General features: G+C 53.5%; 47 protein-coding genes (2 of these 47 cut by a window edge). 19 read left to right on the top strand and 28 right to left on the bottom strand.

Features of this window, described 5'->3' with window-relative positions:
• A protein-coding gene (gene ulaB, locus N6G83_RS35945) for a PTS ascorbate transporter subunit IIB (protein ID WP_024527596.1) crosses the window boundary here: on the bottom strand, positions 1 to 201 show its 5' portion. The gene continues 105 nt to the left of window position 1, outside the view; 201 of the gene's 306 nt are visible here — the first part of the coding sequence; the start codon lies at positions 199 to 201; its stop codon lies beyond the left edge, outside the window.
• 14 nt (positions 202 to 215) lie between these two features.
• The gene (gene ulaA / locus N6G83_RS35940) at positions 216 to 1,613 is read right to left on the bottom strand and encodes a PTS ascorbate transporter subunit IIC (protein WP_024527597.1); all 1,398 of its coding nucleotides are present in this window, start codon (positions 1,611 to 1,613) and stop codon (positions 216 to 218) included.
• 410 nt (positions 1,614 to 2,023) lie between these two features.
• Between ulaA and ulaG the strand changes: the two genes are divergently transcribed.
• The 6 genes from ulaG (at position 2,024) to N6G83_RS35910 (ending at position 7,445) form a co-directional block, all read left to right on the top strand.
• Positions 2,024 to 3,088, top strand: coding sequence for an L-ascorbate 6-phosphate lactonase (gene ulaG, locus N6G83_RS35935; RefSeq protein WP_024527598.1), 1,065 nt, complete (start codon positions 2,024 to 2,026; stop codon positions 3,086 to 3,088).
• Positions 3,089 to 3,231: 143 nt separating this feature from the next.
• Entirely contained in the window at positions 3,232 to 3,987 is a 756-nt protein-coding gene (gene ulaR / locus N6G83_RS35930) for an HTH-type transcriptional regulator UlaR (RefSeq protein WP_024527599.1), read from the top strand.
• Between the two features lie 240 nt (positions 3,988 to 4,227).
• Complete coding sequence (locus N6G83_RS35925; RefSeq protein ID WP_161629477.1) at positions 4,228 to 5,217, top strand: autotransporter outer membrane beta-barrel domain-containing protein; 990 nt, start codon at positions 4,228 to 4,230, stop codon at positions 5,215 to 5,217.
• 114 nt (positions 5,218 to 5,331) lie between these two features.
• Complete coding sequence (glpE, locus tag N6G83_RS35920) at positions 5,332 to 5,658, top strand: thiosulfate sulfurtransferase GlpE (protein ID WP_024527601.1); 327 nt, start codon at positions 5,332 to 5,334, stop codon at positions 5,656 to 5,658.
• 158 nt (positions 5,659 to 5,816) lie between these two features.
• Positions 5,817 to 6,653: a rhomboid family intramembrane serine protease GlpG gene (glpG, locus tag N6G83_RS35915; RefSeq protein ID WP_024527602.1), complete on the top strand. Its 837-nt coding sequence runs from the start codon at positions 5,817 to 5,819 to the stop codon at positions 6,651 to 6,653.
• A 33-nt stretch (positions 6,654 to 6,686) separates the two neighbouring features.
• Positions 6,687 to 7,445: a DeoR/GlpR family transcriptional regulator gene (locus tag N6G83_RS35910; protein ID WP_021181740.1), complete on the top strand. Its 759-nt coding sequence runs from the start codon at positions 6,687 to 6,689 to the stop codon at positions 7,443 to 7,445.
• A gap of 53 nt (positions 7,446 to 7,498) precedes the next feature.
• Here N6G83_RS35910 and N6G83_RS35905 read toward each other — a convergent pair whose 3' ends face one another.
• Together N6G83_RS35905 and N6G83_RS35900 are read right to left on the bottom strand one after the other, a co-directional pair.
• Positions 7,499 to 7,885 (bottom strand): tautomerase family protein, encoded by a 387-nt coding sequence (locus N6G83_RS35905; RefSeq protein ID WP_074030263.1) that lies wholly within the window; start codon positions 7,883 to 7,885, stop codon positions 7,499 to 7,501.
• Positions 7,885 to 8,193 (bottom strand): carboxymuconolactone decarboxylase family protein, encoded by a 309-nt coding sequence (locus N6G83_RS35900; protein ID WP_024527604.1) that lies wholly within the window; start codon positions 8,191 to 8,193, stop codon positions 7,885 to 7,887. Before N6G83_RS35900 ends, N6G83_RS35905 begins: the two co-directional genes overlap by 1 nt.
• An 88-nt stretch (positions 8,194 to 8,281) precedes the next feature.
• On the opposite strand from N6G83_RS35900, the gene N6G83_RS35895 reads away from it, so the two are divergent.
• Together N6G83_RS35895 and glpD are read left to right on the top strand one after the other, a co-directional pair.
• Entirely contained in the window at positions 8,282 to 9,178 is an 897-nt protein-coding gene (locus N6G83_RS35895) for a LysR substrate-binding domain-containing protein (RefSeq protein ID WP_211135293.1), read from the top strand.
• 290 nt (positions 9,179 to 9,468) lie between these two features.
• The gene (gene glpD / locus N6G83_RS35890; protein ID WP_211135172.1) at positions 9,469 to 10,977 is read left to right on the top strand and encodes a glycerol-3-phosphate dehydrogenase; all 1,509 of its coding nucleotides are present in this window, start codon (positions 9,469 to 9,471) and stop codon (positions 10,975 to 10,977) included.
• A gap of 96 nt (positions 10,978 to 11,073) precedes the next feature.
• Here the strand turns inward: glpD and glgP are convergent, their stop codons facing one another.
• The 6 genes from glgP to asd form a co-directional block, all read right to left on the bottom strand.
• Positions 11,074 to 13,521 (bottom strand): glycogen phosphorylase, encoded by a 2,448-nt coding sequence (gene glgP, locus N6G83_RS35885; protein WP_074030258.1) that lies wholly within the window; start codon positions 13,519 to 13,521, stop codon positions 11,074 to 11,076.
• 24 nt (positions 13,522 to 13,545) lie between these two features.
• Complete coding sequence (gene glgA / locus N6G83_RS35880; protein WP_024527608.1) at positions 13,546 to 14,979, bottom strand: glycogen synthase GlgA; 1,434 nt, start codon at positions 14,977 to 14,979, stop codon at positions 13,546 to 13,548.
• Between the two features lie 82 nt (positions 14,980 to 15,061).
• A complete protein-coding gene (glgC, locus tag N6G83_RS35875; protein ID WP_024527609.1) occupies positions 15,062 to 16,339 on the bottom strand; it encodes a glucose-1-phosphate adenylyltransferase in 1,278 nt (425 codons plus the stop codon).
• Between the two features lie 12 nt (positions 16,340 to 16,351).
• Positions 16,352 to 18,337, bottom strand: a complete 1,986-nt coding sequence (gene glgX / locus N6G83_RS35870; RefSeq protein WP_211135176.1) for a glycogen debranching protein GlgX — start codon at positions 18,335 to 18,337, stop codon at positions 16,352 to 16,354.
• Positions 18,337 to 20,520, bottom strand: coding sequence for a 1,4-alpha-glucan branching protein GlgB (glgB, locus tag N6G83_RS35865; protein ID WP_211135178.1), 2,184 nt, complete (start codon positions 20,518 to 20,520; stop codon positions 18,337 to 18,339). The genes glgX and glgB overlap by 1 nt, the downstream gene beginning before the upstream one ends.
• Before the next feature lie 438 nt (positions 20,521 to 20,958).
• Complete coding sequence (gene asd, locus N6G83_RS35860; RefSeq protein WP_065683993.1) at positions 20,959 to 22,065, bottom strand: aspartate-semialdehyde dehydrogenase; 1,107 nt, start codon at positions 22,063 to 22,065, stop codon at positions 20,959 to 20,961.
• A 328-nt stretch (positions 22,066 to 22,393) separates the two neighbouring features.
• Between asd and N6G83_RS35855 the strand changes: the two genes are divergently transcribed.
• A complete protein-coding gene (locus N6G83_RS35855) occupies positions 22,394 to 22,987 on the top strand; it encodes a YhgN family NAAT transporter (protein ID WP_021181749.1) in 594 nt (197 codons plus the stop codon).
• Between the two features lie 43 nt (positions 22,988 to 23,030).
• Here the strand turns inward: N6G83_RS35855 and gntT are convergent, their stop codons facing one another.
• Positions 23,031 to 24,347 carry a gluconate transporter gene (gene gntT / locus N6G83_RS35850; protein ID WP_024527613.1) on the bottom strand — a complete coding sequence of 439 codons (1,317 nt, stop codon included), beginning with the start codon at positions 24,345 to 24,347 and terminating at the stop codon, positions 23,031 to 23,033.
• Between the two features lie 307 nt (positions 24,348 to 24,654).
• Between gntT and N6G83_RS35845 the strand changes: the two genes are divergently transcribed.
• Positions 24,655 to 25,161 carry a gluconokinase gene (locus N6G83_RS35845; protein WP_021807427.1) on the top strand — a complete coding sequence of 169 codons (507 nt, stop codon included), beginning with the start codon at positions 24,655 to 24,657 and terminating at the stop codon, positions 25,159 to 25,161.
• A gap of 36 nt (positions 25,162 to 25,197) precedes the next feature.
• Here N6G83_RS35845 and gntR read toward each other — a convergent pair whose 3' ends face one another.
• Both gntR and N6G83_RS35835 read right to left on the bottom strand, forming a co-directional pair.
• Positions 25,198 to 26,193, bottom strand: coding sequence for a gluconate operon transcriptional repressor GntR (gene gntR, locus N6G83_RS35840; protein ID WP_074030302.1), 996 nt, complete (start codon positions 26,191 to 26,193; stop codon positions 25,198 to 25,200).
• A gap of 134 nt (positions 26,194 to 26,327) precedes the next feature.
• A complete protein-coding gene (locus N6G83_RS35835) occupies positions 26,328 to 27,023 on the bottom strand; it encodes a pirin family protein (RefSeq protein ID WP_211135214.1) in 696 nt (231 codons plus the stop codon).
• Between the two features lie 387 nt (positions 27,024 to 27,410).
• Here N6G83_RS35835 and N6G83_RS35830 point away from each other — a divergent pair, with 387 nt between their 5' ends.
• Positions 27,411 to 27,908 (top strand): GNAT family N-acetyltransferase, encoded by a 498-nt coding sequence (locus tag N6G83_RS35830; RefSeq protein ID WP_024527616.1) that lies wholly within the window; start codon positions 27,411 to 27,413, stop codon positions 27,906 to 27,908.
• 72 nt (positions 27,909 to 27,980) lie between these two features.
• Here the strand turns inward: N6G83_RS35830 and iolE are convergent, their stop codons facing one another.
• The 3 genes from iolE to iolD form a co-directional block, all read right to left on the bottom strand.
• Positions 27,981 to 28,877 carry a myo-inosose-2 dehydratase gene (gene iolE, locus N6G83_RS35825; RefSeq protein WP_211135223.1) on the bottom strand — a complete coding sequence of 299 codons (897 nt, stop codon included), beginning with the start codon at positions 28,875 to 28,877 and terminating at the stop codon, positions 27,981 to 27,983.
• A 61-nt stretch (positions 28,878 to 28,938) separates the two neighbouring features.
• Positions 28,939 to 29,952, bottom strand: coding sequence for a Gfo/Idh/MocA family protein (locus N6G83_RS35820; RefSeq protein ID WP_024527619.1), 1,014 nt, complete (start codon positions 29,950 to 29,952; stop codon positions 28,939 to 28,941).
• A gap of 113 nt (positions 29,953 to 30,065) precedes the next feature.
• Positions 30,066 to 32,006: a 3D-(3,5/4)-trihydroxycyclohexane-1,2-dione acylhydrolase (decyclizing) gene (gene iolD / locus N6G83_RS35815; RefSeq protein WP_211135237.1), complete on the bottom strand. Its 1,941-nt coding sequence runs from the start codon at positions 32,004 to 32,006 to the stop codon at positions 30,066 to 30,068.
• Between the two features lie 594 nt (positions 32,007 to 32,600).
• On the opposite strand from iolD, the gene iolC reads away from it, so the two are divergent.
• Together iolC and N6G83_RS35805 are read left to right on the top strand one after the other, a co-directional pair.
• Positions 32,601 to 34,541 (top strand): bifunctional 5-dehydro-2-deoxygluconokinase/5-dehydro-2-deoxyphosphogluconate aldolase, encoded by a 1,941-nt coding sequence (gene iolC, locus N6G83_RS35810; RefSeq protein WP_211135239.1) that lies wholly within the window; start codon positions 32,601 to 32,603, stop codon positions 34,539 to 34,541.
• A gap of 208 nt (positions 34,542 to 34,749) precedes the next feature.
• A complete protein-coding gene (locus N6G83_RS35805) occupies positions 34,750 to 35,586 on the top strand; it encodes a MurR/RpiR family transcriptional regulator (protein ID WP_021181760.1) in 837 nt (278 codons plus the stop codon).
• 50 nt (positions 35,587 to 35,636) lie between these two features.
• Here the strand turns inward: N6G83_RS35805 and iolB are convergent, their stop codons facing one another.
• On the bottom strand, positions 35,637 to 36,446 hold the full coding sequence (gene iolB / locus N6G83_RS35800) for a 5-deoxy-glucuronate isomerase (protein WP_199062642.1): 810 nt from the start codon (positions 36,444 to 36,446) through the stop codon (positions 35,637 to 35,639).
• Between the two features lie 110 nt (positions 36,447 to 36,556).
• Positions 36,557 to 38,062, bottom strand: a complete 1,506-nt coding sequence (locus tag N6G83_RS35795; protein ID WP_024527623.1) for a CoA-acylating methylmalonate-semialdehyde dehydrogenase — start codon at positions 38,060 to 38,062, stop codon at positions 36,557 to 36,559.
• Between the two features lie 561 nt (positions 38,063 to 38,623).
• On the opposite strand from N6G83_RS35795, the gene N6G83_RS35790 reads away from it, so the two are divergent.
• Positions 38,624 to 40,060 (top strand): sugar porter family MFS transporter, encoded by a 1,437-nt coding sequence (locus tag N6G83_RS35790; protein WP_074030245.1) that lies wholly within the window; start codon positions 38,624 to 38,626, stop codon positions 40,058 to 40,060.
• Between the two features lie 34 nt (positions 40,061 to 40,094).
• Positions 40,095 to 40,931, top strand: coding sequence for a TIM barrel protein (locus N6G83_RS35785; RefSeq protein WP_211135241.1), 837 nt, complete (start codon positions 40,095 to 40,097; stop codon positions 40,929 to 40,931).
• A gap of 65 nt (positions 40,932 to 40,996) precedes the next feature.
• Here the strand turns inward: N6G83_RS35785 and fetB are convergent, their stop codons facing one another.
• From fetB to N6G83_RS35760, 5 genes are all read right to left on the bottom strand, one after another.
• On the bottom strand, positions 40,997 to 41,770 hold the full coding sequence (fetB, locus tag N6G83_RS35780) for an iron efflux ABC transporter permease subunit FetB (protein WP_024527626.1): 774 nt from the start codon (positions 41,768 to 41,770) through the stop codon (positions 40,997 to 40,999).
• Positions 41,757 to 42,434 (bottom strand): iron efflux ABC transporter ATP-binding subunit FetA, encoded by a 678-nt coding sequence (gene fetA, locus N6G83_RS35775; RefSeq protein WP_024527627.1) that lies wholly within the window; start codon positions 42,432 to 42,434, stop codon positions 41,757 to 41,759. The genes fetB and fetA overlap by 14 nt, the downstream gene beginning before the upstream one ends.
• A 497-nt stretch (positions 42,435 to 42,931) precedes the next feature.
• A complete protein-coding gene (locus N6G83_RS35770; RefSeq protein WP_021181767.1) occupies positions 42,932 to 43,234 on the bottom strand; it encodes a hypothetical protein in 303 nt (100 codons plus the stop codon).
• 620 nt (positions 43,235 to 43,854) lie between these two features.
• Entirely contained in the window at positions 43,855 to 44,595 is a 741-nt protein-coding gene (locus N6G83_RS35765; RefSeq protein WP_074030242.1) for a hypothetical protein, read from the bottom strand.
• Positions 44,596 to 44,786: 191 nt separating this feature from the next.
• Positions 44,787 to 45,986 carry an NAD(P)/FAD-dependent oxidoreductase gene (locus N6G83_RS35760; RefSeq protein ID WP_211135243.1) on the bottom strand — a complete coding sequence of 400 codons (1,200 nt, stop codon included), beginning with the start codon at positions 45,984 to 45,986 and terminating at the stop codon, positions 44,787 to 44,789.
• Between the two features lie 304 nt (positions 45,987 to 46,290).
• Between N6G83_RS35760 and pitA the strand changes: the two genes are divergently transcribed.
• Positions 46,291 to 47,796 carry an inorganic phosphate transporter PitA gene (gene pitA / locus N6G83_RS35755; RefSeq protein ID WP_024527629.1) on the top strand — a complete coding sequence of 502 codons (1,506 nt, stop codon included), beginning with the start codon at positions 46,291 to 46,293 and terminating at the stop codon, positions 47,794 to 47,796.
• Between the two features lie 64 nt (positions 47,797 to 47,860).
• Here pitA and uspB read toward each other — a convergent pair whose 3' ends face one another.
• On the bottom strand, positions 47,861 to 48,196 hold the full coding sequence (gene uspB, locus N6G83_RS35750) for a universal stress protein UspB (RefSeq protein ID WP_024527630.1): 336 nt from the start codon (positions 48,194 to 48,196) through the stop codon (positions 47,861 to 47,863).
• Between the two features lie 553 nt (positions 48,197 to 48,749).
• On the opposite strand from uspB, the gene uspA reads away from it, so the two are divergent.
• Positions 48,750 to 49,184, top strand: coding sequence for a universal stress protein UspA (uspA, locus tag N6G83_RS35745; RefSeq protein WP_021181773.1), 435 nt, complete (start codon positions 48,750 to 48,752; stop codon positions 49,182 to 49,184).
• Positions 49,185 to 49,366: 182 nt separating this feature from the next.
• On the top strand, positions 49,367 to 50,710 hold the full coding sequence (gene gdhA / locus N6G83_RS35740) for an NADP-specific glutamate dehydrogenase (protein ID WP_024527631.1): 1,344 nt from the start codon (positions 49,367 to 49,369) through the stop codon (positions 50,708 to 50,710).
• Between the two features lie 69 nt (positions 50,711 to 50,779).
• Here gdhA and N6G83_RS35735 read toward each other — a convergent pair whose 3' ends face one another.
• From N6G83_RS35735 to prlC, 3 genes are all read right to left on the bottom strand, one after another.
• Complete coding sequence (locus tag N6G83_RS35735; RefSeq protein WP_211135305.1) at positions 50,780 to 52,672, bottom strand: bifunctional metallophosphatase/5'-nucleotidase; 1,893 nt, start codon at positions 52,670 to 52,672, stop codon at positions 50,780 to 50,782.
• Between the two features lie 400 nt (positions 52,673 to 53,072).
• Entirely contained in the window at positions 53,073 to 53,819 is a 747-nt protein-coding gene (gene rsmJ, locus N6G83_RS35730; RefSeq protein WP_211135252.1) for a 16S rRNA (guanine(1516)-N(2))-methyltransferase RsmJ, read from the bottom strand.
• A gap of 8 nt (positions 53,820 to 53,827) precedes the next feature.
• Complete coding sequence (prlC, locus tag N6G83_RS35725; RefSeq protein ID WP_024527634.1) at positions 53,828 to 55,870, bottom strand: oligopeptidase A; 2,043 nt, start codon at positions 55,868 to 55,870, stop codon at positions 53,828 to 53,830.
• A gap of 422 nt (positions 55,871 to 56,292) precedes the next feature.
• Between prlC and N6G83_RS35720 the strand changes: the two genes are divergently transcribed.
• Complete coding sequence (locus N6G83_RS35720; protein WP_065684042.1) at positions 56,293 to 56,772, top strand: Hcp family type VI secretion system effector; 480 nt, start codon at positions 56,293 to 56,295, stop codon at positions 56,770 to 56,772.
• Positions 56,773 to 57,434: 662 nt separating this feature from the next.
• Here the strand turns inward: N6G83_RS35720 and N6G83_RS35715 are convergent.
• Positions 57,435 to 57,671, bottom strand: partial view of a DUF1240 domain-containing protein gene (locus N6G83_RS35715; RefSeq protein ID WP_211135262.1) — the 3' end only. Its footprint extends 243 nt past the window's final position; only the last 237 of its 480 coding nucleotides appear in the window; its start codon lies off the right edge, out of view; it ends in the stop codon at positions 57,435 to 57,437.

Raw genomic sequence — 57,671 nt, 5'->3', positions numbered from 1 at the left:
ACTGACGATGATTTCGTCAGCCACGTGGGTGGAGGCAATAATGATGTCGGCGCCGCTCAGTTCGGATTTGTATTCCCCCACCGCGCAGCTGTTGACCGTGTGGTCTACGCCTTGTTGGGTGAGGAACTGGTCGACTTTCATTTTCATGATCATGGAACTACCCTGCCCACAACCGCATACCGCCAGAATTCGTACCGTCATGTTGTGCTCTCCAGTTAGTTTGAAGCCGATTCAGTAAGTTGTTTTTCCGCATCCTCTTCCGCGCGCAACGTGCGCCCGGCGAAGAACATGTACAACAGCGCGATAACTACCACCACGCCCATAAACCACAGGCCGAAGCTCAGGCCCTGCATCAGCGGCGGTGCCAGGATTGACCAGTCCGCCATCCCCATCCAGGCGCTTAGCCCGGTCAGTTTGATGGCCCATACGCAGCCAAAGATTTCGATCATCCCCATCACCAGGCAAATCTTCATCGCCGCACGCCAGCCGCCAAAATGGTTGGCAAACACGCCGATGGTGGCGTTGGAGAAAAACATCGGGATAAAACCAGGGATGATCATGATGGAGGAACCAAGCGCCAGCAGTACGCCCACCGCGATCAGTTGCCCTACGGTACCCCACATAAAGCCCCACACCACCGCATTGGGCGCAAAGCTGTAAATGGCGGCGCAATCGATGGCTAGCACCGCCCCAGGGATCAGGCGTTGGGAGATGCCGTTGAAGGCTTCGGTCAGTTCGGCAACGAACATCCGCACGCCCTGCACGATGATGAAGATAGCGACGGCAAACATCAGGCCGGTTTGCAGGATGTAGATCGTCCAATGGGTTTTACCCGCCATCTGCTGCAGAGTATTGAGCCCGAAGGAACAGAGAATGATGCCAAAGAACACCGTCATCACGATGGCGGTGGAAACGATATTGTCATGGAAGATATTCAGCCAGCCGGGCAGCTTGAGGTCTTCCACGCTGTCCTCTTTTTTACCAAGATAAGGCGCCACCTTATAGGCTACCCAGGAGGCAAACTGCTGTTGGTGGCCAATGGAAAAACCGCTGTTTTCCGTCACCGATTGGGTGGGCTTGAACATCATGTTGGAGGTGATCCCCCAATACAGCGAGGCGATCAGGGCGCTACACAGTATGGTGGTCCACATGTCGTAACCGGAGATGTAGAAGAACACCGCGATCAGCCCCACCTGCTGAAACATGATATGGCCCGTCAGCATGATGGTGCGGATGCCGGTGATGCGCCGCAGCAAGACATAGACAATATTCAGCGCCAGTGCCAGCAGCACCGCATAACCCACCCAGCTATAGGCATCCCCCATCCGTTCAATGGTCGCCATCATCGAGGCGTAGGTGTCTGAGATGGCACCGTTGATGCCATAAACCTCGGAAAGCTTGGCCACCACCGGTTTGAAGGTACCGGTCAGGATGCCGGAACCGGCCTGCAACAGCATAAAGCCGATGATGGTTTTGATGGTGCCTTTGATGATCACCGCCGCGCTTTTGCGCAATAGCAGATAGCCCAGCAGCGTGACCAGCCCCAGTAACAACGGAGCATTGGTCATTACCTGATTAAAAAACACGGTGAAGATGGTGTAGAGGGTTTCCATACGGCTCTCCATGTAGCGTTTATGCGCCGTAGGGAACGCCGCTGGTCGCCAGGCCAACGCGTCACTATAACGCAGGGATAGGCTAACCATAGCAATCACAGCGAATCACCAAAAGATCATAAATGATTATTTGTGAACAACCTCGCAAGTTATAGGGTAAAAATTTGTACATTCAATGAGCCGGGTTGACGTAAATTCCATTACCCATTGAATTAAATACAAGTTAATGAATGACCTGTTGTGCATAAAGCCGAATCACCGAGGTAAAACGCCAGATTTAAACCGGCTAAACAGCGGTTGTCAGGATAAATAAACGGTGCTAGATTCAGCAAAACAAATCAAATTGAATCACAAAATGATAATTCGTGATTCAATTTGATGTAAAATGCCCTGATGATGAGGAACGAATCATGAGTAAAGTCACTACCATCACCCGCGAGTCCTGGATCCTGAATACCTTTCCGGAATGGGGCTCCTGGCTAAATGAAGAAATTGAGCAAGAGCAGGTTGCCCCCGGCACCTTCGCCATGTGGTGGCTGGGATGTACTGGTATCTGGTTGAAATCAGAGGAAAATGCTAATCTTTGCGTCGATTTCTGGTGTGGTACCGGCAAGCAGAGCCACGCTAATCCGCTGATGAAAACCGGCCACCAGATGCAACGCATGGCCGGGGTGAAGAAGCTGCAGCCCAATCTGCGCACCACGCCGTTCGTCCTCGATCCCTTTGCCATCAGGCAGATTGATGCCGTACTGGCCACTCACGATCATAACGACCATATCGACGTCAACGTCGCCGCCGCGGTGATGCAAAACTGTGCCGCCAACGTGCCCTTTATCGGGCCGCAGAGCTGCGTGGATATCTGGCTTGGCTGGGGCGTACCGGCGGAGCGCTGCATCGTAGTGAAGCCTGGCGATGTCATCAAAATCAAAGACGTGGAGATCTGCGCGTTGGATGCCTTCGATCGTACGGCGCTGATCACCTTGCCGGTGGAGCAAAAAGCGGCGGGCATGCTGCCAGATGGCATGGATCAGCGGGCGGTCAACTACCTGTTCAAGACTCCTGGGGGCAATCTTTACCACAGCGGGGACTCCCACTACTCCAACTATTACGCCAAGCACGGCAACGATCACCAGATCGACGTGGCGCTTGGCTCCTATGGCGAAAACCCACGCGGCATAACCGATAAAATGACCAGCGCCGACATTCTGCGCATGGCGGAATCGCTGAACGCCAAGGTAGTGATCCCGTTCCATCATGATATCTGGTCGAACTTTCAGGCCGATCCGCAGGAAATCCGCGTACTGTGGGAAATGAAAAAGGACCGGCTGAAATATGGCTTTAAGCCGTTTATCTGGCAGGTGGGGGGAAAATTCACCTGGCCGTTGGACAAAGACAACTTTGAATACCACTATCCACGCGGCTTTGATGATTGCTTTACCCTTGAACCGGATTTGCCATTTAAATCCTTCCTGTAACGGTCAAGCGTGAGAACGTGACGCCGCTGCAGCTTTATGCGCACTTCTGCACACGGATGATTCAAATCATCAGCAGGTGCGCATATAATCACGGCATATCCCCTGAAGACGGGGGAACGTTCTCATTTCCAGACGGAGCCCGAATGACCGAATCCCAGCGCCATAATGCCATTCTCGATCTCTTACAGCGTAAGGGGCAAATTTCCGTGGCCGATGTGATTAGCGCCTTCGAGATCTCACCGGCAACCGCGCGCCGCGACATCAATAAACTCAATGAGACCGGTAAGCTGCGTAAGGTGCGTAACGGTGCCGAAGCCACCAGCACCCCTCGCCCCACCTGGACACCGCTCAATATCCATCAAACTCAGCATCTGGATGAGAAGATGCGTATCGCCAAAGCGGCCGCTCAGCTTTGCCAGGCAGGTGAGAGTGTAGTCATCAACTGCGGTTCCACCGCCTTTCTGCTGGGGCGTGAGATGTGCGGTAAAGAGGTGCAGGTGATCACCAACTACCTGCCGCTGGCCAACTACCTGATCGAACGTGAGCACGAAAGCGTGGTGATCATGGGTGGTCAGTACAATAAAAGTCAGTCGATCACCCTGGCTCCCCAGGACGGCGATGCCACCCTGTATGCCGGGCACTGGATGTTCACCAGCGGGATCGGCCTCACCAGCGACGGGCTATATAAAACCGACATGCTCACCGCCATGGCAGAGCAGAAGATGCTCAACTACGTCGGTAAGCTGGTGGTGTTGGTGGACAGCAGTAAGGTCGGCCAACGGGCCGGTATGCTGTTCAGCCGCACCGAGCAGATCGATATCGTGATTACCGGGCGCGATGCCGATCCGGCGATAGTCGAGCAACTGCGCCTACAAGGGGTGGATGTCCAGTTGGTTTAACCTTTACGCCGCTGCCTTGCTATCTATTTTTGTCATCCTGGGTGATTTCCCAGGATGAACATTCATTCTCCTTTTATTAAGCAACCTATAGTTTAGGTAATATATAGAGCCTGATACATCCACCAAATAAATAGGTCGAGCGATATCACTCACGATCACTCTAAAGCCCGCCTGTTTTCTCATGACATTATCGTTTCATCTGGGTACTATTGCGGCAAATTTCCATAGGGAGTTGGGATTGTGGCAATAAACAGGAAAACACTTATTGTGGTCGGGATTTATCTCACCACCTCTCCGGCCATAGCGAGCACGGATACCCTCATCGATTATAGTTCTCGGCCCGATGCCGGGGTTTATCTGGGTAATCAGGTTGCCGCATCAACGTTATTTTCTCATACCCTACACCAAAGAAAGACCGCGCCAGGAGACAGTCAATTCTGGATGCGCGCTTCGGGTTATCACAGCAAGGATCTGAGCGCGGGCGATAATGGTTTGCCCGTCGATATGGATCGTCAGGTCTTTATGCTTGGCGGGGATTTGCTCGCCTTGGATAACAACAAAGAAGAGTGGACGGCAGGCCTGATGACCGGCTACGGCCACGCCAAGAGCAGTGCTAACAGCGCCACACTCTCATCCGAAGGTAAAGTCGACGGCTATTCTATCGGCGCTTACAGCACCTGGTATCAGGATAAGAAAAAGCATTCTGGGGCGTATGTGGATTCCTGGCTGCAATATGCCTGGTTTAACAACAGCGTGACCTATGCGCAGGGCAAACAGAATTATGACAGCACCGGCTTTAGCGCTTCGCTGGAAACTGGCTATGCCCTACAGCCTTTTTCGGCACTCGAGTTGATTATCGAGCCACAGCTGCAGATTATTTATAACCGCTTCGATGCCGATAATTATCAGGATCCGGCAGGCGTCTATATTCATCAGGCCGATGCGCCAAACTTTACTTCACGCGTCGGTATTCGCTGGTACAGCGATCAAGACGATTATACTACCGCCTATCTCGCCACCAACTGGTGGCATAATAGTGGCAAAAGCGCGGTCAACTTTAATGATACGCGGGTAGAGACCAACGCTCTGGATGATCTTTTTGAGGTCAAGTTAGGCCTGCATTCGCCTAGCACTTACAACATGCAGCTGTGGTTCGAAGGCGGGATCACCATGGGAGCCAACAGCTACCAGGATTACGGTGGCACCTTGGGTGTGAGCTATCGCTGGTAACAACGCTACGGCTGCAAGGCGGCGGGGATAAAGTCCCTGCTGTTGCTCTGGTCTAATACCTGCAAAAGTTGGATACAATAAAGACATTATCCCATTACCCGGTATTTTGCAGTTATGGAACAGTTTGAAACGATCGACGTTGTGCAAGCACACCAACGCCTGAAAGACGGTAGCACCGCACTGGTTGATATCCGCGATCCACAAAGCTTTGAGGCTGGGCATACGCCAGGCGCTTTTCATCTGACCAATGCCACCCTGTCCGCATTTATGCAGCAGAACGAGTTCGATCGCCCGGTGATGGTCATGTGCTATCACGGCAACAGCAGCCGTAGCGCCGCGCAGTACCTGCTGCATCAGGGGTTTGACGCGGTTTACAGTATTGATGGCGGCTTTGAGGCCTGGGCCCGCCAGTTCCCACAGGACGTTGAGACCTCCGCCTAACCCCCTTTGGGCCGCCTTTCTGGGCGGCCAATCGCTGAATTCTGCACTGTTTTTGTCAGATCCCTTCCCTGCGCTCAGGATTTCAACGGTATAATCAGCCGCCAATGCCATCGGCGGTTTTGCCCGTGGCCAAAGTCATCTACTTAGACGGAAAATCTATGGTTCGAGTGATCGCCGTATCCAACCCTCGCCTGGCGCAGGCCTTTGTCGATTACATGGCAACGCAAGGGGTTGTACTTGAAGTCCGCGCCACGGGCGATGCAGCCGAAATCTGGCTGGCGGACGAGGCCCATCTGGAGCAGGTGCAACACGAACTGCAACAGTTCCTGCTCGATCCGTTCAACCGCCGCTATCAGGCCGCCAGTTGGCAAGCAGGCAGCACCGATGCCGGTCTACAGTATCAACAGTTTTCTTACCTGCAAATCATCCGCAGCAAGGCAGGGCCGCTGACGCTAACGGTGATGAGCCTGTGCATTCTGGTCTATATCCTGATGCAGGTGCTGGGTGATGATACCGTCATGTTCTGGCTCTCCTGGCCGCAAAACAGCTCGCAATATGGCCAGCTGTGGCGCTGGGTCAGCCATGCGTTTTTGCACTTCTCGCTGCTGCACATTACCTTTAACCTGATGTGGTGGTGGTATCTTGGTGGTCCGCTGGAAAAACTCCTCGGCACCGGCAAGCTGTTTGTGATCGCCGTAGTATCAGCCTTCTTTAGCGGCTGGGCACAGTCGCTGTTCAGCGGTGCGCTGTTCGGCGGGCTTTCCGGGGTAGTTTACGCACTGATGGGCTATGTCTGGCTGAGCGGTGAACGCGCACCGGAACGCGGTTTGAACCTGCCACGGGGCTTGATGGTCTTTTCCGCGCTCTGGCTGGTGGCCGGTTATTTCGATATTTTAGGAATGTCGATCGCCAATGCGGCACACGTTGCCGGTTTAGTGATAGGGTTATTAATGGCATTCTGGGATACGCGGCATCGCGCGCACAACGAACAATAACAACCAGGCACATCGGTGTATTAGGGGAATATCGTGAAGCAAACACAGCGTCATGACGCAATTATCGAATTAGTGCGCCTACAGGGATATGTCAGTACGGAAGAACTGGTGGAGCACTTTGCCGTCAGCCCGCAAACCATTCGCCGTGATTTGAATGACCTGGCCGATCAGAACAAAATACAGCGTCATCACGGTGGAGCTGCGTTACCTTCCAGTTCGGTAAACACCGCTTATCACGATCGCAAGGTGATGTGGTCGGAAGAGAAAGCCCGCATCGCCCAGCGCGTAGCCAGCCAGATACCGGACGGCGCCACGCTGTTTATCGATATTGGTACCACGCCGGAAGCGGTAGCCCACGCCTTGATGGGCCATAAAAATCTGCGGGTCGTGACCAACAACCTGAACGTGGCCACCCTGCTCACTGCCAAAGAAGATTTCCGCCTGATCCTGGCCGGTGGTGAGGTACGTACCCGTGATGGCGGCATCATGGGCGAAGCCACGCTGGACTTTATCTCCCAGTTCCGCCTGGATTTCGGCATTCTCGGCATTAGCGGCATCGATATGGATGGCTCGCTGCTCGAATTCGACTATCACGAAGTGCGAACCAAACGCGCGATTATCGAAAACTCCCGCTGCGTGATGTTGGTTACCGACCATTCCAAGTTTGGCCGTAACGCGATGGTGAACCTGGGGAACATGAACCTGATCGACTATCTGTTTACCGATCAGGCTCCGCCACCCAGCGTGATGAAGATTATCGAGCAGTACGACGTACAGCTGGAACTCTGCTGATCGCCCCGCCCCCTCACTAAATGGAGAGGGGGCCTAACGTGCCACGAATTAGCTCATCCCCCAGGGCAATACATGCGACCATTGCTGAAGCTCCAGTCAGCGGCGTTGTTGTACTGAATAATCACCATGACATCATCGGGATGAATATTCAGCCCCCTGTTCAGGCGCTCACTCAGCACATGGTAAAAACTCTGCTTCTGCCCGGCGGTACGCGGCTTTCCTGCGATGATCTGAAACAGGACAAAGTTGTCGCTGCGTTCATTGCTCTGATAATGCCGGTCAAAAATGCGCTGGCTGGCAGGTAGCGTTTCAATGACCTGAAAACGGTCGTCTGGCGGAACGTCAAACTCCTCCGTCAGGCTCTGGTGCAAAATGTCAGAAATTTTCTGAAGTTGTGTCTCACTGTAGCCTTGGCGAAGTGTAATTCGGCTGAAGGGCATCAGATACTCTCCTCATCAATACAGCCGATTGCAGATACTGCGGCCGGCCAGCCTGCATAAAAAGCCAAATGGGTGAACGCTTCAATAATCTCCTGCTGGCTCAGACCATTTTTCCGAGCAAAATCGAGGTGCCACGGTAGCTGTTGCACCCGCCCCAGCGCAGCCAGAGCAGACAATGTTATCAGGCTGCGATCACGCGGGGAGAGTTCACCGCGCTGCCATATATCATCAAAAAGAACCTCCTTGCTCAATTCAGCCAGTTTGGGGGCCAGTCGGGCAAGCATGTCTCGGTCGGTGGATTGGGTCATGGCATTCTCTCCGTATTGACAGTCAACCCATTCTGGCGTGATAGTCAAATCCTGAAAATCGAATTAATCAGGACCAACCATCCTGAATATAAGGATGATAATGAAGAAGCTTTTACCCGCGCTGGATCTGGATGCACTACGCAGCTTTGTTACCGGCATTGAATGTGGCAGCTTTGCGCTGGCGGCAACACGCCTGTCCCGCTCCACTTCTGCCGTCAGCGCCCAGTTAAAAAAGCTGGAAATGCAGTGCAACGCGACATTGGTGATGAAAAAAGGGCGCCATCTGGAACTGACCCCTCAGGGTGAAATGCTGATGGGTTATGCGCGGCGCATGCTTGAGCTAAACGATGAAACACAGCGTGCTCTGAAAGGAGAATTGTTAAAGGGGGAGATCAGCATTGGTATGCAGGAGGATTTTGGTGAATCACTGATGCCTGGGATCCTCGGCCAGTTCAGACGCCATCATCCAGAGCTGAAGATCATCGCCAGGGTTGACCGTCAACGTGCGCTGCAAACCGCATTAGTCGATAAAACGGTCGATATGGCACTCATGTGGCAGCCAGATGCACAGATAAGCGAAGGCCGACGGTTAGGCGAACGCCAGCTAGAGTGGATTTACCATCCGGACCTGGATCTTCCTGCTTTGCTGGCAAAGGGTGAGCCGCTACCACTGGTGATGTTTGAAAACCCGTGCCTAATGCGCTCGCGTGCTACTACCAGCCTGGATCATGCAGGGATCCCCTGGAGGGTAATGTTTGTCAGCCACAGCCTGAGCGGTATCTGGGCTGCGGTAAAGGCCGGGTTTGGCCTGACCGTGCGCACGCACCTAGGCATGCCAGGAGATCTGCGCATAGCGGGCAACCTCCTGCCAACACTCGGAAATCTGGGGATCACACTTGAGCAGACCAAGACCGACGGTGAGAATCTCACTGCGCGGGCAATGCTTGGCCAGTTAATGGAGGAGGCGTTGTCAGGATTGAAATAATGCCCATATTTATGTTCGCCCCCCTCCCCATCCCAGTCGCTTCGTCACCTAACTCAAAAACTTCCTTATATCCACGCCCGCAATGGGCATGGGTTTGCGGCGGATGCAGCTAAGCGAAACGGCGTCAAATATCCCTTCAATTTGTATACCTACTATCACCAAACTGTTACCTCTATCACGCAAGAATGTTTTTGTTTGGTTAACTCTTGGCTTGCTTGTTGGTTTCCGATTACAATAATGAGCGAAAACGAACATAAAAGAGCTATTTCGAACACCAGGAGGAAGTTAACGTGGAAACCAAAGACTTGATCGTTATCGGTGGTGGTATCAACGGAGCCGGCATCGCAGCCGATGCAGCCGGGCGTGGGCTGTCCGTACTGCTACTGGAAGCGCAAGACTTGGCCTGTGCTACGTCTTCCGCCAGTTCAAAACTGATCCACGGTGGCCTGCGCTACCTGGAACACTACGAGTTTCGTCTGGTCAGCGAAGCGCTGGCCGAACGTGAAGTGCTGCTGAAACTGGCACCGCATATCGCCTTCCCAATGCGTTTCCGCCTGCCGCACCAGCCTCATCTGCGCCCGGCCTGGATGATCCGTATCGGCCTGTTCCTGTACGATCATTTGGGCAAACGCACCAGCCTGCCAGGCAGTAAAGGTTTGCGCTTTGGACCAGAGTCCGTCCTGAAGCCAGACTTAAAGCGCGGTTTCGAATATTCTGATTGTTGGGTAGACGATGCGCGCCTGGTCGTACTGAATGCCCAAGCCGTGGCCGAACGCGGTGGCGAAGTGCGCACCCGCACCAAAGTGACCCGCGCCTGGCGCGAAAATGGGCTGTGGATGGTGGAAGCCATCGACGTCGACAGCGGCAAAACCTTTACCTGGCGCGCCAAAGGCCTGGTGAACGCCACCGGCCCATGGGTAAAACATTTCTTCGACGATGGCCTGAAGCTCAAGTCTCCTTACGGTATCCGCCTGATCAAAGGCAGCCATATCGTGGTACCTCGGGCACATAACCAGCCACAGTCTTATATCTTGCAGAACGAAGACCACCGTATCGTGTTTGTCATTCCGTGGCTGGACGAGTTCTCCATCATTGGCACCACCGACGTGGAATACCACGGCGATCCGAAAGACGTGAAGATCGACGATAACGAAATTGACTACCTGCTGAAGGTATATAACGACCACTTCAAAAAACAGCTGGGCCGTGACGATATCGTCTGGACCTACTCTGGCGTGCGCCCGCTGTGTGATGATGAATCTGACTCACCGCAGGCCGTAACTCGCGACTATACGCTGGATGTACATGACGAGCAGGGCAAAGCCCCACTGCTTTCCGTATTCGGTGGCAAACTCACCACCTACCGCAAGCTGGCCGAGCACGCGATGGAGAAGTTGGCTCACTACTATCCTGGCTGTGGCCCGGCGTGGACCAAAAACGGTTCCCTGCCGGGGGGCAATATTGACGGCGATCGCGATAGCTATGCTGCTAAACTGCGCCGTCAGCACGGTTGGATGACAGAGTCCCTGGCGCGCCGTTACGCCCGTACTTATGGTAGCCACAGCGAAATAATCCTGGCCAATGCCAATAGCCTGAGCGATTTGGGTGAAGACTTCGGCCATGACCTTTACGAAGCTGAACTGCGCTATCTGGTTGAGAAAGAGTGGGTTGTCGAGCTGGATGATGCCCTGTGGCGTCGTACCAAACTGGGGATGTGGCTCAGCGAAGAACAGCAGGCGCGGGTGAAAACCTGGCTGGCAGAAAATGCCAAACCAAAAGCGTTGTCATTGGCGTCTTGATTGAGGTGTGAGTAGGCGGGCGCAGCATGCAGCGCCCCTACGGCATACGGGACGCAACAAGTTAAATTCAAGGGCCGGTGATCCGGCCCTTGGCTATTACAGCTTTATCGGTTTGATATTCCAGATCTCGTCCGCGTACTCCTGGATCGTGCGGTCGGAAGAGAAGTAGCCCATGTTGGCGATATTGAGTATCGCACGCCTGGTCCAGTCGTCCTGATTGAGATACACCTCATCCACCTTATCCTGCGTATCCACATAGCTGCGGTAATCGGCCAACAGCTGATAGTGGTCGCCAAGATTGACCAGTGAATCGAACAGGCTGCTGTAGCGCTTGGGCTCTTCAGGGCTGAACACCCCGGTAGCGATCTGCGTCAAAGCCAGATGCAACTCTTCATCCTGCTCGTAATACTGACGTGGGTTATACCCATCTCGGCGCAGCGCTTCCACCTGATCGGCGGTATTGCCAAAGATAAAGATGTTCTCTTCACCCACATGTTCCAGCATTTCGACGTTGGCCCCGTCCAGCGTACCAATGGTCAAGGCACCGTTGAGAGCAAACTTCATATTACTGGTGCCCGAAGCCTCTGTCCCCGCCAGCGAGATCTGCTCGGAAAGATCGGCCGCCGGAATGATCATCTGGGCCAGGCTTACCCCGTAGTTAGGGATAAACACCACCTTCAAATCATCATGCACTCGCGGATCGTTGTTGATCACCTTCGCTACGTCATTGATCAAACGGATGATCTGTTTGGCGGCATAGTAGGCCGAAGCCGCTTTACCCGCGAAGATCACCACGCGCGGTACGCGTTTGGCATCAGGATCCTGCAACAGACGGTTATAACGCGTGATCACATGTAATACGTTCAGCAATTGCCGCTTATATTCGTGGATCCGTTTGATTTGCACGTCGAACAACGCGTCGGGGTTCACCACCACGTTGAGCTTTTTCGCGATATACCCCGCTAGCCGCTCTTTATTCTGCCGTTTGGCAGCCTGTACGGCCTGCAAGAAGCTCGGGTAATCCGCATTCGCTTTGATTTCGCCAAGCTGGCTGAGATCGGTACGCCAGTGATGACCAATACTGTCATCCAGCACTTTGGACAGCGGCCGGTTAGCCAACCCCAGCCAGCGACGCGGCGTGACCCCGTTGGTTTTATTGCAGAAGCGATCGGGGAATACGCGAGCAAAATCGGCAAACAGGGACTGTACCATCAGTTCGGAGTGCAGTGCCGAGACGCCATTCACCTTATGGCTGGCGACCACAGCCAACCACGCCATACGCACTCTGCGCCCGTTGGTTTCATCAATGATGGAGACCCGTGCCAGCAATTGATCATCGCCCGGTACCACTTGCTGTACCTGCTTGAGGAAATGGTCGTTGATTTCGAAGATCAGTTGCAGGTGGCGTGGCAGTATTTTGCCCAGCATATCAACCGGCCAGGTTTCCAGCGCTTCGCTCATCAAGGTGTGGTTGGTATAGGAGAACACTTTTTCCACCACTTCCCAGGCATCCAGCCAGCTGAATTTGTGCTCATCAATCAGCAGGTGCATCAGCTCAGGGATCGACAACACCGGGTGAGTATCATTGAGGTGGATGGCAATCTTGTCGGCCAGATTGTCGAAGGTTTTGTGCATCGTCCAATGGCGGTTGAGGATGTCCTGGGTAGTGGCTGAAACCAGGAAATACTCCTGCCGCAGGCGCAGTTCACGCCCGGAATAGGTGGAGTCATCGGGATAGAGCACGCGCGAAACGTTCTCGGAGTGGTTTTTATCTTCCACTGCGGCAAAATAATCCCCCTGGTTGAACTTACCCAGGTTGATTTCATTACTGGCCTGAGCGCTCCACAAACGCAGCGTGTTGGTGGCATCGGTATCAAAGCCCGGGATCACCTGATCGTAGGCGATAGCGATAATCTCTTCGGTTTCCACCCAGCGGGCCTTCGCCCCTTCCTGCTGAACGCGGCCACCAAAACGCACTTTATAGCGGGTATTATGGCGCGGGAATTCCCACGGGTTGCCGTATTCCAGCCAATAATCCGGCGACTCCATCTGTTGGCCATCGACGATGTTCTGCTTGAACATGCCATATTCATAGCGAATACCGTAGCCCCGGCCAGGCAGCGCCAGCGTGGCCAAGGAATCCAGGAAACAGGCAGCCAAACGCCCCAGGCCGCCATTGCCCAAGCCAGGATCGTTCTCTTCCTCAAGCAGCTCACTCAGGTTCAGACCCATTTCATCGAGTGCGTCCTCAATATCCTGGTAAATCCCCATCGATAACAGCGCATTCGACAGCGTACGGCCAAGCAGAAACTCCATCGACAGGTAATACACCTGCCGGACATCTTGTGAAAGCTGGGCGCGATTGGATCGCAACCAACGTTCCACCATCCTGTCGCGCACCGCAAACAGCACGGCATTAAGCCAGTCGTGCTGGGTGGCGATAGCCGGATCCTTACCGACAATAAACATCAGTTTATAGGCGATGGAATGTTTCAGCGCTTCGACACTGACCGTGGGTGAGGTGTAACTAAACGGTGAAGTCATAGTAATTCAATCCCAAGTACGTGATTACAACAAGCGTTGATAAAGCGACAGATATTCCTTTGCCGCGACTTGCCAGCCAAAATCCAGACTCATGGCATGGCGTTGTACGTGATGCCAATGTCTCGGCCGGCTCCACAGCACCAGAGCACGCCGAATGGCATTGCCCAGGGCAACGGCATCACAATCATCAAATACAAACCCGCTGGCAGTGCCGTCGGCCAGATTCTCCAGCGCACAGTCCACCACCGTATCTGCCAACCCGCCGGTGCGGCGCACCAGCGGCAACGTGCCATATTTCAGGCCATAAAGCTGTGTTAACCCGCAAGGCTCAAAGCGGCTGGGCACCAGGATCACGTCCGCCCCGCCGATAATGCGGTGGGAGAAGGCATCGTGGTAGCCAATCTGCACGCCGACCTGTTCCGGATAATCGGCCGCCGCGGCCAGGAAAGCCTGCTGCAATACCGCGTCCCCCGCTCCCAGCAGCACCAACTGCCCCCCTTGTTCCAGCAACGCTGGCAGAGCCTCCAGCACCAGATCCAACCCTTTCTGGTTGGTCAAACGACTGACCACTGCAAACAGTGGCAACGATTCATCCACCTGCAGCCCCATGGCTTTTTGCAGATGAACCTTGTTCTTGGCCTTGTTTTTCAAGCTGTCGGCGTCATAGCGTGCCGCGAGGCGCGCATCGTGTGACGGGTCCCAAATCTTGTCATCAACACCGTTGAGAATGCCGCTCAATCTCCCCTGCCGCTGCCGCTCCTGGAGCAACCCTTCCATCCCGTAACCAAACTCCGGCTGGGTAATTTCACGTGCATAGGTCGGGCTGACGGCGGTGATATGGTCGGCGTAGTACAGGCCTGCTTTCAGGAAAGACATCTGGCCGTAAAACTCCAGGCCATAGATATTCAAGAATGACGATGGCAACCACAGCTCCGCCATATGGTGGGCGGAGAATAGCCCCTGATAGGCCAGATTGTGTACGGTGAAGATCGAGCGTGCCGGGTGGCCATTCGCCGCCAGATAAGCGCAGGCCAAGCCGGCATGCCAGTCGTGAGCATGGACCAGTTTTGGCCGCCAGTAATGATCCAGCCCCTTCGCCAGCTCGCAGGCCATCCAGCCCAGCAAGGCAAAACGGCGGTGGTTGTCCGGATAGGCATACATCGACTGATCGTGGTACGGGCTGCCCGGCCGGTCGTACAGCCAGGGGGCATCGATCAGGTAAACGCCTACGCCATGATAGGTGCCATAACGCAGGCCTACGCGCCCGGCAAAAGAGTCGATCTCGGCAACCAGTACCGTGTCCGGGATACCGTTGCGCACGTCAGGAAAAGCCGGTAATAGCACCCGAACATCAGCTCCTGCGGCAATCTGCGCCGTCGGTAATGCGCCAACCACGTCTGCAAGCCCGCCGGTTTTAAGCAGTGGGAACATCTCGGAACATACGTGTAAAACCTGCATTATTACTCCTGAAATTCGGTAAAAACGTCTTTACGGAGATAAGGGGCGCGGCTTGCCACGCCCAAGGTTCCGGCCAGAATGGCTACAGTTTTGCCAACATTTCGCGCGTCACCAGCACGATGCCCTCTTCCGAACGGTAAAAACGCTTGCTGTCTTCCTCGGCGTTTTCACCAATCACCATGCCTTCGGGAATATGGCAGGCGCGATCGATAATGCAGCGGCGCAGGCGGCAGGAGCGGCCAACGTTGACATCGGGCAGTAATACAGAAGAGTCGATAGTGCAGAAGGAGTTCACCCGCACCTTCGAGAACAGCACCGAATGCACCACCACCGAACCGGAGACAATGCACCCACCGGCCACCAGCGAGTTCATGGTCATACCATGGCTGCCGGAACGGTCTTGCACAAATTTGGCCGGTGGCAGTGGCTCCATATAGGTGCGGATCGGCCAGGAACGGTCGTACATATCCAGCTCAGGCGTTACCGAAGCCAGATCGAGGTTGGCGCGCCAGTAGGCTTCCAAGGTCCCGACATCACGCCAATACGGCGGTAGATTCGGACCACATCCCACACAGGAAAGAGTAAACGGATGCGCCCAGGCAGCACCCTGCGCGGTAATTTTGGGGATCAGATCCTTACCGAAATCGTGGGTGGAGCCAGGGGTCGACATATCCTCTTCCAGCAGTTGGAAGAGGTAGCTGGCGTTGAAAATATAGATGCCCATGCTGGCCAGTGACATCTCCGGGTTGCCAGGCATGGCTGGCGGATTGGCTGGCTTCTCCAGGAATTCGAGGATCAGGTCATTATCGTCCACCTTCATCACGCCAAACTCGCTGGCTTCCTTGCGCGGTACCGGAATACAGGCCACCGTGCACTGCGCCCCTTTCTCGACGTGGTCGATCAGCATGCGCGAGTAGTCCATTTTATAAATATGGTCGCCCGCCAGGATCACCACGTATTCCGCTTCATAGCGGCGAATGATGTCCAGGTTCTGGTAGACCGCATCCGCGGTGCCTTTGTACCAGTGTTCGGTGCTCAGACGCTGCTGGGCAGGCAGCAGATCGACAAACTCGTTCATCTCTTCGTTGAGGAACGACCAGCCCCGCTGAATATGCTGCACCAACGTATGGGAATGATACTGAGTGATCACCCCCATACGGCGGATCCCTGAGTTCAGGCAGTTGGACATGGCAAAATCGATGATGCGGTACTTGCCACCGAAGTGAACGGCTGGCTTGGCGCGGGTAGAGGTTAAATCTTTCAAACGCGAGCCACGGCCGCCTGCCAATATCAGGGCAACGGATTTATTCGGCAACTGGCGCGCCAACATCAGAGGGTCTTTATTTTCGTGCTTAACCATAACTGACTCCTTTTAATTTTTCTCTACCAGCACGCAAAGCGAATGCGCAACCTGGCACCAGGCGGGTAAAACCGCCCGCGAATCTTCCTGAGTGAAGGGGGCGACAACCTGCCAATCACCCTCGGGTAACGTCATCTCAACGGTCTGCTGGGTGGCGTTGATCACCATCAGCCAGCGTTGCGACAGGCGGATCTGCAAGCAGCGATCGCCCTGTTCCCACTGTTGCGCACTGAGCGGCTGCCCCTGCGCGTTTAACCACTGCACGCTGCCGTCTCCCTCCTGCCACCAGCGGTCTGCCTGCAAAGCAGGAATTTGCTGGCGCAAGCGGATCAGCGCGGCGGTGTATGCGGTCAGTGACTCATCCGCATTGGCCCAATCGAGCCAGGTGGTTGCGTTATCCTGACAGTAAGCATTGTTGTTGCCTTGCTGGCTATTTCCGTGCTCATCACCGGCCAGCAGCATCGGTGTCCCCTGTGCCAGAAGCAGCGTGGCAAGCAGTGCTCGCTGGCTGGCCTGGCGGCGTTGCAAAACGGTTTCGTCGGCAATCAGGCCTTCAACTCCGTGGTTACAGCTAAAGTTTTGGTCGCTGCCATCACGGTTTCCCTCTCCGTTAGGCTGGTTATGTTTCTCCTTGAAACTCACTACGTCCTGCAAGGTAAAGCCGTCGTGGGCCGTCAGCATATTGATGCTGACATAAGGCGCACGCCCACGTTGGTTGAATACCTCGCTGGAGGCAGCAAAACGCTGGGCAAACTGACCCAGTGACAGATCCCCCCACAGCCAGAAACGGCGGATATCGTCACGGAAATGGTCATTCCACTCAGCAAAACGGCCTGGAAACGCGCCAACCTGATAGCCCCCCGGACCAATGTCCCAGGGCTCGGCGATCAGTTTGCAGCGCCCCAGCGTATCGTCCGCCAGCATCGCCTGAAACAGCGGTGCATCGCGGTCAAACGCCGGTGTACGGCCTAACACGGTGCCAAGATCGAAGCGGAAACCGTCGACATGGCACTCCCGAACCCAAAAGCGCAGGCAATCCATCACCCACGCCACGCCCGCTGGCTGATCCAACCGCAGCGTATTGCCACAGCCGGTGAGGTTATCGTAGCCACCATCAGGGGTTAGCCAGTAGTAACTGGGGTTATCAATACCACGCAGCGACAACGTTGGCCCATCCACATCCAGCTCTGCACTGTGGTTGAACACCACGTCCAGGATCACTTCGATCCCCGCCCGGTGCAGTGCTTTCACCGCATCACGGAGCTCACGAAGCGGCGTCGTCCCGGTGCTCAAACTGCTGTAACGGTTGTCTGGCGCGAAAGGAGCCAGCACGTTGTATCCCCAGTAATTGATCAGCCCCAGGCGCTGCAAACGCGGCTCCGTGGTGTGCTGCTGCACCGGCAAAAGCTCGAGCGCAGTGATCCCCAACCGCTTGAAGTAGGCAATCATCGCCGGGTGGCCAAGAGCGGCAAAGCTGCCACGCAATACGTCCGGGATCTCCGGGTGCGTTAACGTCAGCCCCCGGACGTGGGCTTCGTAGATCACCGTTTTGCCCCAAGGGATGGCTGGCGGGCGATCGTCTTGCCAATCGTAGCTTTCGTCGATCACTACACATTTGGGCATCAGTTGGGCGCTGTCTTGCTGGTCCGGTTGATCGTATCCCCCGTGCAAATTCACATGGTCGGCAACCGGCCCTTCGACTGCCCGCGCCGCCGGATCGAGCAACAGCTTGTTAGCGTTAAAACGCAACCCAAGATGAGGCTCAAACGGGCCATGCACCCGATAACCATAACGTTGCCCCAACTCGCCCCCTGGCAGATATCCATGCCAGATATCACCGCTGCGGGCAGGCAACGGCAGGCGTGTTTCACGATATTGCGCATCGAACAGGCATAGCTCAACCTGCGTGGCATGCGCAGAAAACAGGGTAAAGTTGATGCCATTACCGTCGTAATAAGCCCCTAAAGGCGCGGCAAGACCCGGCGTCAGCTCTACCATCAAGCCTCCCGCCGTAGATAAACCGTTGCCAGCGGTGGCACCATCACGCTGATCGAATGTTCACGACCGTGGCTGCCGATAGGCTGCGAAATCACCCGCCCCTGATTACCCGCGTTGCTGCCGTGATAATGGTGTGAATCGGTATTGAGGATTTCCTGATATTCGCCAGCGCGCGCAATGCCGATGCGGTAATGGGGGCGCGGCACCGGGGTAAAGTTGCTGATGGCTATCAGCTCATTGCCCTGAGAGTCATAGCGTGCGAAAGCAAATACCGAGTTGTCGTGATCGTCGACCACCAGCCACTCAAAGCCGTCTGGGCGATAATCGCGCTCATACAGCGGCGCATTCTCCTGATAGCAGTGGTTGAGATCGCGTACCAGCCGTTGCACGCCGTGGTGCCAACCGTCCAGTCCATCCAGCAGATGCCAGTCCAGGCTGGTATCGAAATTCCACTCACGCCCTTGAGCAAATTCGCTGCCCATAAACAGCAGTTTTTTGCCCGGGTGCGCCCACATAAAGCCATAATAGGCCCGCAGGTTGGCGAATTTCTGCCAGGCATCCCCCGGCATCCGATCCAGCACGGAGCCTTTGCCATGCACCACTTCGTCGTGCGAGATCGGCAGCACGAAGTTTTCGGTATAGGCGTAGAGCATGCCGAAGGTCATCAGGTTGTGATGGTATTTACGGTGCACCGGATCGCACTTCATATAATCCAGCGTGTCATGCATCCAGCCAAGATCCCACTTGTAGTGGAAACCTAAGCCGTTGGCATCCGGCGGCAGCGTAACCCCCGGATAGTCGGTGGATTCTTCCGCCAGCGTCACCGCGCCTGGCCGCTCTTTACCCAGCGTCTGGTTGGTGTAACGCAGGAAGGAGATCGCTTCCAGGTTCTCATTGCCGCCATAGTAGTTCGGCACCCACTCACCGTCGGCACGGCTGTAATCACGGTAAATCATCGACGCCACCGCATCGACGCGCAAGGCGTCGATACCAAACCGCTCCAGCCAGTAAAACGCATTGCCCGCCAGGTAGTTACGCACCTCGTGGCGGCCATAGTTGTAGATCAGCGTGTTCCAGTCCTGATGGAAGCCTTCGCGAGGATCGGCATATTCATACAGCGCGGTGCCGTCGAAGTTGGCCAGACCATGGGCATCGCTGGGGAAATGCCCCGGCACCCAATCCAGGATCACGTTGATCCCGGCATCATGAGCCGCAGCGACAAAAGCCTTGAACTCCGCTGGCGTACCAAAACGACGGGTTGGCGCATACATTCCCAACGGCTGATAGCCCCAACTACCGTCGAACGGATGTTCGTTGATCGGCAACAGTTCAATATGGGTGAAGCCCATATATTTAACGTAGGGGATCAGTTGCTCGGCCAGCTCTTGGTAGCTGAGCCAGAAATTACTGTCGGTATGGCGACGCCAGGAACCCAGATGAACTTCATAGATGGAAATCGGACGGTCAAAGTCATTGGCCCGCTGCCTTTCCGGTGTGTTTTCCACCACCGCAGGCAGCGGTGTGATTAACGAAGCCGTTTCGGGCCGCATCTGCGCTTCAAAAGCATAAGGATCGGCTTTCAGCTGCACGTTGCCGTAACAATCGATAATCTCGTATTTATACAGCTGCCCGGCCTTCACGCCCGGTAAAAACAGCTCCCAAATCCCGTTCTCTCTACGCAGGCGCATGGGATGACGCCGTCCATCCCAAAAGTTGAACTCCCCCACTACCGACACGCGCTGGGCATTCGGCGCCCAAACGGCAAAGCTGACCCCATCCACATTATCCAACGAGCCAGGATGCGCCCCCAGCCGCTCATAAGGCCGCAGATGGGTGCCCTCGGCCAGCAGCCAGCTGTCAATATCCTGCAGCAGGGTGCCAAAACGGTATGGGTCTTCAAGCAGTTGTTGATGGTCGCGCCAGCTGACTTCAAGCTGATAGCGGAAAGGGGTTTTACGACGCGGTACGAGAGCGCTGAAAAAACCACGAGCGTCATCGCAATTGAGCTGAACCAGACGGTTACCGGTTTTACTCTCTACCAGCCACACGGTGCCCGCATCCGGCAACAGCGCACAAATCTGTAGGCCGTTTTCGGTTACATGCATGCCGAGCAAGGAAAAGGGATCGGCATAGTGACCGGAGATGAGCTGATTGATCACGTCACGTTCGGGAAGTACAGGCATAGCATTCTTCCTTTGATTAAGAGCATGACTTTTAAAAGGCTACGCTGAACAAAAAGCAGCCGTTGCACCTATCATACAATTCATTTGCTACCTAAAGCGTGATTTCAGTCGGTTATTGATTAATCGATCGCCTTCATGCTCGCAGTTTCGCTCTTTATGCTTATTTTTCAGGCGAATTTTCACCATTGATGGAAAACTTTTCATCCACCTAATAAGCATAGCCATGTCTGCTAAAAACACGGTGACATTACCAAGGAAAATTTTTAGCCGGAAAACCGGCGGAGCGGGCAACCTTCGCTGGCTGCGTCTGATATACGACAGGCATGACGTCACCTTGCCTACATCGCCTTTACTGCTACAGCAATCGAGACCAGAAACGTGGAAAACAGGGCATTGGAGGGCTGAAAGAGATCAGCCCTCAGGAAGTTCAGTTCAGGGTTACAGCAGGATACGCAGCATGCGACGCAGCGGTTCGGCCGCGCCCCACAACAGCTGATCGCCAACGGTGAAGGCGGAGAGGTATTCCGGCCCCATATTCAGCTTGCGCAGACGGCCAACCGGCGTGTTCAAAGTACCGGTTACGGCAGCAGGCGTCAGCTCACGCATGGTCAGTTCGCGGTCGTTAGGGATCACCCGTACCCAGTCGTTATGCGTGGCCAACAGTTGCTCGATTTCCGGCAGCGGGATGTCTTTCTTCAGCTTCAGGGTAAATGCCTGGCTGTGGCAGCGCAGAGCGCCGACGCGCACACACAAACCATCAACCGGGATGATGCTTGACGTGCTGAGGATCTTGTTGGTTTCCGCCTGGCCTTTCCACTCTTCGCGGCTTTGGCCGTTATCCAATTGCTTGTCGATCCAAGGGATCAGGCTGCCCGCCAGAGGAACGCCAAAGTTATCGGTTGGCAGCTTACCGGAACGGGTGGCCTCCGTGACTTTACGCTCGATGTCCAGGATCGCCGAGGCCGGGTCCTGCAACTCCTTCGCCACATCCGCATGCAGCATGCCCATCTGAGTCAACAGCTCACGCATATGGCGCGCACCGCCGCCAGAGGCAGCCTGATAGGTGGCAACAGAGGCCCACTCCACCAAGTCGTTGGCAAACAGACCGCCCAGCGACATCAGCATCAGGCTGACGGTGCAGTTACCGCCAACAAAGGTCTTGATGCCTTTGTTCAGCCCTTCCTGGATCACCGCATGGTTGACCGGGTCGAGGATGATAATCGCATCGTCTTTCATACGCAGAGAAGAGGCCGCATCGATCCAATAGCCCTGCCAGCCGGTAGCCCGCAGCTTTGGATAGATTTCATTGGTGTAATCGCCGCCCTGGCAGGTAATAATAATATCGAGAGCGCTTAATGCTTCGACATCATACGCATCTTGCAGCGTGCCTTGCTGCTGACCACCGAAAGCCGGGGCGGCAGCACCGAGCTGTGAAGTGGAGAAAAAGACCGGGCGAATGGCGTCAAAATCGCGCTCTTCAGTCATGCGCTGCATGAGAACCGAGCCGACCATACCACGCCAACCAATGAAACCAACGTTTTTCATATTTACTGTCCTGCCTTGGAGGATGACTATGCTCTATACCCTTTCAGGAAGGATATGAGATAGAGTTAAGTTATATGTTGTGTGCAATATCTACCCACCTTACAAAAAGTCGGCGCGAGCGCAAAGTGAATTTATTCGATGAACAAACAATTCTCAGCAACGCCGCTTATACCCGTCGTCTTTCAAGCTGCAGCGTTGTTACCTGCACTTACTCACCCCAGTCACTTACTGAACGTAAGCTCCTGGGGATGAGTAAGCTTGTCGCCTAGCTGCAGCTTGAAATTCATAGGGTAGATATCGGTCGTTTTTTCTGATTTTGAGGCCTTAAATGACAGAAATGATTGCGGCAACGGTGTTGCTGTTTTTAATTATGGATCCGCTGGGTAACCTGCCGATTTTCATGTCAGTGCTGAAACACCTGGAACCGCGCCGTCGCCGGGCGGTGGTGATCCGCGAGTTACTGATAGCTTTGGTATTGATGCTGATCTTCCTGTTCGCGGGCGAGCATATTTTGGCGTTCCTTAACCTGCGCACCGAAACCGTGTCGATCTCCGGCGGGATTATCCTGTTCCTGATCGCCATCAAGATGATTTTCCCTTCTCAGGAGGGCAGCGGTAGCGATCTTTCCGCCGGAGAGGAGCCTTTCCTGGTGCCGCTCGCCATTCCGTTAGTCGCCGGGCCGTCGATTCTGGCAACCTTGATGTTGCTTTCACACCAGTACCCCAACCAGATTTCACATCTGGTAGTGGCCTTGCTGATTGCCTGGGGATTGTCGGCGGCGATCCTGCTGATGTCGAACGTGTTCCTGCGGTTACTGGGGAGCAAAGGGGTGAGTGCACTGGAACGGCTGATGGGGTTGATTCTGGTGATGCTATCCACCCAGATGTTCCTGGACGGCGTTCGGGCCTATCTGAACCTTTAACAGCCAGGGCGCAGCAGAGATTGCTGCGCCCCACCGTTAGGACTTAAACCACCATCGCCAACAGCAGGCAGCCAATCAGGCCACACACTGAAATGATGGTTTCCAACGCCGACCAGGACTTGATGGTTTCCATAATGGTCAGGTTGAAATACTCCTTGAACAACCAGAAGCCCGGATCGTTAACGTGAGAGAAAATCACGCTGCCTGAACCGACGGCGATAACCATCAGCTCCGGGCTAGCCCCGGTGGTGGCAATCAGCGGAGCCACAATGCCCCCGGCGGTGATCGCCGCTACGGTCGCGGAACCCAGTGCAATACGCAGCACTGCGGCAATTGACCAGGCCATCAGGATCGGTGACACGTTGCTGCCATGCATGATGCCAGCAATGTATTGCTCAATGCCGCTGTCTACCAGCACCTGTTTGAACGCCCCGCCACCGCCGATGATTAACAGCATCATGGCGATGATTTTGATGGAGTCACTGACGGTGCCCATCACTTCGTCCATGGTGCGGCCACGGTTCAGGCCGAAGGTAAAGATGGCAATCAGCACTGCGATCAGCGTTGCCATTACCGGGTCACCAAAGAACTCGGCGTAAGACAGGAACGGATGGCCTTTAGGCAACACCATTTCCGCCACGGCACGCAACGCCATCAGGATCACCGGCACCAGTGCAGTCGCTACGCTAACGCCAAACCCTGGCATCTCTTCTTCGGTAAAGGTTTTTGGGTTATATAAACCAACCGGAACCGGCTTATCGATACCTTTCAGGAAGCGGGCATACACCGGGCCTGCCAGGATCACGGTTGGGATTGCCAGCAAGGTACCATACAGCAGGGTTTTCCCCATGTCCGCATGGAAAATGGTAGCAATGGCCGTTGGGCCAGGGTGTGGCGGCAGGAAACCGTGGGTAACGGACAGCGCCGCAGCCATAGGTACACCGACATACAGCAACGGGATACGTGCAGAGGCTGCAATGGTAAACACCAAAGGCAGTAACAGCACGAAGCCCACTTCGTAGAACAGAGCAAAACCGACGGTAAAACCGGTCAGCACGATGGCCCATTGGATATGCTGTTTGCCGAACTTGTCGATCAGCGTGGTAGCAATCCGCTGTGCACCGCCACAGTCCGCCAGCAGCTTACCGAGCATGGCACCAAAGCCCATGATCAGCGCCAGACCACCCAACGTTCCGCCCACGCCGGCCTTGATGGAACCAATCACTTTGTCTACCGGCATTCCCTGCATGATACCAACCGCCAGAGCGACCAGAATCAACGAGATAAAGCCGTTCAGCTTAAAGCGGATCATCAGCAGCAGCAGCATCGCTACGCCGATGGCAACAATCACTAGTGGCATAATTTTTCTCCAACCCTTTTATCACTTGGCCTCTTTACGCAATGGCAGCGAAAGAAGGTGCTTTGTTTTATTGTACGACCCTATCCTGGTGGTCTAAGTAGGCAGCTGAGTACAGTGGTATAGCCAATGGATGCAGATTGCAGCCCGCCACGTGGCGACATGAAAACGACAAGCATGTTCCCTGTTCTATGCTGTGTGATGACAATCACATCTCCATTTGTTACCCGTATCATGATACCGGTAACATGGTAAGATCCGAAACCAGGTAACCCAGCAAAATTCGCATTCTGAGATAGAGATCAAACTTATGGCGGGAAAAAGCATCATCCTGATGGGCGTCTCCGGCAGCGGCAAATCCACGATTGGCGCGGCGGTAGCACGGGAAATCAAGGCTAAATTCATTGATGGCGACGATCTGCATCCACGCGCCAATATCCAGAAGATGGCCAGCGGCCAACCCTTGAATGACGAGGATCGCGCCCCCTGGCTTCAGCGCCTCAACGACGCTGCGTACAGCCTTAATCACAAGAACGAAAGCGGGATTATTGTCTGCTCGGCGCTAAAGCGCCGCTACCGCGATCTGCTTCGCAAAGATAATGACAATATGGTGTTTATCTACCTGAAAGGCAGCTTTGAGACGATCCTGGCCCGTCTGCAAGCCCGTTCCGGGCACTTTATGCCCACCGAGCTGCTAAAAAGTCAGTTTGAAGCATTAGAAGAGCCTGGGGCCGACGAAAAAGATGTGATCTGCGTGGATATTGATACCGACGTTGAAGGCGTAGTTGGCCGCTGTGTCGCAGCGCTGAAGCAATAAGCCAACCGTGCTGGGCGCTGGCTGTCGCGCCCAGGTTCAGATGCTGCCACCGGGTGCCACGGTGAAACCCACGTCTATCATACGTGGGGAAACAACTTCTCCACGCAGCCGTGCCAACAGGCGCTCAGCGGCGAGCTGGCCCATATGCTCACGCGGTGTCAATACGCTCGCCAGTTTTGGCACCATCACCTGGCCGATATCGTGGCCGTGGAAACCGGCAATCGCCATATCCTGCGGGATAGATAACCCCTGGCGCTGACACTCGAATGCCGCGCCGATCGCCAGGTCATCGTTGGTACAAAAGATACTGTCAACCAGCGGATAATCGCGCTGTGCCTCGCGCAACATTTCACCACCGGCCGAATAGGAAGAAGAACGTGCGGTCATGATGCTGTAGGCTTCAAGACCAGACTCACGCATGGCCTGTTCGTAGCCCTGCTGTTTGATAATGGTGCGTTCATCCTGACGCGCGCCAAAGTACACCACATGACGATGACCGCGAGCGATGATCTGCTGGGTCATTTGGCGGGCCGCTTCAAAGTTGTTGAACCCGACCGCCAGATCGATACAGGGTGAGACACAGTCCATCAATTCCACCACCGGGATGCCTGCAACTTCAATCATCTTCAGGGTACGTGCGGTATGGTGTCGTTCGGACAGGATCAGCCCATCGATGTTATAAGAAAACAGCGATGTCAGACGCTCTTCTTCACGCTCCGGCAGATAGCCGTAGTGCGCCAGCATGGTTTGATAGTTGTGTGCATCGGTAACGCTTTCGATACCTCGCAACACTTCGGCAAATACCTGGTTGGTCAGCGACGGCAGCAACACGCCGATCGCCCGGCTGGTCGCATTGGAAAGGATATCCGGGGCGCGATTGGGAATGTAGCCAAGTTCGTCCAGCGCTACCGCAATTTTTTGCTGTAAAGCGGCAGAAACCTGATCGGGATTGCGCAAATAGCGGCTCACCGTCATTTTGGTGACGCCAACCTGATCTGCAACATCTTGAAGCACCGGCCGTTTTTTCTTCATTATCACTGAACTGGCTAACCGTGAATGGGCGGCCATTTTAGCAAATAAAACGCCTTTCCGATATTGTTGGTTATCCGGCCAGCAGATGCAAAAAAGGCCCGGTATAGCACCGAGCCCTCGCTATTACTCTGTCATCACACCGGCGGCAAATCGAACAGTAAAATCTCGCTGTCTTCATCGGCATGGATAGATAGCGCTGTCTCATCCCAGATGGCAAAAGCATCGCTAACATCCGCTTTGTGGCCATTGATAGAGACATTGCCATGCACCACCTGGATCCAAACGCGGCGTTCAGCCTGGATTGGATAAACCGATTGCTCGTCTTTCTTCAGCGCCCAGCGAGACAAAGTCATATCCTGGAACACCTTCAGCGAGCCTTCACGGGCGTCTGGCGACAGCACCAACTGGCGGCCCTGAGGCGCATCAAACATCCGTTGCTCATAACGTGGCTCCAGCCCAACCTGATCCGGAATAATCCAGATCTGGTAGAGATGCAATGGCCGATCGCTATTGGCATTGTACTCGGAGTGACGCACACCGGTCCCTGCACTCATAATCTGGAACTCACCAGCATTGATCTGTTCTTTGTTGCCCATGCTGTCCTGATGCTCCACCGTACCACTCAGCACGTAGGTCAGGATTTCCATGTCTTTATGGGGATGGGTACCAAACCCCTGGCCTGCATCAATCACATCTTCGTTGATCACCCGCAGCGCCGAGAACCCCATAAAGTCGGGATCGTAATAGTCAGCAAATGAGAAAGTATGCCAGCTGTCGAGCCAACCATGATTGGCATGACCGCGATCTTGTGCCTTACGTAAATAAATCATATTCAACTCTCCTCAACGTTTTCTACAGTCTAGACCTGACGGAGGAATATGAAAGCGCAAAAATCTCACCCCTCTGTTCAAAAAATTAGGTGGAGTTTGGCAGCCAGTAGCAAAGGGTTTGTGGGATGGGTTAGCCGCTGAATTTGGGCAAAAAAAAAGCCAGCACCCGAGCTGGCTAAGTAAACACTGGAAGCAATGTGAGCAATGTCGTGCCTTCAGCAAACAGTATCAAAGGTTGATACTCTCTCTGAACGCATGACAATAATAATCATTATCATTCGCACCTGTAAAGCGTTTTTTTGACCAATGGGAAATTATATTGACTCAGGGGAGTAAACGGATAATTTGGGAGGTTATTCAAACGGTAAACGCGAAAGAGAGGAAAGAATGAGCGAGATTGTAGTTCGTCACGTGGAAAGTAACGATGCTGAAGCCTTACACCAGCTATATTCCCACCCGGCCGTTTACCGTGACACGCTACAACTACCGCTACCGTCAAAAGCCATGTGGCAGCAGCGGATTGCTAACGTGCAGCCCGGAACCTACAACATGGTGGCCTGCATTGACGATCGCGTGGTGGGGCAGCTGTTCGTGGAACTCAACCAGCGGGTACGCCGCCGCCATGTGGCCACTATTGGCATTAGCGTGGATGCCGGATATCACGGCAAAGGCGTTGGCAGCGCGCTGATGAAGGCGATGATCGATATCTGCGACAACTGGGCCGGTATTGAGCGCATTGAGCTCACGGTGTACACCGACAATCAGGGTGCCATAGCGCTGTATCGTAAGTTCGGTTTTGAGATTGAAGGCACCAGCCGCCGCTTTGCCATGCGCGATGGCGAGTTAGTGGATGCCTATCATATGGCCCGGTTTAAAACCTCGTAATCAGAACTGCTTTGAAGGTGGGGCGCTCATACCAACGCCCCACCCGTTAGACTCTGCAAACCAATAACTGACTTAAAGCCCGGCCGTTTCGCGAATATAACGGCGTGCTTTCACTGCGTATTCAAAAGGGTTGGCCAACGCCGGATCCTGCTCTGCTTCCACCACCATCCATCCCTTATAGCCACGCGCATCCAACAGCTTGAATACCGGCCGGAAATCGATCACGCCATCCCCCGGCACGGTAAAGGTGCCTTTTTTCACCCCGTCCAGGAAGCTCAGGTGCTTGGCCTTAACCTCTGCCACCACCTCGTCACGCACGTCTTTCAGGTGCACATGGTTGATGCGCGGCAGGTATTTCTCCAGGATTGCCAGCATTGCCTGTTGGCTGCCTTCGGAGTAATAGGCATGCCCGGTATCAAACAGCAGGTAAACATCGTCGTTCACCATGCTCATATAGCGGTCTATCTCTTCGGTGGTCTGGATACCCGTGCCCATATGATGGTGCAGGCAGACCTGCATCCCCTTCCCGGCGGCAATTTTCGCCAGCTCGTTATATCCCTGCGCCACCCGCTGCCACTCTTCATCGCTAAAATAGGGTTTCTCTTCAAATACCGCCTTGGTGGTACCCTGAATGCTCTTGCTCTGCTCGGAGCAGCCAATCACTTTGGCCCCCATCGCATGCAGGAAATTCATGTGGTTAACAAACTCATCGATGGTCTTTTCCTTCAGCCCATCGGCAAAGAACGTGCTGAACCAGGCATTACAGATCTGGATCCCGCGGATGTCCAGCATCGGTTTCAGCACCTTGGGATCGCGCGGGTATTTACTGCCTACTTCGCTGCCGGTGAACCCGGCCAGCGCCATTTCGCTGACGCACTGCTGGAACGTGTTCTCATCCCCTAACTCAGGCATATCGTCATTCGTCCAACCAATCGGGGCGATTGCCAGCTTTACGTGGTCTTTGTTCATTTTCAGCCTCAGTCATATAGGCACTTACCGGCTATCTTTCCCACCGGCGTGGCCTGGAAAGTTATTTGCCATAGAAGCCAGGGCGAGCGGGCAAGGTCACTGGCACCACTTCACCGCTGTTCTGCGCGGCGATACAGGCATCTGCCGCCACCGCAGCCGCAAAGCCATCCCAAGCAGAAGGCCCGGTGAGCTTGCCGGCCTGGACGTCATTGATAAAGGCTTGCAGCTCAACGTCATAAGCACCGATAAAGCGGTCTTTCCAGTCGACCAGGATCTCGGTGGACAGTTTGGCACCGCTGCGCATTTGCACCGCAGAAGGTTCTGGCAGCTTGGCGATGCCGGTTTCCCCCACCACCTCACACTGAATGTCGTAGCCGTACTGGCAGTTAACAAAGATTTCGACGTCAATACGGGCGCCCTTGGCCGTTTCCATCAGCACAATTTGCGGGTCTCTCAAATGTGGCAAGGCTTTGCTGCTCTTGCGTGGGAACACCACCTGTACCGAAACGTAATCATCGTCCAGCAGCCAACGCAGGACGTCTAACTCGTGAATGAGCGTATCAGTTATGGCCATATCCGTGGTGTAGGCTTCACCGACCCTTGGGTTGCGGTGGGCACAGTGCAGCATCAGCGGCTCGCCGATCTGACCGCTGGTCAGCACCTGTTTCAGCGCCCGGTAACCCTGATCGTAAGGACGCATAAAGCCCACCTGTACCAGGCGTTTGCCGTGCTTGGCTTCGGCATCCACGATGTTCTTGCAGCCCTGTGCCGTAACCGCCAGCGGTTTCTCGCAAAATACCGGTTTGCCTGCGGCAATGGCGGCCAGCACAAACTCTTCATGGCTCGGCCCCCATGACGTGACCAGCACCGCCTGTACGTCTGAAGAGTTGATCAGATCGTGGGCATTGTCATAAACCTTGGCGTCCAGTTTCAGTTCACTGACCACCTTGGCCGCACTGTCTCGATTGATGTCATTCACCGCAACCACGCGGCTACCCTGCAACACCTGGCTACAACGGCGAATATGATCCCTACCGATAGCGCCGGTACCAATAACCCCAATGTTCAATGTCATTTTCGTTATCCTCATGGACTGTAAACGGCAGACGCAAGGTCTGAGGTAGATCCGATTGTTTATGTGAGCGCGGCGTTCTCCGCCGCACCTACGATTGCCAAGGCATTGCGTTATCAGTAGTCGCGGGCCTTATCGATGTTCTCTTGCAGCTTGCGGGCGACGGCGATAATTTTTTCACTTTCGGCCACCTGGGCACCGCCCACGCGCCACCAACTGAGATATTTGTGCACCATGGTTTTTGGCAGCACTTTGATATCCAGCAGGGTAGAAACCTGTTGCTTGCGGGCATCTGCCAGCGCTTCGATCAGCTGTTGTTCGGTAGTTATGCTGTAGGTTTTGCAACCATAGGCCGCTGCCAACATCGCAAAGTTGACCGGAACGAGCTTGCCATCCAGTTTGCCGCCTTGCGGATTACGGAAGCGGAACTCGGTGGTATAGCTCCCCATGCCGTGCTCTATCTGCAGGTTGTTGATACAGCCGTTGGTCATGTTATCGAACAGCACCACGTTGATCTTGCAACCTTCCTGGATCGAGGTGACCAGCTCAGAATGCAGCATCATGAACGCCCCATCCCCTACCATGGCGTAAATTTCGCGTTGTGGCTCCGCAAGCTTGACGCCTAACGCGGCGTTAACTTCATAACCCATACAGGAGTAGCCGTATTCGACGTGATAGCCGTGCTCACCCCGGTTTTGCCAGACACGCTGCAGATCGCCTGGCAAACTGCCAGCAGCGGCAACGATGACGCTGTCCTGCGGTAAATGCTCATTCAGCACCCCCAGCACTCGGCTTTGGGTTAATACGGAGTCGGTTTTTTCGATAAACTCGGCAAACACCTGTTCACGATCGAGGCTATCGTCGATTTCCGGCACAAAGCTTTCGCCGGTATAGGTCACTTGATAGACACGCTCGGTCTCTTTTTGCTGTTCGCCCAGCGCCTTGCTGATAGCGTCTTGCCAATCGGCACGATAATCCGCCTGAGCCAACAACGGGCTGAGAGAGGCTAGCGCGGTACGGGCATCCGCCAAGAGTTGCAGGCCGTCCAGCTTGCCGGCATCAAACGCGCTGACGTTGATGTTAAGGAATTCCACATCCGGATTTTGGAATAGCCATTTGGACGAGGTGGTAAAATCGCTGTAACGGGTACCGATGCCGATCACCAGATCTGCCTGCTTCGCCAGCGTGTTGGCCGCCAGACAGCCGGTTTCACCAATGCCACCCACGTTATACGGATGGGCAGAAAGCACCGTACCTTTACCTGCCTGAGTTTCTGCAAACGGAATATGGAAGCGTTCAGCAAACTGCTGCAACGCCTGCCCAGCCTGCGAATACTTCACCCCGCCACCGCAGATTATCAACGGCTTGCGTTTACCCACCAACAACGCCAAAGCATCTGCCAGCGATTCTTGGCTGGCCGGACGGCGCTCAAGGCGATGCAGCCGTTTGTGGAAGAAATAGTCTGGATAATCGTAGGCTTCGCCCTGTACGTCCTGCGGGAGGCATAGCGTGACGGCACCGGTTTCTGCCGGATCGGTCAGCACGCGCATGGCATTAATACAGGCGCTCATCAGCTGTTCCGGGCGCACAATGCGATCCCAATATTTACTGACGGCGCGAAATGCGTCGTTGGTGCTGATGCTTAAATCGTAGGATTGTTCGATCTGCTGCAATACCGGATCGGGCTGGCGAGAGGCGTACACATCGCCCGGCAGCAGCAGTAGAGGAATGCGGTTAGCCGTGGCAGTGGCCGCAGCGGTGATCATATTAGCCGCGCCGGGGCCGATGGAAGAAGTACAGGCATAGATCTGCTGGCGCAACTTCTGCTTGGCAAACCCGGTAGCAGCATGCGCCATTCCCTGTTCATTGCGCCCCTGATGCACCACCAGATCGCCACAGTCTTGCTCCAGAGCCTGCCCCAGGCCGAGTACGTTACCGTGGCCGAAAATGGCGAAGATACCCTTTACGAATTTGGTTTCGACACCGTCTACCAGCAGGTACTGGTTGTCGAGAAATCTGACCAATGCCTGTGCCATGGTCAACTTGATCTTACCCATTTTACTCACCCTTTCTTTTGGCGTTATCCCAAGCCTGCTGCAGGTGGTGGTTTGCGAGCAGGCAAGCGTATACGGTGGCGTAGCGCTGACTTTCGTTACATAAAAGCAGTGATAATCTTGTCTGGGTTGTTACACACTGCTCATGCAATAGGCAGTTTGAAACGTACATTGATTATAAACAAATATATTTTTCATAAAATATCAATACAGAAAAAACATTTCATTTTGCGATAAAGATCGCATAATACCGAACCACCAAGGTTTAAATTGTCTATATAATTCAATCAATTAATTAAAAAGTATTCATGGCTATCTTTCGTTCTATGCGGCCACTCGACAATCGAACCAGCAGCCATCAAGGTCGCACTCAGTTGCGTAGCCAACTTCAGCAAGGGATTGTTCTATCAATAATAATGTGTCACGTCGGCAGACTACCCGATGTAGGTTGCTTTTAAATGCATCACATTTTCGGGGTGTAAGTTTCATTTCATATTGAAATTGAAATTTTTATTCCTCATACTTCGAACTATGCTTCCTACTTAGCTCCTTTACCGGGTCGCAATCGGTTTTGCTTAATGACAGAAGGAAACGGGTATGGCCACACAACAAAAGCAGCTTGATGTCATTTGCCTCGGGCGCATCGCTGTCGATTTCTATGCTCAACAAATCGGTGCACGTCTGGAAGATGCCAGCTCATTCTCCAAATATCTTGGCGGCTCCTCCGGCAACGTGGCCTATGGCACCGCGATCCAAGGGCTAAAATCCGGCATGCTGGCTCGCGTAGGGGATGAGCACATGGGCCGCTTTCTGCGTGAAGAACTCCAGCGCGTCGGCGCGGACACACAGAGCCTGATCACCGATAAACAGCGCCTGACCGGCCTGGTGATCCTGGGCATCAAGGATCAGGAAACCTTCCCGCTGATTTTCTACCGTGAAAACTGTGCCGACATGGCGCTGACCCCCGAAGATATCGATGAAAACTACATCGCTTCATCACGGGCTTTAGCAATCACCGGCACCCACCTTTCCCACCCCAAAACGCGCGCAGCGGTGCTCAAAGCATTGGAGTACGCCCACCGACACGGGCTGCGTACCGCATTGGATATCGATTATCGGCCAGTGCTGTGGGGGTTGACCTCGTTAGGCGATGGCGAGACCCGCTTTATCGAATCGGAAAAGGTGACCCGCGAGTTGCAGGAAGTTCTGCACCATTTCAATCTCATCGTGGGGACTGAAGAAGAGTTCCATATTGCTGGCGGCAGTACCGATACGCTGGTCGCGCTGCAAAACGTCCGTAAGGTCACCCAGGCCACGTTGGTGTGCAAGCGAGGGGCGCAGGGGTGTTCAGTATTTGAAGGGGATATCCCCACAGATTGGCAGCAAGTCAAACTGCATTCTGGCGTGCGCGTTGACGTTTTGAACGTGCTCGGTGCGGGTGATGCCTTTATGTCTGGCCTGCTACGCGGATATCTTAATGATGAGGGTTGGGACCAGGCCTGTCGTTACGCCAATGCCTGCGGCGCGTTGGTGGTGTCACGCCACGGCTGCGCCCCCGCAATGCCGACCAAGCTGGAGCTGGACGATTACCTGCAACGCGAACAAGAGGTGAAACGCCCTGATCTGGATGCCCGGCTGAACCATCTGCACCGCGTTACCACGCGCAAACAGCAATGGCCTGAACTGTGCGTATTTGCTTTTGATCACCGCAAACAGCTGGCAGAGATGGCGCGTGAGGCGGGAGTGAGTACAGAGCGGCTCCCACAGTTAAAAACGTTGTTGTTGGCCGCCGCACAGGCTGCAGCTGCCGAAGCGGGGTTACACGGCAACAGCGGCATTCTGGCAGATACTACCTACGGCCAAGCGGCGTTGAATGCCATTACTGGCCAGGGCTGGTGGATTGGCCGCCCGGTGGAGTTGCCAAGCTCCCGCCCCTTGCGGTTGGAGCACGGCAACATTGGCTCACAGCTGATCGATTGGCCCCAAGAACACGTGGTCAAATGCCTGGTATTTTATCATCCACAGGACGCCGAAGCGCTGCGCCGTGAGCAGGATGAGCAGATCGTTGACGTATATCGTGGCTGCTGCAAATCGGGCCATGAGCTGTTGCTGGAAGTCATTTTGCCTGAAGGTCATGCCGACAAAGACGAGCGCAACTATCTGCAGGTGATGGAACATTTCTACCGCTTGGGCGTTCTGCCAGACTGGTGGAAACTGCCGCCGCTTAGTGCCGCCAACTGGCAAAAAGTGGGGGAATTGATTGAAACTCACGACCCATTCTGCCGCGGGGTGCTAATCCTCGGGCTAGACTCCCCACAGGAAACGCTGAAAGCCGGGTTCGCCGCAGCCGCAGATGCCCACTGGGTAAAAGGCTTCGCGGTTGGCCGCACCATTTTTGGCGCTTCTTCACGCCTATGGCTACAAGGTGAGATCGATGACGCCGGGCTGGTCGAACAGGTGAAACAGAAATACCTGACGCTGATCGGTTTCTGGCGGCAATATCGCCCGCAGCCTGCGAGTAAAACCAGCCGTAGTTAAGCTGGCGTTGTTAACGAACCTACCCCTTAAAGTGATTTTCGCTGCTTTAAGGGGATTTTTTTGCCCATTTTCTGTGAAGTAACGCAACTGGCGACGAAATAAATCGCTTTTTGTAGAAATGAAATGTCCACTCCATCTGTTAGAATAACCGGACAATATTTTCAGCGTATAAACCAATACGCCTCAGCCAATACTGCGAGCCGAATGGATGACTAACCCAACTCAACTTTCGCTGTTACAGGACGAGATCCGCCGCCGTTATGAAACGCTGAGCAAGCGCTTAAAACAGGTGGCACGCTACATCCTGGATAACAGTAACAGCATTGCCTTTGATACCGTTGCTTCCATCGCTGCCCAGGCCAGCGTGCCACCATCGACCCTGATCCGTTTCGCTAACGCCTTTGGCTTCAGCGGCTTCAACGAAATGAAGCAGGTCTTCCGCCAGCATCTGATGGAAGAAACGGTGAACTATACCGAGCGCGCACGCCTGTTTCGCCAAACCTCTACCGACGACAGCGTTGCCCCGGAAAAACCGGCAGAAATCCTTAACGTGTTTACAATGGTCAACTCGCAGGCGCTGCAACAGTTGGCAATGCAAACCAGTGCCGAGCAGTTGGATCGGGCGGTAGAGTTGCTCAATAACGCGGAAAATATCTACGTGATTGGCCTGCGCCGCTCATTCAGCGTGGCTTCTTATCTCACCTATGCCCTGCGCCACCTGGAAAGGCGCGCCTTCCTGATCGACGGGTTAGGCGGGATGTTTACCGAACAGCTCAGCATGGTGAAGCCCAAGGACGTGGTGATCGCCATCAGCTATTCGCCTTATGCCAAAGAAGCGGTAGAACTGGTGGAGTTGGGTGCCAAACAGGGAGCACAGCTAATCGCCATTACCGACAGCCAGGTCAGCCCGCTGGCTGCCTTCAGTGATGTCTGTTTTGTGGTGCGCGAAGCGCAGGTAGATGGGTTCCGCTCGCAGGTGGCCTCCATGTGTCTGGCGCAAACGCTGGCGGTATCATTGGCACTGAATAACGCCAAAGAGCTGTAACTTTCGGTTAAAGGGGCGCAGTGTTGCGGAGCGCCCCCACCTTGTCAGTATCAATAGCTTTCGCTGTTGATCCAGGCGTGATCTTTTTCCCAGGTGAACTTCCACAGGCGTACCGGCCCCGCCATCACGTTGAGATAATAACTGTCATATCCGGCCAGGGTTGCCACCGGGTGGTAACCGCGCGGCACTTTCACCACGTCGCGGTTATAGACCGGCATACACTCATCCAGCGAACGATCGTCGGTGTAGACGCGTTGCAGGCAGAACCCTTGTTCAGGATTAAGACGGTGGTAATAAGTCTCTTCCAGGTAGGTTTCGTCCGGCGCGTTTTCCTGGTCGTGCTTATGGCTTGGGTAGGAGCTGGTATTGCCTTCGTCGGTATAGACCTCAACCACCAGCAGGCTATCGGCCGGTTGGCTATCCGGCAGAATATTGTGTACCAGCCGTTGGTTACGGCCTTTACCCCGCCGCTCCACACCGACGTCTGCCGGGGTGATCAAGCGTGAAGGCAGGTGCCCGTTACCCGGCGCGCTGCATACCGCCAGTTCAAGATCGGTCTCTGCCCGAACTTCAACATGGTCGTGGTGCGGAACATAAACGGAATAAGGTGGCGTGCGCTCAAACGGGCTCATCCGCTTACCAATATGTGGATACTCCGCTCGTTGCGTTGCCACAGAGGCAATACCTGCCACCAGCACCAGGCAAAGCTCCTTGTCGCCACTCTCCAACCGCAACGACTGCCCGGCCGCTAACCGATAGACCTCAAACCCGACAAAACGCCAACCGGCATTTTCCGGGGTGACGGACTGAATACGCCCCTGCGCATCCGGTTGCTGACATTTCGCAAGTAATGATGACATGACAATGCTCCTTAAATCCCGTGCTTGTGAGTGTGGCTGCAATGCATTGATACCAGCGACAGCGGCCGTTATCCCGGTGGAATAACGGCCTCGGCATGCCTGGCTGCGGTTTAGCCCAGCGTTGGCATACTGTATTCGGATACCGTTTGCTGGCCGGTTGGCCAACGTGCGGTGGCCGTCTTCATGCGGGTATAGAATCGCACGCCGTCCGTGCCATGTACGTTAAGTGCACCGAATACCGAACGTTTCCAGCCGCCAAAGCTGTGGAAAGCCATCGGCACCGGTACCGGCACGTTAACCCCCACCATCCCTGCCTGCACCTCATGCACAAACTGGCGAGCATAGTGACCATTATTGGTAAAAATGGCGCTGCCGTTACCAAACTCGTGGCTGTTCACCGTATCGATGGCCGTTTGGTAATCGGCCACACGCACAATGCCCAATACCGGCCCGAAGATCTCCTCGCGGTAGATACGCATATCCGGCTGTACGTTATCGAACAGGGTGCCACCCACGTAGTAACCCTCCGGATAACCCGTCACCTGATAATCGCGGCCATCGACCACCAGCGTTGCGCCCTCTTTAACGCCAATATCAATGTATCCCAGCACTTTTTTCTGATGGGCGGATGAGACCAACGGCCCCATTTCATTTTCCTCGCCGCCTTGCTGCATGCCGGGGCCAACCCGCAGTTGGGCGATCAGCGGTTTGAGTTTGGCAATCAGTTTATCTGCGGTGCTATCACCAACCACAACGGCCACCGGCAACGCCATGCAACGTTCACCGGCCGAGCCAAATGCCCCTCCCATCAGCGCATTGACCGTGGCATCCAGATCCGCATCCGGCATAACGATAGCCTGATTTTTGGCGGCCCCAAAGGCCTGTACACGTTTACCGTGCGCGCTGGCGGTGGTGTAAATATGTTCTGCAACGGTGGAGGAGCCAACGAAGCTCACCGCCTGAATGCGTGGATCGGTGCACAGCTGCGAGGCTTCTTCATTGCCGCAATGCACGACGTTGAATACCCCATCTGGCAGGCCCGCCTCTTTCAGTAGTTCTGCCAGACGCACGGAGGCAGACGGCACCAACGCCGGAGGCTTCAGAACGAAGGTATTGCCGCAGGCCAGCGCGATAGGGAACATCCACATCGGCACCATGGCCGGGAAGTTAAACGGTGTGATCCCGGCCACTACGCCCAGCGGCTGCATCAGCGAAAAACTGTCCACGCCGGTGCCTACATCCGGTGAGAATTCGCCTTTGATCAAGTGTGGAATGCCACAGGCAAACTCCACCACTTCCATGCCACGGGTCAATTCACCCAGCGCATCGGAATAGACTTTGCCATGCTCACTGACAATCAGTTGCGCCAACTCTTCGCGATGCTGCTCTAGCAGTGCTTTGAAATTAAACATGATACGCGCCCGGCGTAGCGGTGTAGTACGCGCCCAGTCGGTAAATGCCTGATGGGCGACATCAATAGCCTGTTTCACCTCGGCGGCGGTGCTCTGCGTCACACGGCGTTCAACCTGACCGCTGGCCGGATTGTGCACGTCGACGGTTTGGTTACTGCTGCTCAGGCAAACCTGCCCACCAATAAAGTTACCCACGGTTTTCATGTTTCACCCTCTTTTAAGTCCGCTATCGCCACGGCTTGCAGCATTGCCGCATACCGTGACGTTCATCGTGCCACCTGCAAGAGTACGGCCCACAGGCAGATTAAATCCTGACCAGATGAATCAAACTCTATTCCATTGAAAAAAAAGTTTCAAATAAAAGTTTTTAGAAAATTTGTTTTTAGTGCCGCCGATCGCAAATTTGCCGTGACCATAGGCAGAGTGGGTGGTGGCGAATGACTCGATCCTCGATCCGCAAGCTGCGTAGCTTTACTCAGTAATTCCTAGTTTTTATACAGATACGCTTTCTCACCCTGGCGAGTCAATTTTCCAATCCGCCATGCAAATCGGGAAGAACATTTGCCCTATTTATGCTCAATTTTTTGAACTGGATCTAAAAATCAATATTTCATTATTCACTAAATATGAAATAAATGTTCTTGTTTGCCAAAGGACACCCTGAAAAACACCGCCTTGATGACAGGCACGGTTCACCCTTCTGCCTCCCTACCCCCTACAAGTCAGTTAAGTAGGCAGAAGCCAGGATAAAAATCGGAGCAACATATGTCACATCAGCGTAAACACAATACTGGGTATATTCTGCGTATCTGCGGGATTGCTGCACTCGGCGGCATTCTGTTTGGTTATGACACCGCCGTGATTTCTGGCGCGATAGAAGCACTTAAAGCCTACTTTGACCTCAGCCCGGCAGAAACCGGCTGGGCCGTGTCCAACGTGGTGATCGGCTGCGTGGTCGGTGCCTTCGGTGCAGGGCCACTGGCCGGGCGCTATGGACGTAAAAAGGCCCTGGTGGTCGCCGCCCTCCTGTTTACCGTCTCTGCAGTCGGTGCTGCTTTGGCCACCACCTTCACCTGGTTTGTTATCTATCGCATCATTGGGGGTCTGGCCGTCGGACTGGCCGCAACGGTATCCCCTATGTACATGTCAGAAGTCTCACCGAAGGATATGCGGGGCCGGGCGCTGAGCATGCAACAGTTCGCCATCGTGTTCGGTCAGATCGTGATTTTTTACGTTAACTTCAAGATTGCCAGCTATGCCAGCGAAGCCTGGCTGATTGAGATGGGTTGGCGCTGGATGATTGGCTCAGAGGTTATCCCTTGCCTGCTATTCACCGCACTGGTCTTTATCATCCCCGAATCGCCACGCTGGAGCGTAATGGTGGGCCGCGACGATCAGGCATTAGCCATGCTGACCCGCGTCTCAAATGCCGCGCATGCTAAAAGCGTTTTAAACGAAATAAAGGAGTCGCTTCGCCAGGACGAGCAGCACCGTAAACAAAAGCTGAATTATGGCGACGTACGCGTACGCTTCATCCTGTTTGTCGGCTGTATGATCGCCATGCTGCAACAGGTGACGGGGGTTAACGTCATGATGTATTACGCCCCGGTAGTGCTGAAAACCGTGACCGAAAACGCGCAAGAAGCCCTGTTCCAGACCATCTGGATCGGCGTATTACAGCTGGTCGGCTCGGTGATCGGCGCCATGCTGATGGATCGCATAGGCCGTATCCCACTGATGCGCTGGGGTACCCTCGGCACCATCGTTGGCCTGCTAATCACCTCTTATGCCTTGTATACCCAGGCAACCGGCTACTTCGCGCTGTTCGGCATGCTGTTCTTTATGGTGTTCTACGCCATGTCATGGGGCGTAGGTGCCTGGGTGCTGGTCTCCGAAATCTTCCCCAACCGCATGCGTTCACAGGGGATGAGTATTGCCGTTGGCTGTATGTGGCTGGCCAACTTCGTCGTGGCCCAGAGCTTCCCGATGATCAATGACCAACCTTATCTGTTCTCCACCTTCCACGGGGCGTTCCCAATGTGGGTTTTTGCCGCCTGCTGCCTGTTCAGTTATTGGTTTATTGCCCGCTTTATTCCAGAAACCAAGGGCGTTTCACTGGAAAGAATGGAAGACGTCGTGATGGCAAAGCGCTATCGCCAACCGCTATCTGAAATCATCACGGTAGAAGATGGTAAAGCCTAAAATCTGCCGCCAACAAATCCAGGAGTGATGCATCATGGCCATTGCGTTAGCACGTTTTTGTATAAACCGTAAGATTGCCCCCAACCTTACGCTGGAGAACTTCTTCCGCCTGGTGAAAAGATGTGGGCTAAGCAAGGTCGAACTGCGCAACGATATGTCGGGTGGCAAAGTGACCGACAACCTGAGCAACGAGCAGTTAAACGCGCTGGCCGAAGAGTTAGGCATTGAGATCGTCACCATCAATGCGCTGGGCATGTTCAATCTGCTAGAGGATCGAGCCGCGTTGCTGAAAAACGCCGAAACACTACTGGCTCAAGCGAAAGCCATCCATAGCAAGGCGGTGGTGATGTGCCCACATTGCAACGCGAGCGACCAACGTAGTGAATCACAAAAGAGGGAAGATACGCTCGCTGCACTGCGGCTGCTCGCTCCATTGTTCAAACAGTACGGCGTTGAGGGCTACGTAGAACCATTGGGTTTTGGCATAAGTTCACTACGCTCTTCCTTGCTGGCACAGGCAATCATTCGTGATTCTGGCGCACCTTATAAGATAGTGCTGGATACCTTCCACCACTATCTTAGCGACGTTGCACAGCCAGAGTTTGATGCTCAGATTCGAGTTGAGCAGATTGGTTTGGTACATCTCTCTGGCGTTGAGGATCCGCTCATCAAAGCCGCATTGAGCGATGAAGAGCGTATTATGCTGAGCAATAAAGATCGGTTGGCAAGCGTAGCCCAGGTACAGAACCTGGAACGTTTGGGCTACCGGGGGATCTATGCCTTCGAGCCGTTCTCTTCACAGCTAGCAACCTGGACAGAGGGCGATATCGAACGCGAGATCCGCCACAGTATTGCATTACTGCAAGGATAAGTGCACAAGCTGCCAGTAGGCACAGGGAGTTTCGCTTTACACATACTGCGTAGGGCGAAAAGTGCCTATTTGAGCGTGCGAACCACCAGTTGCTCACGCTGGTTGTAAAACTTCCGGTAAGCCAGATAGCAGGCGATGATGGTTGACAGGCTGGCGGTAGAAAGCAGCATAAATGTCACCATGATCTGATACTTGATGGCTTTTACCGGATCGATACCGGCGAAGATCAAACCGGACATCATTCCTGGCAGGCTTACCAGCCCAACGGTTTTAGCGGAGTCTATCGTCGGGATCAGCGATGCACGAATACTGTCACGGATCAGAGCCGCAGAAGCGAATTTGGGGGAAGCTCCCAGACTGAGCATCTCCTGGATCTTCTGCTGTTGGTCTTTAAAACGTTGCCCAAGGTTGTTGTAGCACAGACCCACCGCCACCATCGCATTGCCAGCAATCATGCCGGAAATGGGGATCACCTGCATTGGCGTGAAGGCAATCGAACCGCTCAGTACCAGCACTACCAGCGTCAACGTCGCTCCTGCAGTAATGGCAATAAACGAAATAGTAAACGCGTTATCGATATATTTACTGCGCTTTTTCGCGTTATATGCTGCATTGAAGCAGATAAACAGCACCATCAACACCGTTAATATTCCATTATCCAAATCAAAGATATATTTCAATACGTAGCCGACGATAACCAACTGTACCACCGCACGGCAAATGCTCCAGATAATGTCTTTTTCCAGCGCCAGTTTCTCTTTGTGACTGATCAGAATGGCGATAATCACCAGGAGCATTGACAGGCCTAATGACTCGTTGGTGATATTATGCTGGTTCATGAGCTTTCTCCTGGCTATTGACGCGGTTCACCGGCAGGGTGATCACCTCGTCCGCATGCGCGATTTCATCCTTATCGTGTGTAACCCATAGTACCCCCAGGCCTTGCTCGGCCACCAGGTGGTGGATCAACTCGTTGACGTTACGTTTGTTGTCTTCATCCAGAGCACTGGTGACCTCATCAAGCAGCAGTACCTTTGGCATAAATTGCAGATTCCGGATCAGAGAAATACGTTGTTTCTCACCGCCGGAGAGCTCGTTGATTCCTTTTTTCAACATGCTATCAGGCAAGGCCAACTGTGCCAGATCCTGACACATTTTCTTCTCATCGGGTTTCAGTTTGCGAATTTGATAGGGTAATGCGAGGTTATCGTAGACGGTGTCACCAAACAGAGCTGGCGTTTGGAAGCAGTAAGAAACCTGTTTGCGGTACTCTTCTGGAGCAACGTCATCAATATTTTTACCGTTGAAGGTGATGTTGCCACGAGTTGGGCTAAGCAATGAGGAAACGATCTTCAACAAAGTACTCTTGCCACATCCCGAAGGCCCAGTGATCAACTTAAATTCGCCTGGCTTCAGAGTGAAAGAAACGGCATCCAGAATAACCTGCTCGTCAATTTGATAATGGATGCCTTCCAATACCAGTAACTCATTACTGCCCTTCATGCTCACTCCGGCCTGTTACGCGACTCTCCTCTTTCAGCGGCTAACTGCTGGCAGCCAGCTGAAATCCATGAGGGTATTTTCTGCCAGTAAAAACATTCAGGCAAGCTGTTAATCGGTCTGTGAACTGGCCAGCTCAACACATGTTAAGAACGGTTGATGCAGTGTAGAACCAAGCTGAACAAAATGTTGCAGAGCCGAAAGGAGTCGAGGTCACTGTTGGCACATTATTAATAATGTAGTATTAGTTTACCCCGCCCCAACAGCACGACAATAGGTATATGTGTAGAAGCAATTAATAAAACTTCCGGCGAAAATAGAATTATATCGATAAAACACCCGGAAGTTCCACCCTATATTGGCCCGCCCCCCTTATCCAACACGTCAATGACTGCATAAGTTCAAAATACGGTGAAATAAATAGCTCGTTAATAATGAGCCGGTACCGTACGCACCAAAAAGCAACCCCTCGCTAAAATAGAGGGGTACTGATGGAACTGTCAGGGTTCGATTTGCGCACGTAAATACGCCAGTGCACTTTGACTGTAGCTCTCCCCTTGAGTCAATTTCTTGATCAGGCCTTGGGCCTCCAGCACCATACCAAGACGATGTAATTCCTGATGCTGCGGCAGTACATCCGCAAACGCATTAAGCAGGATAATCGACGGCATGATTTTTTCTGCGCAAGTACCTACTGCGCCAGGTTCATCCCCCCTGGCCGGACAGGGCAGGCTGTCCGAATGGCGATGTTGGCATGCCTGTAACAAGGTAATTGCCTGTTGAATTTCATGACTCCATGGCATAACCACTTTCCTCTAAGACTGATTGCCTTGCCTAGATATGATTAATAATCAGCACGTTAACATGTATTAACGACTCACAACAAACCACAAGCGCCCCTAACCAAGCTGGCCCTATACAAGATAGGTTTTTCCAGCCATGGTTTATTGATATAGGTCACATTGCGTAAAGATCGCCAAATTTTTATATCCCACCAATGACTAGGATAATTCGCACAATTTCTATGAAACCACCTTTTTTACTTAAAAAAAGATAAAATTCCTACTGTGGTCTCTATCTATCTCTAACCTAAATTGGGTAAAAAAAACCAAATTTTGCTGTAAGTTATCCGTTAAAAACAATAGAAAAACGCGATCGCAAAAAGCAGAAGGATATTCTGAAAAAACACGATAGTTGTAAACGTAAAGTTATTACCAACCAGATTATTCTCACACACCATTTATTATCTCGAAAATGGCCAAGAGCAAGGTCTTGCTGGCCGAAAGGTAAACGTTCACCCTGCGATGAGACGATAGCAGTTGCCGGGGTCAGGAGATGCCGGGGTGTCTAGGGTGTCTGAGGAAGCTGGAAACAGGCCCGAAGCCTGAACATGGCCTCAGATTTTGAGGCCATGTTCACGCAATTACGGTTTCTTGCAGGGAGCGGGGGCGTATTTAGCATCCCCAGGAAACGCCTGCGGTTGGCAATCAGGCAGGCCCGGCATTGCCATTTCATAAACCGCCACGCCAATCACGCCGGTATTCTCTTTTTCGCCCGCCAGTGAACTCGCAGCGTAGGAGTCATCCGGTTTTGCAAAACGGAATGCGGCAACGGACGAGTCACTTTTACGGAAGCCCTCAATCACCAGAGTTCCTTTTGGTGAAACCAGATAGCCGGAATTGCGCAGTGAGCCACTGCGGCCAGAAATCACGTCCAGGCCGTCAACAGCGGTTACCACCTCATAGGTTTTGTTTGGGCTGGTGTTATAGAAGAACAGTTGGTAGCGCTCGCCATCATTGGCAGAGAATGAAAACTCGCCATTTTTATAGCGATTGAGCGCGAAATCCCGATTATTTTCGGTCTGCACCCGCATTCTGACGGAAGACAACACGATCTCATTGGTGTACTGCCCATTACTGGACGCTGCCGCGCTGTAAAACACTTTGGCGACACTGTCTGGAGAGGAATGCATACGCTTCGCGTCAACGGTGGTCACTTTAGAGTAAACATCCTCACCCCATGCCGTTCCCAGTTTATTTTCCTGAGCTACAGGAGCCGGAGCTGAGGCGGATTCAGCCACCGCACGTGAAGAGGAAATCTTTTGGCTACAGCCGGAAACCAGCACCAGAGAAGCCAGTAATGCTAAACCGCATTTGATTTTCATCAGCAGAACTTTCCTTGTTATTATTTGAATAAGAGTGCGCTTGTCTCAACGCACGAGCCGAGCCCATTATTCTGAATTACTACCGCTGTTCCTATCTCTAAAGTTCTTAAAATAGACGATTGATTATCTGAACGAGCGCAGCATGCAGTGCCTCTTCATAGCGAGCCGCTTCAGGAATATCTGTCATTTCCTTAAGATTTCAGGGAAGCCAAAGCCTGTGCACAGGCCCAAGCAGAACTCCAAGCCCATTGGAAGTTATAACCCCCCAGCCAGCCCGTGACGTCCACCACCTCACCGATAAAGTACAGGCCAGGCACCTTACTCGCCTCCATGGTTTTGGAAGAAAGCTCTTTGGTGTCCACACCGCCCAGGGTCACTTCCGCCGTACGGTAACCCTCGGTGCCATTGGGTTGTACACGCCAGTTTTGCAAACTATCAACCAACGCCGCCTGCTGCGTTGGATTGAGCTGCTTTAGCGTCGCTTCCGGCAGTTGTCCCAACTCTTGCAGCAATTCCACCAGGCGCTTCGGCAAGTGCAAAGCCAGGGTATTTTTCAGGCTCTGGTTAGGATGTGCCTGGCGCTGTTCGTTAAGAAAGCCCACCAGGTCTAGCGTAGGGAGTAAGTTAATGCTCACAAACTCACCAGGCTGCCAGTAGCTGGAGATCTGCAAGATAGCCGGACCAGAAAGCCCCCGATGCGTAAACAGGATGCTTTCACGAAAGCTGGTGCCATCTTCCGCCGTGACCACTGCGGGAACCGAAACGCCAGACAGCGCCTGGGATTGCTCCAACAGCGGCTTATGCAGCGTAAAGGGCACCAAACCGGCCCGGGTCGGTAACACTTTCAGACCAAACTGTTCCGCCAGCTTATAGCCAAAGGGAGTGGCGCCTAAGCCCGGCATGGAAAGCCCGCCGCTCGCCACCACAAGTGAGCGAGCACTCACACACTCTCCATTAAGCGTCAATTCGAAGCCCTGGTCGGTTTTTTCAACGCTCAGAACCTCGCTGCGCAGGCGCGTTACCACCTGACCCAGTTCGCACTCTTGCACCAACAGATCGACGACCTGTTGCGCAGAGTCATCACAAAACAGCTGCCCCAAGGTTTTTTCGTGATAGGCGATGCCGTAGCGGTTAATCAGATCGATAAAATCCCATTGGGTATAGCGTGCCAATGCAGATTTGCAGAAATGGGGATTATTCGAGAGGTAGGCCGCCGGTTCAACGGACATGTTGGTGAAGTTACAGCGCCCGCCGCCAGACATCAGGATCTTGCGGCCCGGTTTTTTGCCATTGTCGAGTAATAGCACCCGGCAACCCAGTTGCCCTGCCTGCGCAGCACAAAACATCCCTGCGGCACCCGCACCAATAACGACAACATCAAACTGTTCCACCCAGACCTCTCTTTGCAATAACCACAACAATCACGGCAACAAGAGCGTATTTTACGCCATTTCACTGCCTGTATGCCGCTAAATCCGCGGTGAGGGATTGTAAAGACATCGGTGGGGAACGCCAACGTAAGAAAATGTTAACGTGCGTAAACGGCAGTAACATGCTGAAATTGCATCGATTCAGCCGTGATGCAACGCCCGCGGCAACAGGTAAATTCAAAAAACGTCATATTTTCCTTTTCCCCGACACCGGTTGTCGCCGATAATGCGCGGCGTTCATGTCCACAAACCTGGCGTAACGCTTATGCTGCATTTGTTCACTGGCCTGGATTTCCATACCGGCCTGATGTTAGTCCTCGCATTGTTGTTCGTGCTGTTCTATGAGGCCATTAACGGCTTCCATGATACGGCCAATGCGGTCGCTACTGTAATTTACACCCGTGCTATGCGCTCGCAGATTGCGGTCGTTATGGCTGGCCTGTTCAACTTTCTTGGCGTGATGCTCGGCGGTTTGAGTGTTGCCTACGCCATTGTTCACCTGCTACCAACCGATCTGTTGTTGAACGTCAGTTCAGCACACGGGTTAGCCATGGTCTTTTCCATGCTGTTGGCGGCAATTATCTGGAACCTCGGTACTTGGTATTTCGGGCTACCGGCCTCCAGCTCTCATACCCTGATTGGTGCCATTATCGGCGTCGGCTTGACCAATGCGTTGGTGACCAACACCTCGGTGGTCGACGCGTTGAACGTGCCAAAAATGATCAGCATCTTCCTGTCACTCATCTTCTCCCCGCTGGTCGGGATGATGATTGCCGGGCTGATGGTGTTTGTGCTGCGCCGTTACTGGAGCAATACCAAAAAACGTCAGCGCATTCATATGACTCCGGCGGAACGTGAGAAGGTCGATGGCAAACGTAAGCCACCGTTCTGGACGCGTATCGCTCTGATCTTGTCAGCTATCGGCGTGAGCTTCTCACACGGCGCGAACGACGGTCAGAAAGGTATCGGTCTGATTATGCTGGTGCTGATCGGTGTTGCCCCTGCGGGCTTCGTGCTCAATATGAGTGCGACCGGTTACGACATTACCCGTACTCGTGATGCCGTAAGCCACCTGCAGCAATTCTACCAACAGCATGGCGACTCTCTGGCACATGTGGCCACGCAGACGCCGCTGGTTCCTGCACCTCAAGACGTGGTTCCAAAGCCTGATCAACCGGTTGAGTTCCACTGCGACAGTTCACGTGCCCTGATCGCCGTAGATCGCTCTCTGGGCCTGCTGAACAACCTGCAAAGTTACGATCAACTGACGGTTGACCAGCGCAGCCAACTGCGCCGCCTGCTGATGTGCGTAACGGAAACCGCAGACAAGGTTGCCAAGCTGCCGGAAACCTCAGTGGACGATCAACGCTTCCTGAAGAACCTGCGCTCCGATCTGTTGGAAACCGTTGAATATGCACCAACCTGGATTATCGTCGCGGTAGCCTTGGCACTGTCCCTCGGTACCATGGTAGGTTGGCGACGCGTTGCTACCACTATCGGTGAGAAAATCGGTAAGAAAGGCATGACCTACGCTCAGGGGGTATCTGCACAGATGACCGCCGCCCTGTCGATTGGCGTGGCCAGCTATACCGGTATGCCGGTTTCCACTACTCACGTACTCTCTTCGGCGGTTGCCGGGACGATGATCGTGGACGGTGGTGGCGTGCAGAGCAAAACCGTCAAGAACATCCTGTTGGCCTGGGTACTGACCCTGCCAGTCTCGATTCTGCTTTCCGGTGGCCTATACTGGCTGGCGCTGAAAGTGATCTGACGATTGCCCATCACAACAATGGCGGCCAAAGTGGCCGCCATTTTTTTGCCTTGCTATCGCCCGCCTAATACCAGATCGCCATCGCCACCAGGCTGATCACCACAAGCCCACATAACGAAGACGTCAGTACAAACTGGCTGCGGACACGCTGACAACGGCGAATGAATTCCGGGTCGTGGTGTTCCATATAGCGTTGCGTAAAGATATAGCGCACCAGCCGTATCTGCTTGCTCGGCTGGCCATGCGAAGTAAAGAACCCCCCGCCATCGACGTATTGGTAAAGTAACGGGTCGCAGCCGCGTAAAACAAATAGCAGCGCACGCAGAGAAGAAAAATACCGGGCCATGTTAATCACACAGACCACACACAATGCCCAAAACAGCGCGACGGTACTAATCATGATAGCCCCCTCAAGGCGTTGTTACCCCGGACACCCGCCGGGCCAACGGCCCTACTTCATACCTTATGCTGCCGGAGCCTTGGCTCCCATCCCCCTAGCACCCTACGGACCCGAAGATACCCACAACCTCTGACCGCTTGATAAACCAGCCTTGCAACGATCAGAGGAAATAAGTGGGGCCCACATTCACTAGTGTAGAATAATGAAACGCAAACAGATCCCGGTGGCGTATAAAATTTACAGTCAGGGCCAAATTCTTCATCTACCCGCTCTCCGCTCGGATAACCGTCATAAGCTATACTTTGAGCAACAATGCTTATAATTCAATCGGTCAAACGGCGGATAGCCGTATAAGCCATAGGATTTTTTGCCCCGGCGGTGTAAAACGGGTGGGGTAAACGTATAAACAAGGGTGATTGATGCGGTGCAGTGTGATCGCCCCAACATATCATTGTGTTATCTGGATGGTACTATGCAGGTAAGGCGAAAGCGCCAAGCTGGAACACTGAATGCCTGCCCCCTTTAATCGGCATTATATGGAAGGAGTATTCTCATGGCTTACAAACACATACTGATTGCGGTTGACCTATCACCGGAAAGTAAAATCCTGGTCGAGAAAGCGGTATCAATGGCGCGGCCGTACAATGCCAAAGTCTCTCTGATCCACGTTGATGTAAACTATTCCGATCTGTATACCGGCCTGATCGACGTTAATCTTGGCGATATGCAAAAGCGTATTTCTGAAGAAACCCACCATGCGTTAACCGAGCTGTCGCAAAATGCGGGCTATCCCATCACCGAAACCCTGAGCGGCAGCGGCGATCTGGCGCAGGTGCTGGTTGATGCGATTAAAAAATACGATATGGATCTGGTGTTGTGTGGACATCACCAGGATTTCTGGAGCAAATTGATGTCCTCTGCGCGCCAGTTAATCAATACGGTACACATTGATATGCTGATTGTGCCGCTGCGCGACGAAGAAAAGTAAGTATTCGCTAACCTGTTTGACCAACGCCCGCCCTGCGCGGGCGTTTTTCATGGTTTCCTGTTATTTATTGCTTGTTAATCAGCCACCCCACAGTGATATAGTCGAGGTAGACACAACATCCTCCCCAACTGTGAGACACATCATAAAAACAGGGGAACCAATATGCTAAACAGGAGCTATCCATGGAACAGGCTGTATCGCTAGAATCCTTTCTAAAATCCTTACAACGTCATAACTCGCATCAACCGGAATATCTGCAGGCAGTGCGTGAAGTCTTTACCTCTCTGTGGCCATTCATCGAGCGTAACCCCCATTATCGTGACCACGCCCTGTTAGAGCGCCTGGTAGAGCCTGAGCGTATCATTCAGTTTCGCGTCAGCTGGATCGACGATCAGGGCAAAGTTCAGGTAAACCGCGCCTACCGCATCCAGTTCAACTCCGCCATTGGGCCATACAAAGGGGGGATGCGTTTCCATCCTTCGGTTAACACCTCCATTCTGAAGTTCCTCGGTTTTGAACAGACCTTCAAGAATGCCCTGACCACGCTGCCTATGGGCGGCGGCAAGGGGGGTTCAGACTTTGATCCCAAAGGCAAAAGCCAGGGCGAAATCATGCGCTTCTGCCAATCGCTGATGACCGAGCTTTATCGTCACCTGGGCCCAGATACCGACGTACCAGCCGGGGATATCGGCGTAGGTGGCCGCGAAGTGGGCTTTATGGCCGGCATGATGAAAAAACTGTCCAACAACACCAGTTGCGTATTCACCGGCAAAGGCCTGTCGTTCGGCGGCAGCCTGATCCGCCCGGAAGCTACCGGTTACGGCCTGGTGTACTTCACCGATTCAATGCTGCAGCGCCATGGCCTGGGCTTTGAAGGGATGCGTGTCGCAGTTTCCGGCTCCGGTAACGTGGCGCAATACACTATTGAGAAAGCGTTGGAGCTGGATGCACGGGTGATCACCGTTTCCGATTCCGGCGGTACCGTGGTGGATGAAGCGGGCTTCACCACTGAAAAACTGGCACATCTGGCCGAAATCAAAAACCAGCGCTATGGCCGGGTTGCCGATTACGCCCGCGAGCGTGGCCTGACCTATCTGGCCGGTGAAAGCCCGTGGAACGTGCCGGTGGATATCGCCCTGCCTTGTGCCACCCAGAACGAGCTGGATCTGGAAGCCGCACAGGTGCTGATCCGCAACGGGGTCAAAGCCGTGGCAGAAGGCGCTAATATGCCAACCACCATCCAGGCTACCGATGCCTTCCTGGAAGCGGGCGTACTGTTCGCACCGGGCAAAGCCGCCAACGCCGGTGGTGTTGCCACTTCCGGGCTGGAGATGGCGCAAAACGCCGCGCGCCTTAACTGGCGGGCAGAGAAGGTCGATATCCGTTTACGTCACATCATGGCGGATATCCATCAGTCCTGCGTCGAGTACGGCGGCGAAGGCAAGCAAACGCATTATGTTCACGGCGCCAACATTGCCGGGTTCGTTAAGATTGCCGATGCGATGCTGGCTCAAGGCGTGCTCTAACCTTACCCTTGAATGAGAAATGCCGGCGAATATGCCGGCATTTTTTATCAGGTTGGCAGTGGCTTAGCCTCAATTAATGGCTTCGATAATCACCAACCGATCGTTCAGCCGCTGTTTGATGACCGGATCGGTTGCCTCTTGCGCCTGTTTTTGCAGCGCCGCAACCTGTTGCTTCATCATTTGCGGATCGCTAAATAGCAGTTCTTTGACGTTGATGGAGGCCACGTTGGTATAGCGCCCATCATCGGTGGTTGGCACGCTGATTTTGCCGTCATTGAGCAACTTGTCCACAATCTTGCGCTCACGTTCATACCCTTCCAGCCCCACCAGCTTCCAGCGGTGCATCACTTTGCCCTGGTATTCGCCCTTCTTCACCTCGGTCAGATAGCGAATAGTGAGATTACGGATAGTCCCTGCCTCCTCGCCGAACTCCGCTTTGGTATCTGACAGCACCGGGAACTGCATCCCCTCCAGTACGCCACCTTTCTGCGTCAGGTGACCCATGCGATAGCTGTTCATCCCCAACTGGATCGGCGTGCTGTCGGTCACTGGAGTGCCGTCGTTCAATTTCAACTCGGTGATGCGCTGCCCAACGGGTTTACGCAGATCGATGGTATAGGTCACGCCATCAAAGAAGTCATTGGTTGAGTATTTGGACGATCGGCGCTGTGGGTTAAAGCTGTAGGTGACATCGCCATCATGCTGCTGGTTGAAGTAGTCCGCTGACCACTCCATGTACTTTTTCAGCTCTTTACCGGTCAGTTGGTAGACGGTGATTTCGCCACCGGCATATTGATAGTTGAAGGCGATATCCTTGGCGGTGATGGTGCCCACGTTCAGCTTCGGCCTGTCGTTATCAATCTGCAACGCGATCACCTGCGCCTTAGGTGCGTAGTGTCGAGCCGCTTCCTGATACAGGGCGCTGATGCCGGTATCCTGAATATGTACCTGCGGGATGCCTTTCACCGCATCTGGTGGCACCAGATCCTGGCCAGTCAGCTGCGCAATCGGCCGGTTGGCGTTGGCACGCAGGATGGTGTGGAACGGCTGGTAGATCTCTTCGAGCTTTTTGTCGGAACTGATGCCTTTAATCGGGTAGGTGTAGCTGTCTTTATTGATCAGCACGTATTTGCCGTTTTGCTGCTCAAATTGCAGATCGATGCGCGACAGCGCACGGCCGTATTTGTCCGGCTCGGTGACGATCACACCGTTGATCACCTCTTTATCCACCTTGACGTGCATATGCCCGGCAACGATCGCCGCCAACTCTGGGTTGGCCCGCGCGATATCGCCCACGCCGGTGCCCGGCCGCTGGTTCTCATTATCGATCCCCATATGGGCCACCAGCACGATGGCGTCCACCTGGCCGTGGATCTGCTGGATCACCTTTTTCACCGCCTGCACCGGATCGGTAAACGTCAGGCCGTCGATGCGATCGGTGCCCTTGGCAAATTCGGCGGTCATCGGCGTATCCATACCGATAATGCCAATCTTCACCCCCTGGCGCTCAACGATCTTATAGGCGGGCAGGTAAGGCTTGCCGCTGTCCCAGAGAATATTCCCCGCCAGCGCGGTGCCTTTGAACTGGCTGAGTGGGGTTGCCAGCGCCTTCAGGCCAAAATCGAACTCGTGGTTACCCATAACCCATACGTCGTAGTCCAACGCGTTAAAGCCGAGGATCATCGGGCTGGTTTTGTCATTCTTGAAGGTTTCAACAAAGTTGCCCTGAATGGTATCCCCGGCGTCTACCAGGATCACGTTCGGCTGCTGGGCACGGACTTTATACACCTGGGTGGCAATCTGGCTGAGGCTGCCCGCCAGGTTCTCGGTGTCGGTAGAGTAATCCCAAGGCACGAAGGTGCCATGCAGATCGGAGGTGCCCAGAATGGTGATATTTACCGGTTCAGCGGCCATGGCAGAGGTACTCAAGCAAAGCAGCAGGGAAAGCAGCGTCTTTTTCATCATATTGTTTCATTATAGTTGATTGTAATTAAACAGGATTATGCGACGCACATCTCAGCGTTACCAGTGACATTGCAGAATGAGCATGGGAAATGTGAGGAGGGTCTATGAATTCCCCCTCACCCCAACCCTCTCCCGCAGGGAGAGAGAGCTGTTAGCCCCTGCTTTTTTGGAAGTAAAGAGGTCATCTCATCAAACTCGATCGTCCCCTTATCCAAAGTGCGTCACCGGATTTTCAGACACACTCGATCGGTTCCCAACAGGGAGAGGGAGCTGCAACAGTGATGGGAATGAGTTAAGCAATGACAGTTGCAAAGGTCGAACGAACAAGCCAAGCTGTGGCACATTCGGTCCCCTCTCCTTTTGGGAGAGGGTTAGGGTGAGGGTAAAAACGTTTATCTTACAAAGGCATATAAATATCGAAACGGTGATTCTTGGTGGTCGTGGCTGCATGAGCAGGAACGTCGGCCAGCGGAGGGGCATAATCCGGTCGTTTCACCACGACCCTTTTGGTAGCCAGCCTGCGGGCTGGCTCCAGCAAGCCATCGGCATCATCATCACTGCCCACCAGCGACTGAAATACCCGCATCTCTTTTTTCACCAACGCGCTCTTCTGCTTATGCGGATACATTGGGTCGAGATACACCACTTCCGGGCGTGGATCGATATCGCTCAGCGCCGTCAGGCTGGAGGCATGAAGCAACGTCATGCGTTCACGTAGCCAAGGGCCGATCTCCGCGTCCTGATAGCCCCGTTGCAGGCCGTCTTCCAGCAACGCAGCTACGACTGGATCACGCTCCAACATGCGAACCTGGCAACCCAGCGATGCCAAAACAAACGCGTCACGCCCTAACCCGGCAGTGGCATCCACCACGCTAGGCACATAGCTGCCTTTGATACCTACCGCTTTGGCCACAGCTTCGCCACGGCCGCCGCCGAAACGCCGCCGATGGGCCATCGGGCCAGCGATAAAATCGACGTAGATAGCGCCAAGCTTTGGCTCGTCGCGCTTGCGTAGCTCCAACCGTTCTGGCGTCAGCACCAGCGCCATCGTCGCATCTTCGTCGCTGGTTAGCTGCCAACGATCGGCCAAAATAGACAAGGCGCCGGGATCGGCGCCTGCTTCACACAATAAAAACACGCTCACTTGGCGGGTTACCCTTTAATACCGTAATGGCGCAGCATAGCATCCAGCTTCGGTTCACGGCCACGGAAGCGTTTGAACAATTCCATCGGCTCTTCGGAACCCCCGCGTGACAGGATGTTATCGAGGAAGGATTGACCGGTTTCAGCGTTGAAAATCCCTTCGTCTTCAAAGCGCGAGTAGGCATCTGCCGACAACACTTCCGCCCACAGGTAGCTGTAGTAACCCGCCGCATAGCCACCAGCAAAGATATGGCTGAATGCGTGTGGGAAACGGCCCCAGCTTGGTGAAGGCACCACCGCCACCATTTTCTTCACTTCGGCCAGGGTTGGCAGGATCTGCGCCCCTTTTTCCGGGCTGTATTCGGCGTGCATACGGAAATCGAACAGGCCAAACTCCAGCTGACGCAGGATAAACAGCGCTGCCTGATAGTTTTTCGCTTCCAGCATTTTGTCCAGCAGGGCTTTCGGCAGTGGTTCGCCAGTCTGGAAGTGACCAGAGATAAATGCCAACGCCTCCGGCTCCCAGCACCAGTTTTCCATAAACTGGCTTGGCAGCTCTACCGCATCCCAAGGCACACCGTTGATACCAGAAACCCCGGCGGTATCGATCTGCGTCAGCATATGGTGCAGACCGTGGCCAAACTCATGGAACAGCGTGGTGACTTCGTTATGAGTAAACAGCGCCGGCTGGTCGCCCAGCGGGCGGTTAAAGTTACAGGTCAGATAAGCCACCGGCTTTTGCAATTCGCCATTGGCTTTGCGCAGGCTGCCGACGCAATCATCCATCCATGCACCACCGCGCTTGTTCTCGCGGGCATACAAGTCCAGATAGAAGCTGCCACGCAGTTCACCTTTGGCATCGAACAGATCGAAGAAACGCACCTCCGGATGCCAGGTATCGACACCCTGACGCTCTTTGGCGGTGATGCCGTAAATACGGTTAACCACTTCGAACAGCCCTTCCAGCACGCGCTGTTCCGGGAAGTATGGGCGCAGTTGCTCATCACTGATGGAGAACAGATGTTGCTTCTGTTTTTCTCCGTAATAACTGATATCCCAAGCCTCTAGCTCATCCACACCATAGTGCTGCTTGGCAAAGGCACGTAGCTGTGCCAGTTCCTGTTCTGCCTGAGGACGAGCACGCTTGGCCAGATCGCTCAGGAAACCGAGCACCTGCTCCGGGCTTTCTGCCATCTTGGTCGCCAGTGATTTATCCGCATAGCTGGCAAAACCCAGCAGCTGTGCCAGTTCGTGGCGCAGAGCTAGCGTTTCCGCCATCACTTCGCTGTTATCCCACTTACCGGCATTTGGCCCCTGATCGGAGGCGCGGGTGGTGAAGGCACGATACATCTCTTCACGCAGCGCCTGGTTATCGGCATAGGTCATCACCGGCAAATAGCTCGGCATGTCCAGCGTCAGCAACCAGCCTTCCTGCTCCTTAGCCTGTGCCATCGCCTGGGCTTGGGCCAGTGCGCTTTCCGGCAGGCCGCTCAGCTCATTCACATCGGTGATCAATTTGCTCCAACCCATGGTGGCATCGAGCACATTGTTGCTGTAGGTCGAGCCCAGTTCGGACAGACGCGCCACGATCTCGCCGTAACGCTTTTGTTTTTCCTTTGGCAGGCCAATGCCCGACAGCTCAAAATCACGCAGCGCGTTTTCTACCGACTTGCGCTGTGGCGCAGTCAGTTTGGCAAAACCTTCGCCCTCTTTCAGATTACGATAGGCCTGGTACAGCCCTTCATGCTGACCCACCCAAGTACCGTATTCGGAAAGCAGCGGCAGCGCCTGTTCGTAAGCTTCGCGCAGTTCCGGGCTGTTTTTTACCGAGTTTAGGTGACCAATAGGTGACCAGATGCGTGACAGGCGATCGTCAGATTCGGCCAGCGGCTGACATAGATTTTCCCAGGTAAACGGCCCCGGTTGTGCCACGACGCGCTCAACCGCAGCACGGCAGTCGGCCAGTGCGGATGTCACCGCGGGGACGATATCTTCAGGGCGAATGGCAGAAAACGGCGGTAAGGCAAACGGTGTCAGCAACGCATTGGTCATAGAGGAAGTCCTGATTAGGGTGGTGGACCCGATGCGCACATCAGGCCAGACAAAGATAAACTTCTATCTAACATGGTGCCAACTGACGGGAAAATCAATGGTCAAGCGTGTGATTGCATCCGTTTCTTCACTAACGCGGATCGTTTAGTGAAGAAGATAAGCCACGATTGCATTAAGTAGGAAGGCGACCCCGCTAAGGACATATAAAACACTCTCATTTTCATTAATATCCATTTCGAGACACGTGCATATGCATACAATGCACTTGATAAATCATTTTTATTTATTGATAAAGCTTATATTCTGAGTTAAAAAATCAAGTCTATGCGCTAAAAACCATGTTAATTAAGCTTAATTTGATACAGAATGGTTTGGCGTTCTTTTTAACCGATCTCAGTCAATTACATTACAAGGAGTTTATGATGGCAAATAATATTTACGTGGCGATTAACGGAAAACAGCAAGGGTTGATATCGGCAGGGTGTTCTACAGCGGATTCAATCGGCAACAAGCACCAGTTAGGCCACGAAAACCAGATACTGGTTCTTAAGCTCGCGCATAACATCAGCCGGGGCGAAAATGTGATGCATAACCCAGTGATTTTTGTTAAGCCTCAGGATAAATCATCCCCTTTGTTTTTGCTGGCTATTTCTAATAACGAGTTGCTTAACCTTAAGTTTGATTTTTACCGCACATCGCAAAATGGTGCTCAAGAGTTGTACTACACGATCGAACTCAGAGAGGCGACCATCGTAGATTTCAACATAAACTATCCCCACTGCTTAACGCATTCTAGTGCACAACCCGAAGAAATTATCTCTGTACGTTATAAAGATATTATTTGCCAGCACCATATCGCTGGCACATCAGGTTATAGCGTATGGGACGACAGAGTTTATTAACGACTAGCTGGGTCTCTTTTACCAAGAGGCCCTAACGTCTATAAACTGCTCTGGGTCTTTTAAGCACTTGGGTTCCTCTTTTTTTACATTCGCTGACATCTTTGATATAGAGTGTCTCCCCATATATAATTTTTTTCCAACAGATACCATAACCATGTTGATCCAATGCGGTGGTAAAATGCCAATTAAATAGAGTCGCAACAATCATACCAAGCATGGTGATTCGACAAGACCATATCGTTATCATTTTAAATCTAATGAAATCCTTATCACCAGTAAAAAAAGAATACCCTCCTATAATGATAAGCAAGACACTGACTGGCCACGCAGAGATAATATAAGTGCCGAGTCTATTGAACGACACGACTGAGGGAAAACTAAAGCTAACCATGTAGTTACCTACCAGCGGGAAAATCAATAGAATACCCATAACACCGATGAACAAAACTAATAATGCACTTAGTCTTTCTTGCATTGTGGCCTTTATCGTATTTTTCCTTTGTGATTTTTTCATATTTTATTATAAATCAATTGATTATTGATTGCTTCCTCACCACATTTATTACATCACCCACTATATTCGCAGTAGACAAAAGAGACAAAAAATCTATTTTATTCCTATGATCAAGACCCTACTACCACCTGCACAATTTGCATATTTTTTAGTAAGCTGATCTTGGTTTTCTAAGTACCTCTGACCCTCTTTTTTTACATTCCTCGGCATCTTTGATATAGAGTGTCTCTGAGTACAAGCTTCTTTTCCAACAGGTGCCATAGCCATGCTGATCCAACACTGTGGTAAAATGCCAATTAAAAATAAAGGCGACAACAAGCAAAAAAGCGGTAAGGCGCAAAGAGTATATAAGTATAGGCTTGAATTTAGCTAGATAATTTTTGCC

Source organism: Serratia sp. PL7 (assembly GCF_945957435.1).
The sequence above is the reverse complement of the archived record's forward strand: the minus strand, read 5'-3'. Positions and strand labels throughout refer to the sequence as shown.

Coding starts and splice junctions, on each gene's coding strand:
- ulaA (WP_024527597.1), bottom strand. CDS start 1,613: ATGGAAACCCTCTACACCATCTTCACCGTGTTTTTTAATCAGGTAATG.
- ulaG (WP_024527598.1), top strand. CDS start 2,024: ATGAGTAAAGTCACTACCATCACCCGCGAGTCCTGGATCCTGAATACC.
- ulaR (WP_024527599.1), top strand. CDS start 3,232: ATGACCGAATCCCAGCGCCATAATGCCATTCTCGATCTCTTACAGCGT.
- glpE (WP_024527601.1), top strand. CDS start 5,332: ATGGAACAGTTTGAAACGATCGACGTTGTGCAAGCACACCAACGCCTG.
- glpG (WP_024527602.1), top strand. CDS start 5,817: ATGGTTCGAGTGATCGCCGTATCCAACCCTCGCCTGGCGCAGGCCTTT.
- N6G83_RS35905 (WP_074030263.1), bottom strand. CDS start 7,885: ATGCCCTTCAGCCGAATTACACTTCGCCAAGGCTACAGTGAGACACAA.
- N6G83_RS35900 (WP_024527604.1), bottom strand. CDS start 8,193: ATGACCCAATCCACCGACCGAGACATGCTTGCCCGACTGGCCCCCAAA.
- glgP (WP_074030258.1), bottom strand. CDS start 13,521: ATGACTTCACCGTTTAGTTACACCTCACCCACGGTCAGTGTCGAAGCG.
- glgA (WP_024527608.1), bottom strand. CDS start 14,979: ATGCAGGTTTTACACGTATGTTCCGAGATGTTCCCACTGCTTAAAACC.
- glgC (WP_024527609.1), bottom strand. CDS start 16,339: ATGGTTAAGCACGAAAATAAAGACCCTCTGATGTTGGCGCGCCAGTTG.
- glgX (WP_211135176.1), bottom strand. CDS start 18,337: ATGGTAGAGCTGACGCCGGGTCTTGCCGCGCCTTTAGGGGCTTATTAC.
- glgB (WP_211135178.1), bottom strand. CDS start 20,520: ATGCCTGTACTTCCCGAACGTGACGTGATCAATCAGCTCATCTCCGGT.
- asd (WP_065683993.1), bottom strand. CDS start 22,065: ATGAAAAACGTTGGTTTCATTGGTTGGCGTGGTATGGTCGGCTCGGTT.
- N6G83_RS35855 (WP_021181749.1), top strand. CDS start 22,394: ATGACAGAAATGATTGCGGCAACGGTGTTGCTGTTTTTAATTATGGAT.
- gntT (WP_024527613.1), bottom strand. CDS start 24,347: ATGCCACTAGTGATTGTTGCCATCGGCGTAGCGATGCTGCTGCTGCTG.
- N6G83_RS35845 (WP_021807427.1), top strand. CDS start 24,655: ATGGCGGGAAAAAGCATCATCCTGATGGGCGTCTCCGGCAGCGGCAAA.
- gntR (WP_074030302.1), bottom strand. CDS start 26,193: ATGAAGAAAAAACGGCCGGTGCTTCAAGATGTTGCAGATCAGGTTGGC.
- N6G83_RS35835 (WP_211135214.1), bottom strand. CDS start 27,023: ATGATTTATTTACGTAAGGCACAAGATCGCGGTCATGCCAATCATGGT.
- N6G83_RS35830 (WP_024527616.1), top strand. CDS start 27,411: ATGAGCGAGATTGTAGTTCGTCACGTGGAAAGTAACGATGCTGAAGCC.
- iolE (WP_211135223.1), bottom strand. CDS start 28,877: ATGAACAAAGACCACGTAAAGCTGGCAATCGCCCCGATTGGTTGGACG.
- N6G83_RS35820 (WP_024527619.1), bottom strand. CDS start 29,952: ATGACATTGAACATTGGGGTTATTGGTACCGGCGCTATCGGTAGGGAT.
- iolD (WP_211135237.1), bottom strand. CDS start 32,006: ATGGGTAAGATCAAGTTGACCATGGCACAGGCATTGGTCAGATTTCTC.
- iolC (WP_211135239.1), top strand. CDS start 32,601: ATGGCCACACAACAAAAGCAGCTTGATGTCATTTGCCTCGGGCGCATC.
- N6G83_RS35805 (WP_021181760.1), top strand. CDS start 34,750: ATGACTAACCCAACTCAACTTTCGCTGTTACAGGACGAGATCCGCCGC.
- iolB (WP_199062642.1), bottom strand. CDS start 36,446: ATGTCATCATTACTTGCGAAATGTCAGCAACCGGATGCGCAGGGGCGT.
- N6G83_RS35795 (WP_024527623.1), bottom strand. CDS start 38,062: ATGAAAACCGTGGGTAACTTTATTGGTGGGCAGGTTTGCCTGAGCAGC.
- N6G83_RS35790 (WP_074030245.1), top strand. CDS start 38,624: ATGTCACATCAGCGTAAACACAATACTGGGTATATTCTGCGTATCTGC.
- N6G83_RS35785 (WP_211135241.1), top strand. CDS start 40,095: ATGGCCATTGCGTTAGCACGTTTTTGTATAAACCGTAAGATTGCCCCC.
- fetB (WP_024527626.1), bottom strand. CDS start 41,770: ATGAACCAGCATAATATCACCAACGAGTCATTAGGCCTGTCAATGCTC.
- fetA (WP_024527627.1), bottom strand. CDS start 42,434: ATGAAGGGCAGTAATGAGTTACTGGTATTGGAAGGCATCCATTATCAA.
- N6G83_RS35770 (WP_021181767.1), bottom strand. CDS start 43,234: ATGCCATGGAGTCATGAAATTCAACAGGCAATTACCTTGTTACAGGCA.
- N6G83_RS35765 (WP_074030242.1), bottom strand. CDS start 44,595: ATGAAAATCAAATGCGGTTTAGCATTACTGGCTTCTCTGGTGCTGGTT.
- pitA (WP_024527629.1), top strand. CDS start 46,291: ATGCTGCATTTGTTCACTGGCCTGGATTTCCATACCGGCCTGATGTTA.
- uspB (WP_024527630.1), bottom strand. CDS start 48,196: ATGATTAGTACCGTCGCGCTGTTTTGGGCATTGTGTGTGGTCTGTGTG.
- uspA (WP_021181773.1), top strand. CDS start 48,750: ATGGCTTACAAACACATACTGATTGCGGTTGACCTATCACCGGAAAGT.
- gdhA (WP_024527631.1), top strand. CDS start 49,367: ATGGAACAGGCTGTATCGCTAGAATCCTTTCTAAAATCCTTACAACGT.
- N6G83_RS35735 (WP_211135305.1), bottom strand. CDS start 52,672: ATGAAAAAGACGCTGCTTTCCCTGCTGCTTTGCTTGAGTACCTCTGCC.
- prlC (WP_024527634.1), bottom strand. CDS start 55,870: ATGACCAATGCGTTGCTGACACCGTTTGCCTTACCGCCGTTTTCTGCC.
- N6G83_RS35720 (WP_065684042.1), top strand. CDS start 56,293: ATGGCAAATAATATTTACGTGGCGATTAACGGAAAACAGCAAGGGTTG.